This is a genomic window from Pseudomonas sp. GD03903 (assembly GCF_029840045.1).
GTDB classification, from domain to species: domain Bacteria; phylum Pseudomonadota; class Gammaproteobacteria; order Pseudomonadales; family Pseudomonadaceae; genus Pseudomonas; species Pseudomonas pseudonitroreducens.
This window is the reverse complement of the sequence record NZ_JAOCBT010000008.1, coordinates 56960-111611: the sequence shown is the minus strand read 5'-3', so window position 1 is coordinate 111611 and position 54652 is coordinate 56960. Positions and strand designations below refer to the sequence as shown.

The 54652-nt window shown below is 65.9% G+C and carries 59 protein-coding genes and 1 tRNA gene (2 of these 60 cut by a window edge); 33 read left to right on the top strand and 27 right to left on the bottom strand.

From position 1 onward, the window contains the following. From N5C91_RS14815 to N5C91_RS14805, 3 genes are all read left to right on the top strand, one after another. Positions 1-300, top strand: partial view of a MetQ/NlpA family ABC transporter substrate-binding protein gene (locus N5C91_RS14815; protein ID WP_279830250.1) — the final stretch only. 480 nt of this gene lie to the left of the window's left edge; 300 of the gene's 780 nt are visible here — the last part of the coding sequence; its start codon lies beyond the left edge, outside the window; it ends in the stop codon at positions 298-300. A 118-nt stretch (positions 301-418) separates the two neighbouring features. Further along, positions 419-1609, top strand: coding sequence for a PLP-dependent aspartate aminotransferase family protein (locus N5C91_RS14810; protein ID WP_279830249.1), 1191 nt, complete (start codon positions 419-421; stop codon positions 1607-1609). Positions 1610-1628: 19 nt separating this feature from the next. Beyond that, on the top strand, positions 1629-2588 hold the full coding sequence (locus N5C91_RS14805) for a sigma-54-dependent transcriptional regulator (protein ID WP_279830248.1): 960 nt from the start codon (positions 1629-1631) through the stop codon (positions 2586-2588). A 58-nt stretch (positions 2589-2646) separates the two neighbouring features. Here the strand turns inward: N5C91_RS14805 and N5C91_RS14800 are convergent, their stop codons facing one another. Continuing rightward, positions 2647-2982 (bottom strand): hypothetical protein, encoded by a 336-nt coding sequence (locus N5C91_RS14800; RefSeq protein WP_024764762.1) that lies wholly within the window; start codon positions 2980-2982, stop codon positions 2647-2649. A gap of 772 nt (positions 2983-3754) precedes the next feature. Between N5C91_RS14800 and betT the strand changes: the two genes are divergently transcribed. After that, positions 3755-5713: a choline BCCT transporter BetT gene (betT, locus tag N5C91_RS14795; protein ID WP_279830247.1), complete on the top strand. Its 1959-nt coding sequence runs from the start codon at positions 3755-3757 to the stop codon at positions 5711-5713. Positions 5714-5891: 178 nt separating this feature from the next. On the opposite strand, the gene N5C91_RS14790 is transcribed toward betT, so the two are convergent. From N5C91_RS14790 to yedA, 7 genes are all read right to left on the bottom strand, one after another. Then, positions 5892-7931: an oligopeptide transporter, OPT family gene (locus N5C91_RS14790; protein ID WP_236198937.1), complete on the bottom strand. Its 2040-nt coding sequence runs from the start codon at positions 7929-7931 to the stop codon at positions 5892-5894. A gap of 258 nt (positions 7932-8189) precedes the next feature. Further along, entirely contained in the window at positions 8190-9026 is an 837-nt protein-coding gene (tauD, locus tag N5C91_RS14785) for a taurine dioxygenase (RefSeq protein ID WP_236171418.1), read from the bottom strand. A 102-nt stretch (positions 9027-9128) separates the two neighbouring features. Further along, on the bottom strand, positions 9129-9947 hold the full coding sequence (locus N5C91_RS14780; protein ID WP_279830246.1) for an ABC transporter permease subunit: 819 nt from the start codon (positions 9945-9947) through the stop codon (positions 9129-9131). Further along, a complete protein-coding gene (locus N5C91_RS14775; protein ID WP_037015270.1) occupies positions 9937-10728 on the bottom strand; it encodes a taurine ABC transporter ATP-binding protein in 792 nt (263 codons plus the stop codon). The genes N5C91_RS14780 and N5C91_RS14775 overlap by 11 nt, the downstream gene beginning before the upstream one ends. Positions 10729-10859: 131 nt before the next feature. Then, positions 10860-11879, bottom strand: coding sequence for a taurine ABC transporter substrate-binding protein (tauA, locus tag N5C91_RS14770; protein ID WP_236171416.1), 1020 nt, complete (start codon positions 11877-11879; stop codon positions 10860-10862). 206 nt (positions 11880-12085) lie between these two features. Beyond that, positions 12086-12988, bottom strand: a complete 903-nt coding sequence (locus N5C91_RS14765; RefSeq protein ID WP_236171415.1) for an acyl-CoA dehydrogenase family protein — start codon at positions 12986-12988, stop codon at positions 12086-12088. Positions 12989-13148: 160 nt separating this feature from the next. Beyond that, positions 13149-14036 carry a drug/metabolite exporter YedA gene (yedA, locus tag N5C91_RS14760; RefSeq protein WP_236171442.1) on the bottom strand — a complete coding sequence of 296 codons (888 nt, stop codon included), beginning with the start codon at positions 14034-14036 and terminating at the stop codon, positions 13149-13151. A gap of 178 nt (positions 14037-14214) precedes the next feature. On the opposite strand from yedA, the gene N5C91_RS14755 reads away from it, so the two are divergent. Continuing rightward, a complete protein-coding gene (locus N5C91_RS14755) occupies positions 14215-14661 on the top strand; it encodes an Lrp/AsnC family transcriptional regulator (RefSeq protein WP_236171414.1) in 447 nt (148 codons plus the stop codon). A gap of 357 nt (positions 14662-15018) precedes the next feature. On the opposite strand, the gene N5C91_RS14750 is transcribed toward N5C91_RS14755, so the two are convergent. Beyond that, entirely contained in the window at positions 15019-16296 is a 1278-nt protein-coding gene (locus tag N5C91_RS14750; RefSeq protein WP_279830245.1) for an acetyl-CoA C-acetyltransferase, read from the bottom strand. Positions 16297-16464: 168 nt separating this feature from the next. Here N5C91_RS14750 and N5C91_RS14745 point away from each other — a divergent pair, with 168 nt between their 5' ends. After that, a complete protein-coding gene (locus N5C91_RS14745; RefSeq protein WP_236198943.1) occupies positions 16465-17820 on the top strand; it encodes a 3-oxoacyl-ACP reductase in 1356 nt (451 codons plus the stop codon). Positions 17821-18279: 459 nt separating this feature from the next. Here N5C91_RS14745 and N5C91_RS14740 read toward each other — a convergent pair whose 3' ends face one another. Both N5C91_RS14740 and N5C91_RS14735 read right to left on the bottom strand, forming a co-directional pair. Then, positions 18280-18684 (bottom strand): EF-hand domain-containing protein, encoded by a 405-nt coding sequence (locus N5C91_RS14740; RefSeq protein WP_279830244.1) that lies wholly within the window; start codon positions 18682-18684, stop codon positions 18280-18282. A 64-nt stretch (positions 18685-18748) separates the two neighbouring features. Next, the gene (locus tag N5C91_RS14735) at positions 18749-19756 is read right to left on the bottom strand and encodes an AraC family transcriptional regulator (RefSeq protein WP_279830243.1); all 1008 of its coding nucleotides are present in this window, start codon (positions 19754-19756) and stop codon (positions 18749-18751) included. A gap of 205 nt (positions 19757-19961) precedes the next feature. Here N5C91_RS14735 and N5C91_RS14730 point away from each other — a divergent pair, with 205 nt between their 5' ends. The 13 genes from N5C91_RS14730 (at position 19962) to N5C91_RS14670 (ending at position 27430) form a co-directional block, all read left to right on the top strand. Beyond that, positions 19962-20819, top strand: a complete 858-nt coding sequence (locus N5C91_RS14730) for a MaoC/PaaZ C-terminal domain-containing protein (protein ID WP_279830242.1) — start codon at positions 19962-19964, stop codon at positions 20817-20819. A 46-nt stretch (positions 20820-20865) separates the two neighbouring features. Continuing rightward, positions 20866-21183 carry a nucleotide pyrophosphohydrolase gene (locus N5C91_RS14725; protein WP_236171408.1) on the top strand — a complete coding sequence of 106 codons (318 nt, stop codon included), beginning with the start codon at positions 20866-20868 and terminating at the stop codon, positions 21181-21183. Beyond that, entirely contained in the window at positions 21180-21950 is a 771-nt protein-coding gene (locus N5C91_RS14720; protein ID WP_279830241.1) for a methyltransferase domain-containing protein, read from the top strand. Before N5C91_RS14725 ends, N5C91_RS14720 begins: the two co-directional genes overlap by 4 nt. Positions 21951-22003: 53 nt before the next feature. Then, complete coding sequence (locus N5C91_RS14715) at positions 22004-22600, top strand: DUF4136 domain-containing protein (protein ID WP_236171406.1); 597 nt, start codon at positions 22004-22006, stop codon at positions 22598-22600. 122 nt (positions 22601-22722) lie between these two features. Next, positions 22723-23283 carry a DUF4136 domain-containing protein gene (locus N5C91_RS14710; RefSeq protein ID WP_236171405.1) on the top strand — a complete coding sequence of 187 codons (561 nt, stop codon included), beginning with the start codon at positions 22723-22725 and terminating at the stop codon, positions 23281-23283. A gap of 32 nt (positions 23284-23315) precedes the next feature. Continuing rightward, a complete protein-coding gene (locus N5C91_RS14705) occupies positions 23316-23804 on the top strand; it encodes a GNAT family N-acetyltransferase (RefSeq protein ID WP_236199279.1) in 489 nt (162 codons plus the stop codon). Next, the gene (locus tag N5C91_RS14700) at positions 23791-24165 is read left to right on the top strand and encodes a DsrE family protein (protein ID WP_236171404.1); all 375 of its coding nucleotides are present in this window, start codon (positions 23791-23793) and stop codon (positions 24163-24165) included. The genes N5C91_RS14705 and N5C91_RS14700 overlap by 14 nt, the downstream gene beginning before the upstream one ends. Then, positions 24162-24623: a glycine cleavage system protein H gene (locus N5C91_RS14695; RefSeq protein WP_236198948.1), complete on the top strand. Its 462-nt coding sequence runs from the start codon at positions 24162-24164 to the stop codon at positions 24621-24623. Before N5C91_RS14700 ends, N5C91_RS14695 begins: the two co-directional genes overlap by 4 nt. Continuing rightward, on the top strand, positions 24620-25303 hold the full coding sequence (locus N5C91_RS14690; RefSeq protein WP_279830240.1) for a M15 family metallopeptidase: 684 nt from the start codon (positions 24620-24622) through the stop codon (positions 25301-25303). The genes N5C91_RS14695 and N5C91_RS14690 overlap by 4 nt, the downstream gene beginning before the upstream one ends. Before the next feature lie 97 nt (positions 25304-25400). Beyond that, on the top strand, positions 25401-26030 hold the full coding sequence (locus N5C91_RS14685) for a GrpB family protein (protein ID WP_279830239.1): 630 nt from the start codon (positions 25401-25403) through the stop codon (positions 26028-26030). 71 nt (positions 26031-26101) lie between these two features. After that, the gene (locus N5C91_RS14680; RefSeq protein ID WP_279830238.1) at positions 26102-26305 is read left to right on the top strand and encodes a hypothetical protein; all 204 of its coding nucleotides are present in this window, start codon (positions 26102-26104) and stop codon (positions 26303-26305) included. Positions 26306-26588: 283 nt separating this feature from the next. Beyond that, complete coding sequence (locus N5C91_RS14675; protein ID WP_279830237.1) at positions 26589-27203, top strand: hypothetical protein; 615 nt, start codon at positions 26589-26591, stop codon at positions 27201-27203. A gap of 5 nt (positions 27204-27208) precedes the next feature. Next, positions 27209-27430, top strand: a complete 222-nt coding sequence (locus N5C91_RS14670) for a DUF6434 domain-containing protein (RefSeq protein WP_279830236.1) — start codon at positions 27209-27211, stop codon at positions 27428-27430. Here N5C91_RS14670 and N5C91_RS14665 read toward each other — a convergent pair. Further along, on the bottom strand, positions 27427-27843 hold the full coding sequence (locus tag N5C91_RS14665) for a hypothetical protein (RefSeq protein ID WP_279830235.1): 417 nt from the start codon (positions 27841-27843) through the stop codon (positions 27427-27429). The genes N5C91_RS14670 and N5C91_RS14665 overlap by 4 nt on opposite strands. A gap of 83 nt (positions 27844-27926) precedes the next feature. Then, a complete protein-coding gene (locus N5C91_RS14660) occupies positions 27927-28349 on the bottom strand; it encodes an Arc family DNA-binding protein (RefSeq protein WP_279830234.1) in 423 nt (140 codons plus the stop codon). Positions 28350-28451: 102 nt separating this feature from the next. Here N5C91_RS14660 and N5C91_RS14655 point away from each other — a divergent pair, with 102 nt between their 5' ends. Continuing rightward, complete coding sequence (locus N5C91_RS14655; RefSeq protein ID WP_279830233.1) at positions 28452-28667, top strand: DNA-binding protein; 216 nt, start codon at positions 28452-28454, stop codon at positions 28665-28667. 54 nt (positions 28668-28721) lie between these two features. Continuing rightward, positions 28722-29018 (top strand): hypothetical protein, encoded by a 297-nt coding sequence (locus N5C91_RS14650; RefSeq protein ID WP_279830232.1) that lies wholly within the window; start codon positions 28722-28724, stop codon positions 29016-29018. A 281-nt stretch (positions 29019-29299) separates the two neighbouring features. On the opposite strand, the gene N5C91_RS14645 is transcribed toward N5C91_RS14650, so the two are convergent. After that, positions 29300-29395 (bottom strand) — tRNA-Sec (locus tag N5C91_RS14645). 246 nt (positions 29396-29641) lie between these two features. On the opposite strand from N5C91_RS14645, the gene N5C91_RS14640 reads away from it, so the two are divergent. Continuing rightward, entirely contained in the window at positions 29642-30112 is a 471-nt protein-coding gene (locus N5C91_RS14640) for a hypothetical protein (protein WP_236198956.1), read from the top strand. A 64-nt stretch (positions 30113-30176) separates the two neighbouring features. Further along, a complete protein-coding gene (locus tag N5C91_RS14635) occupies positions 30177-31631 on the top strand; it encodes an alpha/beta hydrolase (protein ID WP_279830231.1) in 1455 nt (484 codons plus the stop codon). A gap of 108 nt (positions 31632-31739) precedes the next feature. Here the strand turns inward: N5C91_RS14635 and N5C91_RS14630 are convergent, their stop codons facing one another. The 8 genes from N5C91_RS14630 to N5C91_RS14595 form a co-directional block, all read right to left on the bottom strand. Next, on the bottom strand, positions 31740-32357 hold the full coding sequence (locus N5C91_RS14630) for a DUF4124 domain-containing protein (RefSeq protein WP_236171395.1): 618 nt from the start codon (positions 32355-32357) through the stop codon (positions 31740-31742). Between the two features lie 111 nt (positions 32358-32468). Next, positions 32469-34385 (bottom strand): selenocysteine-specific translation elongation factor, encoded by a 1917-nt coding sequence (gene selB / locus N5C91_RS14625; protein ID WP_279830230.1) that lies wholly within the window; start codon positions 34383-34385, stop codon positions 32469-32471. Next, complete coding sequence (gene selA, locus N5C91_RS14620) at positions 34382-35788, bottom strand: L-seryl-tRNA(Sec) selenium transferase (protein ID WP_279830229.1); 1407 nt, start codon at positions 35786-35788, stop codon at positions 34382-34384. The genes selB and selA overlap by 4 nt, the downstream gene beginning before the upstream one ends. Before the next feature lie 137 nt (positions 35789-35925). Then, complete coding sequence (gene fdhE / locus N5C91_RS14615; RefSeq protein ID WP_279830228.1) at positions 35926-36858, bottom strand: formate dehydrogenase accessory protein FdhE; 933 nt, start codon at positions 36856-36858, stop codon at positions 35926-35928. Between the two features lie 123 nt (positions 36859-36981). Next, positions 36982-37608, bottom strand: coding sequence for a formate dehydrogenase subunit gamma (locus tag N5C91_RS14610; protein WP_236171391.1), 627 nt, complete (start codon positions 37606-37608; stop codon positions 36982-36984). A 57-nt stretch (positions 37609-37665) separates the two neighbouring features. Further along, a complete protein-coding gene (gene fdxH, locus N5C91_RS14605; protein ID WP_081515660.1) occupies positions 37666-38598 on the bottom strand; it encodes a formate dehydrogenase subunit beta in 933 nt (310 codons plus the stop codon). Positions 38599-38606: 8 nt separating this feature from the next. Next, positions 38607-41684 (bottom strand): formate dehydrogenase-N subunit alpha, encoded by a 3078-nt coding sequence (gene fdnG / locus N5C91_RS14600; RefSeq protein WP_279830227.1) that lies wholly within the window; start codon positions 41682-41684, stop codon positions 38607-38609. Between the two features lie 153 nt (positions 41685-41837). Next, a complete protein-coding gene (locus N5C91_RS14595; RefSeq protein WP_236171389.1) occupies positions 41838-42026 on the bottom strand; it encodes a hypothetical protein in 189 nt (62 codons plus the stop codon). 190 nt (positions 42027-42216) lie between these two features. On the opposite strand from N5C91_RS14595, the gene N5C91_RS14590 reads away from it, so the two are divergent. Beyond that, entirely contained in the window at positions 42217-44238 is a 2022-nt protein-coding gene (locus N5C91_RS14590) for an NADPH-dependent 2,4-dienoyl-CoA reductase (protein ID WP_279830226.1), read from the top strand. A gap of 599 nt (positions 44239-44837) precedes the next feature. On the opposite strand, the gene N5C91_RS14585 is transcribed toward N5C91_RS14590, so the two are convergent. Next, positions 44838-45239, bottom strand: a complete 402-nt coding sequence (locus tag N5C91_RS14585; protein WP_279830225.1) for an SRPBCC family protein — start codon at positions 45237-45239, stop codon at positions 44838-44840. Positions 45240-45365: 126 nt separating this feature from the next. Between N5C91_RS14585 and N5C91_RS14580 the strand changes: the two genes are divergently transcribed. From N5C91_RS14580 to N5C91_RS14550, 7 genes are all read left to right on the top strand, one after another. After that, positions 45366-45815, top strand: a complete 450-nt coding sequence (locus N5C91_RS14580) for a DMT family transporter (RefSeq protein WP_184592014.1) — start codon at positions 45366-45368, stop codon at positions 45813-45815. 50 nt (positions 45816-45865) lie between these two features. Further along, on the top strand, positions 45866-46414 hold the full coding sequence (gene idi / locus N5C91_RS14575) for an isopentenyl-diphosphate Delta-isomerase (protein WP_279830224.1): 549 nt from the start codon (positions 45866-45868) through the stop codon (positions 46412-46414). Between the two features lie 115 nt (positions 46415-46529). Next, the gene (locus N5C91_RS14570) at positions 46530-46931 is read left to right on the top strand and encodes a YkgJ family cysteine cluster protein (RefSeq protein ID WP_236171385.1); all 402 of its coding nucleotides are present in this window, start codon (positions 46530-46532) and stop codon (positions 46929-46931) included. Positions 46932-47101: 170 nt separating this feature from the next. Further along, positions 47102-48451 carry an MATE family efflux transporter gene (locus N5C91_RS14565; protein WP_279830223.1) on the top strand — a complete coding sequence of 450 codons (1350 nt, stop codon included), beginning with the start codon at positions 47102-47104 and terminating at the stop codon, positions 48449-48451. A 17-nt stretch (positions 48452-48468) separates the two neighbouring features. Continuing rightward, positions 48469-49512, top strand: a complete 1044-nt coding sequence (locus tag N5C91_RS14560) for a sensor domain-containing diguanylate cyclase (RefSeq protein WP_279830222.1) — start codon at positions 48469-48471, stop codon at positions 49510-49512. A 32-nt stretch (positions 49513-49544) separates the two neighbouring features. Then, a complete protein-coding gene (locus N5C91_RS14555; protein WP_279830221.1) occupies positions 49545-50000 on the top strand; it encodes a DUF2214 family protein in 456 nt (151 codons plus the stop codon). Positions 50001-50120: 120 nt separating this feature from the next. After that, positions 50121-50756 carry a hypothetical protein gene (locus N5C91_RS14550; RefSeq protein ID WP_279830220.1) on the top strand — a complete coding sequence of 212 codons (636 nt, stop codon included), beginning with the start codon at positions 50121-50123 and terminating at the stop codon, positions 50754-50756. 7 nt (positions 50757-50763) lie between these two features. Here N5C91_RS14550 and N5C91_RS14545 read toward each other — a convergent pair whose 3' ends face one another. From N5C91_RS14545 to N5C91_RS14535, 3 genes are read right to left on the bottom strand one after another with little or no spacing between them, the layout of a single operon-like run. Then, positions 50764-51609, bottom strand: coding sequence for an arylamine N-acetyltransferase (locus tag N5C91_RS14545; protein ID WP_279830219.1), 846 nt, complete (start codon positions 51607-51609; stop codon positions 50764-50766). Between the two features lie 22 nt (positions 51610-51631). Then, on the bottom strand, positions 51632-52129 hold the full coding sequence (locus N5C91_RS14540; protein WP_279830218.1) for a cupin domain-containing protein: 498 nt from the start codon (positions 52127-52129) through the stop codon (positions 51632-51634). Further along, entirely contained in the window at positions 52126-52866 is a 741-nt protein-coding gene (locus N5C91_RS14535) for an NAD(P)-dependent oxidoreductase (RefSeq protein WP_279830217.1), read from the bottom strand. Before N5C91_RS14535 ends, N5C91_RS14540 begins: the two co-directional genes overlap by 4 nt. 182 nt (positions 52867-53048) lie before the next feature. On the opposite strand from N5C91_RS14535, the gene N5C91_RS14530 reads away from it, so the two are divergent. Together N5C91_RS14530 and N5C91_RS14525 are read left to right on the top strand one after the other, a co-directional pair. Next, positions 53049-53609 carry an NAD(P)H-dependent oxidoreductase gene (locus tag N5C91_RS14530; protein ID WP_236171377.1) on the top strand — a complete coding sequence of 187 codons (561 nt, stop codon included), beginning with the start codon at positions 53049-53051 and terminating at the stop codon, positions 53607-53609. 160 nt (positions 53610-53769) lie between these two features. After that, positions 53770-54525, top strand: a complete 756-nt coding sequence (locus N5C91_RS14525; protein ID WP_279830216.1) for a hypothetical protein — start codon at positions 53770-53772, stop codon at positions 54523-54525. 4 nt (positions 54526-54529) lie between these two features. On the opposite strand, the gene N5C91_RS14520 is transcribed toward N5C91_RS14525, so the two are convergent. Further along, positions 54530-54652 carry the end of a chaperone modulator CbpM gene (locus N5C91_RS14520; RefSeq protein ID WP_225594885.1) on the bottom strand. The gene runs 180 nt beyond the window's last position, so the window shows 123 of its 303 coding nt (coding positions 181-303); its start codon lies off the right edge, out of view; it ends in the stop codon at positions 54530-54532.

Sequence of the window (54652 nt, the reverse complement as noted above, 5' to 3'; positions counted from 1 at the left end):
GCCGAAAACCCCAAGCACCTGAAGTTCAAGGAGCTGGAATCGGCCCTGCTGCCGCGCGTGCTGGACCAGGTCGACCTGGACCTGATCAACACCAACTACGCGCTGGAAGCCAAGCTCAACCCGGTGAAGGACGCGCTGATCCTCGAAGATCGCAACTCGCCCTACGTGAACTACCTGGTAGCGCGCCCGGACAACAAGGACAGCGATGCGCTGAAGAAGCTGTCCGCCGCCCTGACCAGCCCGGAAGTCAAAGCCTTCATCGAGAAGAAGTACAACGGCGCCGTGGTGCCCGCCTTCTGATCCGCCGCCCGGCCGCGCGCCGGGCGCAACGTCTCCCACGCTGGGCGCGCCTTGGGCGCACCCGCTTCGACGCCGGTGGGCAGGTTCCACCGGCGTTTTTCTTTCCAGAGGATCTGCCATGAGCGACCCCGCCAAAGGCCCCTCCACTCGCGCCGTACACAGCGGCCAAGATGCCGACCGGCGCATGGTCACCCGCGCCAAGAGCCAGCCGATCTACCAGAGCTCGGTGTTCGTCTACGACTCCCTGGAGCAGGTCGACGACTTCCTCGCCGGCAACCCCGACAACTACATGTACACGCGCATCGGCAACCCGAACCACAGCGCAGTGGAAGAGCTGCTGCGCGACCTGGAGGGTGGCGAAGACGCGCTGTTCTCCGCCTCCGGCATGGCGGCCATTTCCGCTGCGCTGCTGGGCGTACTCGGCGCCGGTGATCACCTGATCGCCAGCCGCGAGCTGTACGGCACGACCCAGAGCCTGATCGAGAAAGAACTGGCACGCTTCGGCATCGCCGCCACCCTGCTCAACCTCAACGACCTGGCCGCCGTGGAAGCCGCGATCACCCCGACCACGCGATTGATCTACACCGAAACCGCCTCCAATCCGCTGGTGCGCGTGAGCAATGTTCCAGCACTGGCCGAGCTCGCTCACCGACACGGCCTGAAGCTGCTGGTGGACAACACCTTCCTCTCGCCGGTGCTCTACCAGCCGCTGCGCGACGGCGCCGACCTGGTGATCCACAGCACCACCAAGTACCTCAACGGCCACAGCGACGCCATGGGCGGCGCACTGGTCGGCGAAGCACAGTGGATTGCCGCTGCGCGGCGCTTCCAGATCAACGCCGGCGGCAGCGCCAGCCCGTTCGAGAGCTGGCTGAATTTCCGCGGTGCGAAAACCCTCGCCCTGCGCATGCGCGCGCATTCGCAGAACGCCCAGGCACTGGCCGAAGCCCTCGAAGCGCACCCCCAGGTGGAGCGCGTGTTCTACCCCGGCCTGCCCTCGCACCCGGACTTTGAGCTGGCGCAACGGCTGTTCCGCAAAGGTCATTCAGGCATGTTGAGCTTCACCCTGAAGGGTGGTCTCGATCAGGTCGACAGCCTCATCGGCGCGCTGCAGCTGGCCGCCTTCGCCCCGTCGCTGGCCGGTGTCGCCAGCAGCATCACCCACCCCGGCAAGACCTCGCACCGCGCGCTGTCCGCCGAGGCCCTGACCGCGCTGGACATCCACGACGGCACCATCCGAGTCTCGGTGGGCATCGAGGACAGCGAGGACATCGTCCACGACTTCCTGCAAGCGCTGGACGCGCTGTAAGAGCAGAAGGAGATTTCCCATGAATGCACCCCACGCGCCGCTACCGCTGCTGACCTTCCCCGACGCCGACAAGAGCCCGCTGAGCATTCGCGCCAAGGCGCTGGTGTTCTTCGACCCGCGCTCCCATGCAGTACGCGACGAAGTGGAACGCCTGGCGCCCTTGCCGCAGCCGGTGCTGATCCACGGCGAGACCGGCACCGGCAAGGAGCTGCTGGCCCGCCACATCCATCGCGCCAGCGAGCGCCCCGGCCTGTTCGTCGCCGTGAGTTGCAGCGCACTGAGCCGCAACTACGCCGACGCCGAGCTGTTCGGCTACGCACCGGGCGCGCACAACGGCCCGGTGGGCAGTCGGGCCGGCTGGTTCGGCTCGGCCAACGGCGGCACGCTGTACCTGGACGAGATCGCCGACCTGCCGCTGTCGCTGCAGCAGAAGCTGCTGCGCGTGCTGCAGGAGCGCGAGGTGTTGCGCGTCGGAGCGCGCGAGCCGGTACCGGTGGATGTGCGCCTGGTCGCGGCCACCAGCATCGATCTGGGGCAGGCGGTGAAGGCGGGGAAATTCCTCGAAGGGCTGCAGCAGTACCTGCACGACGGCAACCTCACGCTGCCGCCGCTGCGCGAGCGCATCGGCGATATCCAGCCGCTGGCCGAGTATTTCCTCGGCGTGCATGCGCAACGCCTGGAACTGCCGGTGCCGCAGATCGCCAACGATACCCAGCGCGCACTGGAAGGCTATTCGTGGCCGGGCAATATCCGCGAGCTGGAAAACGTCATCCACTTCGCCCTGCTGGTCAGCCCGGACGAGGAGATTCGCCCGGAGCACCTGAATTTCTCAGGGGGCGTGACGGGATCAGGCAGCGTGGTAGGAACGGGTGGTGAAACAGAGGTCAGCGAAGCGTCACTGGAGCAACTGCTGCGCCGGCCGGGTGCCGAGGCGCAGCTGCGCGCACTGCTGCAACGCCTGGATCGCGAGCGCGGCTGATACCGCGCTGTAGTCGCCAGCGCGACCCGCAGGGCCGCGCACCGGCGACAAGGCAGTCTTACTTGGTGGCGGTGTTGGAGTGAGCGACCACCGGAGTGCACGACGGATTGGTCAGCTTGGCCGGATCGGTCAGCAGGCCCGGCATCATGCGCGAGGTGCAGTTGAACACACGGCCTTTGGTGGTGGTGGCGACGTAGGAGAGTTCCTGGCCACCCAGGGCGTCCGGCTGACCGGCTTTGACATCGCTGACAACCAGCTCGTCAGAGGAAGCCAGACCAATCATCTGGGCGGTAGCGGCCTGCAGCGGAACGATGGCCTGGTTGGTGGTCATGGTCTGGCAGCCAGCCAGCGAAGCGAAGAGTGCAGTGGCAAGGGCGATACGTTTGAAGTCCATCTCGAGATGCTCCCTGTTGGTGGTTTTTTGTCCTGCCCGGGGAGACTAACGGAATCGGCAAGTCAATCGCCATAGCCGTTTCACATGTTTTTCACGGAAAACTGCACACTCGTTCAAGCTTTCAAGCTGAAACCCGCTCTATTACGGGAATTGTGCTATGCAAAATCCTGTTTCACGAAGCTGACAACCGTTTATCGTGCCAAACCCAGCAACGGCGCTGAACCGTTTCACCTTTGGCGACGAATGGTCGCAGTGAAAGGCCGTGTCGACTTGCAGGTCGGCAGGAGGGAATCCTGAGCAGGAAGTCAAAAACAGGACTATTAGCCGCATATACTAAAGAAAGCAGTCTCATCGACCATATCAATACCGCTCATCAAGACCATTCACTTCTTTTCGTCACAATCTTCAGGGAAAATGGCTATCAGGCGGTCGGGACCCATTTTCCCCGGCGCCATTGGAGACTATCGTGACCAGCTTCGCCGCTCTTGCTAACTTCTTCGCCGCCACCGCTTTCCTGACCGCGCCCGCGAAGGCCGACCCGGAACGCCGTGAGATCCGTGAGGCGAAAAAGAACCGCCGCAAGTAAGCAGTACCCGCTCCGCTCGGCCCTTTTGACAGGGCCGGCGGCGGGACCATCGGTCCCGCCGATTGGCTTTCCAGGGCCTTCCCGTGTTTTCATTGAATGCTTGTTCAAGGAAAAATCCGAGGGAACCCGCCCGTTTTGTCCGCAGCACAATCGCCCCCGTCCGTAACACCCTCACCCTCCATGCGCATGAACCCACCGGTCTTCTACGGTGCGGCGGCGCTGATCCTGCTCTTCGCCCTGATCGTCATCAGCCAGCCCCAACGGGCCGGTGAATGGCTGCTCGCCGCGCAATCCTGGGCCGCCGATAGCGTCGGCTGGTACTACCTGCTGGCGATGACGCTGTACCTGATCTTCGTGGTGGTCACCGCGCTTTCCGGCTACGGAAAGATCAAGCTCGGTGCCGACCACGACGAGCCGGAATTCAGCTACCTGTCCTGGGCCGGCATGCTGTTCGCCGCCGGCATCAGCATCACCCTGTTCTTCTTCTGCGTGTCCGAGCCACTGACCCACTTCGCCCAGCCGCCGCAAGGCCAGGCCGGCACCCCGGAAGCGGCGCGCCAGGCCATGCAGCTGCTGTTCCTGCACTGGGGCCTGCACGGCTGGGGCGTGTTCGCCCTGGTGGCGATGGCGCTGGCCTACTTCGCCTACCGCCACAACCTGCCGCTGGCGCTGCGCTCGGCGCTCTATCCGCTGATCGGCAAGCGCATCAACGGCCCCATCGGCTACACCGTGGACTGCTTCGGCATCATCGCCACGGTGTTCGGCCTGGGTGCGGACATGGGCTTCGGCGTGCTGCAACTCAACGCCGGGCTGGACTTCCTGTTCGGCATCGCCCACAGCCATCCGGTGCAGATGACGTTGATCGCACTGATGATGGGCGCGGCGATCCTGGTCGCCATCTCCGGTGTCGACAAGGGCATCCGCCTGCTGTCCGACATCAACATGCTGCTGGCCTGCGCCCTGCTGCTGTTCGTGCTGTTCGCCGGCCCCACCCAGTACCTGCTCAACACCCTGGTGCAGAACATCGGCGATTACCTCGGCAGCCTGCCGACCAAGAGTTTCGACCTCTATGCCTACGGCAAGGACGGCAGCGACTGGCTGGGTGGCTGGACGGTGTTCTACTGGGCCTGGTGGATCGCCTGGTCACCCTTCGTGGGGTTGTTCATCGCGCGTATTTCCCGTGGGCGGACGATCCGCGAATTCGTCTTCGGCGTGCTGTTCATCCCGCTGGGCTTTACCCTGGCGTGGATGTCGATCTTCGGCAACAGCGCCCTGGACCAGGTGCTCAACCATGGCTTCAGCGAACTGGGCCGCGTGGCCATCGCCGATCCGTCCATGGCGCTGTACCAGATGCTGCAGAACTACCCCGCCAGCCGCGCGGTGATCACGGTGACGGTGCTGGTCAGCTTCGTCTTCTTCGTCACCTCGGCGGACTCCGGCACCGTGGTGCTCTCCACCCTTTCCGCCCACGGCGGCAGCGCCGACGACGACGGCCCGAAGTGGCTGCGGGTGTTCTGGGGGGTGGCCACCGCACTGGTCACCGGCGGCCTGCTGTTCGCCGGCAGCATCGATGCGCTGAAGTCAGCGGTAGTGCTGACTTCGCTGCCCTTCTCGCTGATCCTGCTGCTGATGATGTGGGGGCTGCACAAGGCGTTCTATCTGGAATCCCAGCGCCAGCGCGCGCGCACCCATTCCCTCGCGCCACCACCATCGGCCAAGCCCGGCGGCTGGAAGCGCCGGATCTCCCAGGCCGTGCACTTCCCCACGCGCGATGAGGTTTACCGCTTCATGGTCGACGTGGTCAGCCCGGCGATAGCCGAGGTCTCCCAGGTGTTCCGCGAAAAGGGACTGCAGGTGGAGTCCGATCTCGACCTGGGCAACCTGGAACTGATCCTGGAAATCGGCCACGGCGAGCAGCACACGTTCCTCTACCAGGTCTCGATGCGCGGCTACTTCACCCCATCCTTCGCCCGCGCCGGCATGGGTGGCCTGCACCTGAAGAACCGCCGTTACTTCCGCGCCGAGGTGCACCTCTCCGAAGGCAGCCAGGACTATGACCTGATGGGCTACAGCAAGGAGCAGATCATCAACGACATGCTCGACCAGTACGAGCGGCACCTGCAGTTCCTGCATCTGGTGCGCTAGGTTCGGACTTGCGCATGCCCTTGCAGCAGCGAGCTTGCTCGCGAACGGATTCACCGGCAGCGCCAGTGTTGGGCGGTTCGCGAGCAAGCTCGCTCCTACAGACTGCGTATCTCATGGAACGAGGAGCAGATAATGAAAAAGGCGCCCGCAGGCGCCTTTTTCACATCGAGGCGAAGGATCAGCCGCGGGTGCCGCTCAGCACCTTGCGGTAGAACAGCACGCAGATCGCCACGAAGACCACCAGGCCGAGCCACTGCGCGGTGTTCTCGAAGCCGTCGCCGACCAGCGCCAGCGGCGCGGCAGAACCGGTGGTGCCGATGATGGCGGCGAGCAGGATGCCCATCAGGCTCTCGCCGACAATCAGCCCCGAAGCCAGCAACACACCACGGCGCTTGGGCTCATCGGAGAATTTCTCCACATCCTTGCCGGCTGCCACCGCGCGCTTGGCCAGGGCGGTTTCCAGCAGCCAGCCGATCACGGCGCCGACCACCAGGGTCATACCGATGGTCGGCGGCAGGTAGATGCCCAAGCCGACCGCCAGCACCGGCAGGCTGGCCTTGCCGGTGCGGCGCAGCAGCACGTCCACCAGGATCAGTGCGATGCCCAGCGCCACGCCGATGAGGATCATGTTCCAGTTCAGCGCGTTGTGGAAAATCCCACTGGCGATTGCCGTCATCAGCGTCGCCTGCGGCGCGGCCAGCGCGGCGTTCGGGTCCATGCCTTCACGCGGCAGCGCGCCGGTGAAGCCGTAGGCATTGAACAGCAGCTCCAGCACCGGCGGGATCACCAGCGCACCGACCAGGCAGCCGACGATCAGCGCCACCTGCTGGCGCCAGGGCGTGGCGCCAACCAGGTAACCGGTCTTCAGGTCCTGCAGGTTGTCGTTGGAAATCGCCGCGATGGCGATCACCACCGAGGTGGTGAACAGCGCCAGGGCGATGGCCAGCTTGCCACCCTGCTGGTCGAGGAAACCGGTTTCCAGTGAGCCGACGCCGAGGATCAGCAGCGACACCAGGATCACCGCGATGATGCCGATACCGGAGATCGGGCTGCTTGACGAACCGACGAGGCCCGCCATGTAGCCGCAGGCGGCGGCGATCAGGAAGCCGAAGAAGAAGGCGAAGATCACACAGACCGCTACCAGCCCCCAGAAGCCGAAGCCTTTCAGGTCCGGCGCGGCCTCACCGAGGAAGTAGGAAAAGACCACGAACAGCGCTACCAGCAGGAAACCGGCGATGGCGACTATCCATTTCGCGGAGAGGTCCTGCTCGGTGCGCAGGTCGCTCACCTCGCCACGCCCGCGCACAGCGCTGAGCGACGACCAGACGCCCTGCACCATGGGCTTGAACAACGTCGCCAGGGTCCACAGCGCAGCGATGCCGATGGTGCCGGCGCCGAGGAAGCGCACCTGGCTGCTCCACAGTTTGGTGGCCAGTTCCGGCAGGCTCTGCCCGGCGGCCAGTACGCTGTTCACCGAAAGCAGCGGTACCGCCACGCCCCAGGCGATGACCACGCCGATCAGGATGGCGATACCGGCAGTAATGCCCATCAGGTAACCGGCGCCCACCAGCGCCAGGGAGAAGCCGGTGGACAGGCGGAACGCCGCCTGCCCGGCGGTCAGCCAGAAACTGAAGCCCTCGGCGAGCACCTTGAAGCCGCTGCTGAGCAGGCTGAACGCGGCGGCAACCACACCGCCGGCGAGGATGTCGCGCAGGCCCGCGCCACCGGCTTTCGCAGGCTTGCCGGCTTTTTCCTCTTCCTCGTCCTGGCTGCCGACCCGGAGGATTTCCGCCGCCGCCACGCCCTCGGGGTACGGCAGGCTGCTCTGTACCACCATCACCCGACGCAGCGGAATGGTGTAGAGCACGCCGAGGATGCCGCCAATGGAACAGATGGCGGCCGTCTGCCAGAACGGGAAACCACTCCAGTAGCCGATCATCAGCAGGCCGGGGAGGATGAAGATGATCGAGGACAGGGTGCCGGCCGCCGAGGCCTGGGTCTGCACCATGTTGTTCTCGAGGATGTTGGAACCGGAGAAGTAGCGCAGCACGGCCATGGAAATGACCGCCGCGGGAATCGACGAAGCGAAGGTCAGGCCGACCTTGAGGCCGAGGTAGACGTTGGAGGCGGTGAATACCACGGTGATCAGCGCGCCGAGGATCAGACCGCGAACCGTCAGCTCGGCGAGGTTGGACTCGTCGGGAATCCGTTCTTGCATGTAGGCAATCTCTTTATGAAGCGAAACTGCCAAAGCGTAGGACAGTGCGCCATTCACCGCGACCCGGAATGGCGACGATTGCGGTCTGCGATGCGGCTTTGTTGCCGCAAGTCACGGGGATGACGGTAATTTCCGAGTCGCCGCGCCGTCTGTAGGAGCGAGCTTGCTCGCGAACGGATTCCAGGATGACTCCGGAGTTATGCGGTTCGCGAGCAAGCTCGCTCCTACAAATCAAACCGCCAATTCCGTGTGGCGAACTCAGAACGGCTTGTCCCCGAGAATGGTCGCGCGGTGCATCACCCGCCGCTGCGGGCGGTAATCATCCACCGCGTAGTGCTGGGTCACGCGGTTGTCCCAGAAGGCCACGTCGTTTTCCTTCCAGCGCCAGCGCACGGTGAACTCCGGACGCGCGAAGTGCGTGAACAGCAGGTCGAGGATGGCGCGGCTTTCCGCCGGTTCCAGCTCGTTGATGCGAGTGGTGAAGCCGTCGCTGACGAACAGCGCCTTGCGCCCGGTGACCGGGTGCGTGCGGATCACCGGGTGGCTGCGTGGCGGGTTTTTCCGCCGCGCCTCCTCCAGCCGCGCGAGGTCCGCGTCGGTGGCGCCAAAGCGCTCCTGGGGGAAGGACTTGCTGATGTCGTGGGTCGCGGTGAGGCCGTCGAGCAACTGCTGCAGTGGCTTCGACAGTGCCTCGAACGCCGCGATGCCGCTGGCCCAGAGGGTGTCGCCACCGTAGGGCGGCAGTTGCTTGGCGGCCAGCACGGCGCCCAGCGCCGGGGTCTCCAGGAAGGTCACGTCGGTGTGCCAGATGGCGTTGTCGCGCACGTCGGTGACGGCGGTGTCGAGGACGATGACTTCGCGCTGCTCCGGCGAGCTGGGGTAGATCGGGTGGATGTGCAGGTCACCGAAGCGCGCAGCGAAATTCGCCTGCTGCGTCGGCGTCAGCGGCTGGTCGCGGAAGAACAGCACCTGGTGATCGAGCAGGGCCTGCTCGATCTGGCGTTGCGCCGCGTCGTCCAGCGGATCGGCCAGGCGCACGCCGGATACGACGGCGCCCAGGGCCGGGCTGAGGGGTTCGATGGTCAGGCTGGTCATGTTCGTGTTCTCTCGTGAGGTTCACGGGAAGAGCCGTGCTCTCCCCTGCCCCTCGCCTGCGTGGCGAGGGCGTCGGATCAGTGTTCTTGAAGAAGAAAGCGGTTATTCCCAGGAGGCGAAACGCTTCTGCAGCCAGCGCAGCCCAAGCTCGAAGCTCAGCGCGATGGCGGCGATCAGCAGGATCCCCAGCACCACCACATCGGTGGCGAGGAACTGCGCGGCGGACTGCACCATGAAGCCCAGGCCGCGGTTGGCGGCGATCAGCTCGGCGGCGACCAGGGTCGACCAGCCCACGCCCAGGGCGATGCGCAGGCCGGTGAGGACCTCCGGCAGCGCGCTGGGCAGGATCACGTGGCGCACCACCTGCAGGCGGCTGGCGCCCAGGCAGCGCACGGCCTGGATGCGCGACTTGTCCACGCGGCGCACGCCGGCGGCAGTGGCGATCAGCAACGGCGCAAACAGCGCGAGGTAGATCAGCAGTACCTTGGACAGCTCGCCGATGCCGAACCAGATGACGATCAGCGGCAGGTAGGCCAGCGGTGGGATCGGCCGGTAGAACTCCACCAGCGGATCGAACGCGGCGCTGACCAGTGGGTTGAGACCCATCAGGATGCCCAGCGGAATCGCCGTGAGCACTGCGGCGCCCAGCGCCAGCAGCACCCGCAGCAGGCTGGTGCCGACGTGTTGCCACAGCGAGGCGTCGACGTAACCTTCGGCCAGTACACGCTGGAGGGCTTCCACCAGTTGTTCCGGGGCAGGCAGGAACAGGGTGTCGACCCAGCCCAGGTGCGTGGCCAGCCACCAGAGCAGGAAAACCCCGACAACGCTGCCGGCGGCGGCCCAGCGGCGGTAATCACCCGGTACGCTACGGGCTTTCGGCACGGCGGCGGGGAGTTTGGCGGCGAGGGTATCAGTGGGCATGCTCGGCCTCCGGTTCTTCCAGAAACTCATCCAGCAGGAGTTGGCGCAGACGCGCGAATTCCGGGTCGGACTTGATGCTGCGCACCGGCTCGCCAGCGGCGTAGCGGCGGGCGAAGTCCAGTGACAGGCGCTTGACGATGCGCGCCGGCGGACCGTCCATCACCACCAGGTCGGTGGCGAGGAACAGCGCTTCATCGACGCTGTGGGTGATCAGGAACAGGCCCTTGCCGGTCTTGCGCCACAGGTCCAGGGTCAGCACCTGCATGCGCTCGCGGGTCAGCGCGTCGAGCGCGCCGAAGGGTTCGTCGAGCAGGAGGAAATCCGGTTCCACCGCCAACGCACGGGCGAGGCCCAGGCGCTGCCGCTGGCCACCGGAAAGTTGCGAGATGCGGTAGTCCGCGTGCTCGCCCAGGCCCACCAGCTTCAGTACTTCGTGGGCACGAGCATTGCGCTCCGCAGCGCCAACGCCGCGAATGCGCAAGCCCAGGGCCACGTTGTCCAGGGCATTGAGCCAGGGCATCAGCGCGTCGTCCTGAAACACCACGCCACGCTCGCCGCCAGGGCCTTCGAGGGTCCGCCCGTCGATCTGCACGCGGCCACTGTCCGGCGCCTGGAAGCCTGCCAGCACGTTGAGCAGGCTGGATTTGCCGCAGCCGGACGGGCCGAGCACCACCAGGGATTCGCCCTTGGCCAGGCTGAGAGTGAGGTCCTGCAACACGACGCGCTCGCGTCCGCGCTGCTGGAACGTGAGGCTGACCGCCTCGGCCGTCAGACGGCTCATGTTCTGCCCTCCGTAGGGTGAGAAGAAATACGTGAAGCTTTTCTGTAGGAGCGAGCTTGCTCGCGAACCCAGGTCTGCTCCGAAGCTCAGGCAGGTTCGCGAGCAAGCTCGCTCCTACGAAGAGCAGCTGATCAGCGCTGGCCGACCTGCACGCTCTCCGCCTGGCGCACGTATTCCGCGCTGACGTAGGGCGAGTAGTCCTTGAGTACCGAAGGCACACGCTTCTGCTCTTTCAGGAAGGCTGCGGTACCGGCGATGTCCTTGGCGGTGCCACCGCCCAGCAGCGCGGAAGACAGCTGCGCCTGGGATTCGGGGAAGGCGGAGCCGGCCAACAGTTCGGGCACGTCCTTCGGATCGGCGCCGGTCAGCTTGGCGATCTTTTTCACCTGCTCGGAATCGGCGGTCCACTGGGCCTTGTGGGCGTTGTAGTCGGCGAAGGAATCCAGGCTCACGCGGGCGAACTTGGCGATGACTTCAGGGTGCTTCTCGGCGAAGTCCTTGCGCGCTACCCAGACCTCGAAGGTCGGTGCGCCCCACTGGCCGACTTCGGCGGCGTCGGTCAGCACCTTGCCGGATTTCTTGATCTCGCCCAGGGCGGGCGACCAGACGAAGGCGCCATCGATGTCACCACGACGCCAGGCGGCGGCGATCTCGGTGGGGTTGAGGTTGACGATCTTCACCTTGCTGGGGTCGATGTTCCAGTGCTTGAGCGCGCCCAGCAGGCTGTAGTGCGAGGTCGACACGAAGGGGGTGGCGATGGTCTTGCCGACCAGGTCTTCGGGCTTCTCGATCTTGCTGCCGTTGCGCACGACCAGCGCCTCGGCGGCATTGATCTGCGCGGAGACGATGAAGGCGACGATCGGCAGGCCGCGCGAGGTAGCGGCGGCCAGCGGGCTGGAGCCGAGGTTGCCCAGCTGCACGTCACCCGAGGCAATCGCGGCGACCACTTCCGGCCCGCTGTTGAAGCGGCGCCAGTCGAGCTTCTCGCCGATGACCTTTTCATAGGTGCCATCGGCCTGCGGAACCTTGGTCGGGTCGATGCCGGTCTGGTAGCCCAGGACGATGTCGGCGAACGCGGCACTCTGGAAGGACAGGGCAGCCGCAACAGCGACGCCGGCCAGGGCACGGCGTACGAAACGAGGTTTGTTCATGGTATTTCCTCTGAAGATGACGGCGGTGCCGGCCTCACAGAGGGGACGGACCACGGGACGGGATTCGATGGTTTGCAACAGGTGTCCGGCGGTCCGGTATAGCTAGATTACCGATATAAAAAACTTCGAATAAATAATTTTTAGTTCTTAACTTATGAGCGCCAGCGCTTGCCTCGATTCGGCTACAGCCCCCGTGCCACGGCGCCTCAGGTGGCGCCAGCGTGCACCCGGGCGCGGGTGCCTTCTTGGCGCAAGCCGACTTGTACCGCCTGTTGTGCTACTGCAGCGGTCTCCGCGACCAGGGTTGCCAGCGCCGCGCTACGGCTGAAGCTCAGGCCATTGCCCGCCGCCTGGGCTGACTCGAAGGCCACTGCCGACTGTTCGGACAGCCGCAGCCCCAGCGCCAGCAGCCGCTGCAACTCCCCCGCCGCCGTCCGCGGCGGCAGGTTTTCGAAGGTCTGCACGGCTAGGCCCAGGGCGATATTGGCCTGCAGCAAAGCGGCAAGGCTGCCGCGCAGTTGCGCACGGGGCGTCCACGGCAGACCTGGCGGCAACAGGATGTCTTCGGGATGCAGGCGCACTTCGTGGCAATGCAGCAGGCCGCCGCCGTTGGGCTCGAAGCGGTCCAGCCCGCTGCGATCGGCCGGCAGTGCGGCGATCAGCAAACCCTCGCTCGGCGCGTGACGCGCCGAGATCAGCAACCAGTCCACCGCCTCGGCGCCGAAGCAGTCGTGGCGCCCACCCTGCAACAGAAAGCCGCCGCGCCGATGCTCGCGCGCCAGCAGGCGGTTTTCCTGGTGATCCACCGCCTCGCCCCACAGCCATTCGCGTTCCACGCTGAGCGGCAGCAGGCGCTCGCGCTGCTCGACGCTGCCCAGCAGCAACACGCTGGCCAATTGCAGGTGATGCAGGGCAAACAGCCGCGCCAGCGTGCCGTCGCACTCGGAGAGATCGCGCAGGGTCTGCAGCACCTCGTCCCAGCCGGCGCCGCGCCCGCCGTACTCGCGCGGCACGGACAGGGCCAGCAGGCTGGATGCGCGCAGGGCGTCGCTCCAGCGCTGGGTGGGAGGGAGTTGGGAATAAGTGGAAAGCGGCACCACCAGGCTCATGCACACCTCGGCTCGAAGGGGTGGATCAGTGGCCTGGGCGTATGGCGCGCGGGTGTACTGAAAGGAAAGAACAACGGCCTCCGAATGGAGGCCGTTACATACCCTAGCGAACCGCGCGATGCGCGCGAAATAACCTTTCGGGCTTAGCTCATGCCGCGAGTCAGACGGCTTCCTTGCGCCGCCACTGCGGCAGGCCGATCAGCACCACGGCGCTGATGATCACCGCCATCGCCAGGGACTCTGCCAGGCCGATATGCTCGCCGGCGAAGACTACGCCGAGCATCACCGCCACCGCCGGGTTGACGTAGGCGTAGCTGGTCGCCGCCGCCGGGCGCACGTTGGCCAGCAGATACATGTAGGCGCTGAAGGCGATGATCGAACCGAACACCACCAGGTAGGCCAGCGCGCCCCAGCCGGCAGCCGATGGCATCTGCTCCAGGCGCTCGCCGCTCAGCAGACTGCCCAGCAGCAGCACGCCGCCGCCGACCAGCATCTCCACCGCGCTGGCCATGGCGCCGCCGGGCAGGTCCAGACGCCGGCTCCACACCGAACCGAAGGCCCAGGTAGCCGCCGCAAAGATAATCAGCGCGGCACCCGCCGGACTGCCCTGCAGGTTCGAGCCGAGGTTGAGCAGCACGATGCCGAACAGGCCCAGGGCAATGCCGGCCCATTCCAGCGCATTGGTGCGGTTGCCGAAGAAGCGCCCGAACACCAGGGTAAACAGCGGCACGGTCGCCACCGCCAGCGCCGCCACACCCGAAGCCACGCCCCAGTGCTCGGCCACCGTCACCCCGCCATTGCCACAGCTGAGCAACAGGATGCCGATGGCGCCCGCCGACAAGCACTGCCTGAAAGTCGGCAATGGCGCCCCGCGCCAGAGCATCCAGGCGAACAGGATCGCCCCGGCGATGATGAAACGGCAGCCGGCCATCAGCATCGGCGGCCAGGACTCGACGCCAATGCGGATCACCAGGTAGGTCGAACCCCAGATGAAATAAAGGGCGAAGAAGGCAGCAATCAGGGTCAGTGAGACGCGGGCTCTGGGCATGGGCAGGGTGGTCATGAAAGGGGCTCGACAAGGCGGGTGGGGCGATTCATTTTATGCAGGCGCCACCCCACGGATAAGGCACAGACAACGCCAATACTGGCGTAACACTTTTCAATCGATGGATTTTCCGGCTCTTTTCCGTTGAATCTGTTTTAACCAGAATGCCGAGGCAAGACTGATGGACAAATACGACCGCGCCCTGCTCGCCGCCCTGCTGGAAGACGGCCGCCTGTCCTTCGCCGAACTGGCCCGGCGTATCAACCTGTCCCCTCCCGCCGTGGCCGACCGCGTGGCGCGCCTGGAAGCCGAAGGGGTGATTACCGGCTACCACGCCAGCGTAGACCTGTCGAAGATCGGCCGTTCGATCCAGTGCCTGATCGAGATGCGGCTGAACGACCACCGCAGCAAGACCATGCTCGACCCGCTGCTGGATATCCCGCAGATCATCGACTGCTACCGCATCACCGGCGAAGCCTGCGTGATGCTCAAGGTGGCGGTCAGTTGCACCCAGGAGCTGGAGGAGCTGATCGACCGCCTCGCCCAGTTCGGCACCAGCAAGACCTCGCTGGTACTGTCCACGCCATTCGCACGGCGCATCCATCCGGCAATGTTGCAGGGTGGTTGAGGTGGGTTTCTAGAAGGGAATTGCAGGAGGAAGAGGCTCTCCTACGGCAGCGACCTGGCGAGGCCCCGCCCGCCGGCTTTCTGTAGGAGCGAGCTTGCTCGCGAACAGCCCGAACTTCGACGTAACCGGTGTTCGCGAGCAAGCTCGCTCCTACAGCCCCTCGCAGTTTCGTAGGGCGGATAACGCGCCAGCGTTATCCGCCACTCCCCTATCGGCGGATAACCTGTTCCAGGTAATGCGCCCTACGCTCTGCTCTTCGTAGGATAAAAAAAGGCGGCGCCGCTTGCGCGGTGCCGCCTGAAGTCACGGAGTTGCTACATCGTGGGGCGGCGAAGAGGGCCGTCCCGTTGTATTGGATTACCGTTCGATGATCGCGGTCACACCTTGGCCTCCCGCAGCGCAGATCGAGATCAGTCCGCGACCTTTTCCGGCGGCGTCCAGCAGCTTGGCCAGGTTGGCGACGATGCGCCCACCCGTAGCAGCGAACGGATGGCCGGCTGCCAGCGAACTGCCCTTCACGTTGAGCTTGCTGCGGTCGATGGAACCCAGCGGCGCGTCCAGCCCCAGGCGTTCCTTGCAGTAGTCCGCGTCCTCCCAGGCCTTGAGGGTGCACAGCACCTGGGCAGCGAAGGCCTCATGGATTTCGTAGAAGTCGAAGTCCTGCAGGGTCAGACCGTTGCGCGCCAGCAGGCGCGGCACTGCGTAGACCGGCGCCATCAGCAGCCCTTCGTGGCCGCCGACGAAATCCACCGCCGCCGCCTCGCCGTCCCTGAAATACGCCAGGATCGGCAAGCCGCGCGCCTTCGCCCACTCCTCGCTGGCCAGCAGCACCACCGAGGCGCCATCGGTCAGCGGTGTCGAGTTGGCCGCCGTCAGGGTGCCGCGCGGGCCCTTCTCGAATACCGGCTTGAGGGTGCCGATCTTCTCCAGGTTGATGTCCGGGCGCAGGTTCTGGTCGCGCACCAGGCCGCGGAACGGTGTCAGCAGATCGTTCTGCCAGCCCTCGTCGTAGGCGGCAGCCAGCTTGTGATGGCTCTCGTAGGCCAGCTTGTCCTGCTCGTCGCGGGGGATGGCCCAGGTCTGCGCCATCAGCTCGCAGTGTTCGCCCATCGACAGCCCGGTGCGCGGCTCGCCGTTCTTCGGAATGTGCGGCATCAGGTGACGCGGGCGAATCTTCAGCAGGCTGCGGATTTTCTCGCCGTTGGACTTGCCGCGATTGGCCTCCAGGAGAATCTTGCGCAGCCCTTCGTTGACGCCGATGGGCGCGTCGGAAGTGGTGTCGACGCCGCCGGCGATGCCGCAGTCGATCTGCCCGAGGGCGATCTTGTTGGCCACGAGGATCGCTGCTTCCAGGCCGGTGCCGCAGGCCTGCTGGATGTCATAGGCCGGGGTTTCCGGCGCCAGGCGCGTGCCCAACACGCATTCGCGGGTCAGGTTGAAGTCGCGGGAATGCTTGAGCACTGCGCCGGCGACCACCTCGCCCAGGCGCTCGCCATGCAGCTTGTAGCGCTCGATCAGGCCATCCAGCGCGGAGGTCAGCATCTCCTGGTTGCTCGCCGTGGCATACACGGTATTGGAGCGGGCGAAGGGAATACGGTTGCCGCCGACAATGGCGACCCGGCGCAATTGGGTCATGCAGAGCTCCTACAAGGGTGAGCGTTGAAGTGCGGTCAAGGCTAACCTTAGCCGCTTGTGTCGCATTGGCCGCCCCGCCGTTGCGCAGGTCAGCGCGGTCAATTGCGTCGAACCCCTGCCTGCGTAGAGTGGTCAGCACTTTAGAGAATCCGTTCAGGAGCCCGTTCCATGACCGATCGCTACATTGCCTTCGCCAACTCCAACGTCGGCCGCCGCCTGGTCGGCGCCCTCGGCCTGCCCGCTCCGGTCCGCCTGGAGCGCTGGAGCGCCGGGCGCACGCGGCCGGTGGACGGCGCGTTGCTGCTCGGTGGCGAGGGCAACCTGAACGAGGCCGTGCTGCCGTTCGCCGAGCGCCTGACCGATTCGATCTTCGCCTTCAGCGATGGCCAGTACGGCCTGCCGCGCTGGACCGCCGAGCACGGCCCGAAGCTCAAGGCCATCGTCTTCGACGCCAGCGGCCTGACCCGCTTCGAGCAGACCATCGAGCTGCGCACCTTCTTCCAGGGCGCGCTCAAGGGCCTGGACAAGTGCCCGCACGTGGTGATCCTCGGCCGCGCGCCAGAGTCGATCAAAGACCCCATCGCCGCTAGCGTCCAGCGCAGCCTGGAAGGCTTCAGCCGCTCCCTCGGCAAGGAAATCCGCCGCGGTGGCAACGTGCAGTTGGTGTATGTCGGCAAGGGCGCCGAGGACCAGCTCGAAGGCGCGCTGCGCTTCTTCCTCTCGCCCAAGAGTGCCTATGTGTCCGGGCAGGTGGTGCGTCTGTCCGCCTACGACAAGCAGGTGCAGGACTGGAGCCGCCCGCTGGTGGGCAAGCGCGCGCTGGTGACCGGCGCTGCCCGTGGCATTGGCGCGGCGATTGCCGAAACCCTCGCCCGTGACGGCGCCGAGGTGGTGCTGCTGGACGTACCGCCAGCCAAGGAAGCCCTCGACGCCCTCGCCGCGCGCCTGGGTGGCCGTGGCGTGGCGCTGGATATCTGCGCGGCGGATGCCGGCGCGCAACTGGTAGCGGCGCTGCCCGAGGGCGTCGACATCGTCGTGCACAACGCCGGCATCACCCGCGACAAGACCGTCGCCAAGATGAGCGAAGCGTTCTGGAACTCGGTGATCGAGGTGAACCTGAAAGCCCCGCAGGTGCTGACCCAGGCCCTGCTGGACGCGAACAAGCTGCATGACGACGGCCGCGTGGTGCTGCTCGCCTCCATCAGCGGCATCGCCGGCAACATGGGCCAGACCAACTACGCGGTGAGCAAGGCCGGCCTGATCGGTCTGGCGCAGGCCTGGGCGCCGGCGCTGGGCAAGAAGGGCATCAGCATCAACGCGGTGGCGCCGGGCTTCATCGAGACCCAGATGACCGCCGCCATCCCGCTGACCATCCGCGAGGCCGGTCGACGGATGAATTCCATGGGCCAGGGCGGCCTGCCGCAGGACGTCGCCGAAGCCGTGGCCTGGTTCGCCCAGCCGGGTTCTGGCGCAGTGAGCGGCCAGGTGCTGCGGGTCTGCGGGCAAAGTCTGCTGGGCGCCTGATCCGCTCCAATTGACTCCACCCGTAGGATGGCGTGGAGCGCAGCGATACCCATCAATCCCTGCGACAGCATGGGTATCGCTTGGGCTCCACCCATCCTACGAACTGGAATTCCCCTGCGCCGCTCCTAAAAGATCAGCGTTAAGGATCAGCGTTGTAGGGCGGATAACCTGGAACAGGTTATCCGCCGGCTCCTTCATGGCGGATAACGCTGGCGCGTTATTCGCCCTACGCGAAGCCTCTCTCCCCTGTCTTCCCCGCAGGAGCGGGCAATGCTCTTGGCCCGGCCCCCAGCGCCGTAGGGCGCATAACCTGGAACAGGTTATCCGCCGGCTCCTTCATGGCGGATAGCGCTGGCGCGTTATTCGCCCTGCGCGAAGCCTCTCTCCCCTGTCTTCCCCGCAGGAGCGGGCAATGCTCTTGGTCCGGCCTCCAGGCCGGCCAACGGCAGCGTTGATCGATCAGCTTCGCGCCGCCACCAGCTCGCGGAACTCCTCCGCGCTCACCCGGTGGTCGCCATTGCGGTCCGCACGCACGATCAACGCCGGTTCCTGGGTCATGAACTCCGCCTGGCTGACCTTGCCGTCACCGTCCTGGTCCGGCCAGGCGATGGCATTGGGCGCGACGTTCACGCTGGGATTCGGCGGCGTCACTTCCTCGCGGGTCAGCAAGCCGTCCTGATTGCGGTCCAGCCGGTGGAACATGCGCACGCGCATGGCGGACAGGTCTTCGGCCTCGATGAAGCCGCTGCCATCGCGGTCCAGACGGGAGAATGCCGTCTCGCCCATTTCCCCGGCGAAGGCGCAGGGTGCGGACAACAACAGGACGGCAGGCAGCAGGAAGGCTTGGCAGATTCGGCTTTGCATCGGGCGTACCTTGGCGGGAATTGACCGGCAAAGCCTATCCAGGGGCGGGCTCGAAAGGGTTCGATCACTCCGCCGGCGGTTGCGGGCGGCCGCGGCGGCGGAACTCCACGGGGGTCTCGCCGACCCAGCGCTTGAAGGCGCGGTAGAAGGTGCTCGGCTCGGAGAAGCCGGTGCGTTCGACAATCACCTCGATGCGCTCGTCGGTCTTGAGCAGCAACTCCTTGGCCAGGCGGCAGCGGTAGTCGGTGACCAGGTCGTTGAAGCGCACGCCGGCCATGGCCAGGCGCTCGCGCAGGCGGCGAGCCGGCATGTCGAGACGGGCGGCAACCTGCTCCAGCGTCGCACCACCATCCACCAGCAGCACGCCGATCAGCTCGCGCACCTTGCGCACCAGGTCCAGCCGCTCCACTTCCGCCAGTTGCCGCCGCGCCAGGGATTCGTGCATGCGCAGCAGCTCCGGCGCGGCGTGGCGCGAAGGCTTGTCCAGGACATCAGCAGCGAACACCAGGGCATAGCGATCGGCACCCAGCACCGCGGGGCAGCCGTAGACCTGCCGGTAACGATCGGCGGGGGCGCCCTCCTCGTGCATCAACTGCACTTCGTGGGGCTTGAAGTCGCCTTCGGTGAGCGCATGGAACAGCCGCACCACCGCTCCGGCGAGCATCTCGGGGAAGTGTCGGTTGGTACCGGCGGTGTGGCCGAGCAGCAGCACGGCCTTCTCCCCCTCTACTTCCAGGCGGGCATTGAGGGTATCGGAGAGCAGGCGCACGTAGCGCAGGGCATGGCGCAGGCCCTCACCGAAGGTGGCGCTGGAGAGGAACAGGTATTCCAGCAGCAGGCCGTGGAACGCGGGCAAATGGCCGGCCAGGTAGAGGCCGACATGCTCTTCGCCGCACTCTTCGGCGGCAGCCTTCCAGAACAGGTTCTGTGCGCTGTGGGGGAATCGTCCGGCAGGCAGGCTGCCGGCGGGCAGGCCGACGCGAGCCAGCACGCGGTCAGGATCGCTACCGCTGGCGCGCAGGGCGTCGATCACCGGGCGCATCAGCGCCACATCGTCGGTCAGATCACGCATGGTGTTTTTTCTAGTTATCCATGAGGCGGCCCCATCTTAGGCAGCTTTCCTATCGCCCCTCAAGAGAATCAGGAAGCAGGTTGAGGGAAATATCCGAGCAATCTGACAGTCACATTGACTTGCCTGCCGCGCGCCGCGTTGCCACGGCCAATGCCCACGCCTGAGCGGCGGCTAAGCTGAATGAATGCCCCTCAGGAGATACCCGATGCCCCGCGATTGGCTTGACCTGTCCGCCCCACCCGCCCTCACCGGCCTGTTCGCCCGCGCCGCCGTGCGCCGCGGCGTGCGCGGCCGCAGCCTGCCGACACGCGGCCTGCGCTGCCCGATTACGGTCGATCCGAAGCACCTGGAGCGCTATCGCAAGGTCTGTGGCTTCAGCGACAACCACCTGCTGCCGCCCACCTACCCGCACATCCTCGCCTTCGGGCTGCAGATGGGCCTGCTGACCGACGCACGCTTCCCCTTCCCGCTGCTCGGCCTGGTGCACCTGGAAAACCGTATCAGCGTGTTACGCCCTCTCGGCGGGCTGGGACCGTTCAACGTCAGCGTGCGGGTGGATGACCTGCAACCCCACGAGAAGGGCGTGACCTTCAGCATCATCACCCAGTTGCACGACCAGCTCGGCCTGCTCTGGGAAGGCGACAGCCGCATCCTGTTCCGCGGCATGCGCCTGGACGGCACGCCGCCAGCCCGCGAGGAAGTGGCCGAGCTGCCGCTGGAGCAGATCGACGCCTGGAATTGCCCGGCGGACATCGGCCGGCGCTACGCCCGCGTGGCCGGCGACTACAACCCGATCCACCTGTCCGCCGCCAGCGCCAGGCTGTTCGGCTTCCCCCGCGCCATCGCCCACGGCCTGTGGAACAAGGCGCGCAGCCTGGCTGCGCTGGGCGAACGCCTGCCGATGGCCGGTTATCGGGTCGACGTACGCTTCCAGAAGCCGGTCCTGCTGCCGTCCCAGGTCAACCTGCTGGCCAGCGCGCCTGCGCCCTCCGGGCAGTTCAGCCTGCGCGGCAAGGACGACCTGCCGCACATGGCCGGCAGCTGGAGCCCGCTGGACGTTTGACGCGCCAGGCTTGAAGCTATGGGGCTCACGTTGGAGCCCCATCTGCATGAACCTCGAAGCCATCACCGCGCGCCTGCACGCCATCCGCGACCATAACCACTGGAGTCGCTTCCACAGCCCGAAGAACCTGGCCATGGCCGCCAGCGTGGAAATGGCCGAGCTGGTGGAAATCTTCCAGTGGCTGCGCGAAGACGAATCACGCCAGCTGCCGCCGGAGAAGCTCGCCCATGCCGGCCAGGAAGTCGGAGACATCGTCCTCTACCTCCTGCTGATGTGCGCCGAGCTGGGCATCGACATGAACCAGGCGGTGCTCGCCAAGCTGGCCGACAGCGAACGGCGCTTCATCGAAGGGGGCGCCAAGTGAGCGAATCCCCGAAGACTGGCGACCGTCACTTCGACGAACTGGCCACGCGCTTCGCCGAGAAGATCTACGGCGGCGCCAAGGGTGCCATCCGCCTCGCCGTGCTCCAGGCCGACCTTGCCGAAGCCCTGCCCGACCGCCCACTGCGTGTGCTGGATATCGGCGCCGGGCTGGGCCACATGTCGCTGTGGCTGGCCGGACGCGGGCATCAGGTCACCCTGGCGGAACCCGCCGCGCCGATGCTCGAGGGCGCGCGCCAGCGTTTCGACGAAGCCGGCCTGCAAGCTACGTTCATCGAGGCACCCTGGCAGGACCTGCTCGGCCAACTCAACGAACCCTATGACCTGGTGATCTGCCACGCTGTGCTGGAGTGGCTGGCCGAGCCGCTGGCGATTCTCCCTGTGCTGCATCAGCTGACACGGGCCGACGGCTGGCTGTCGCTGGCCTTCTACAACCGCGACGCGCTGATCTACCGCAACCTGCTCAAGGGCCACTTCCGCAAACTGCGCAAGAACCGCTTCTCCGGCGAGGGCCAGAGCCTGACGCCGCAGGAGCCGCTCGATCCGCGCGTGCTCGAGGCGGCCATGGCCGGCCACTGGCACATCGAGGCACGCAGCGGCGTGCGGGTCTTCCATGACTACATGCCGGTCGAGTTCCAGCACAAGGCCGAGCCGCTGGATCTGGTGGAGATGGAACTGCAATACCGTCGACACCCTGCCTTCGCCGGGCTCGGCCGCTACCTGCACTGGCTGTGCCGACCGCAGGATTAGGTGCATAGTCTTGCCAGCGCACGCCAATTGAAGTGAGCGTGCGGGAGTCCGTCATGCCGCGTTACCTGTTGATCCTGCCACTGCTCGCCGCGCTGGCTGCCTGCCAGAGCCAGAACCCGTACACCGCGACCTCGCTGCCGATGCCGGCTGCCCCTGCGCAGGCGGCCAACCCGGGTCTTGACCCCGGCAGCTACCCGGCGCCCCCGCTGGATTACGGCCGCTACCGTTCGTGGAGCTGGGCCAACGCCAGCGGCTTCGGCGGCCCCTTGCAGGACGCCGTCAGCGAGGCGCTTGACCAGCGCGGCCTGCGCCCGGCGCGAGAGAATGCGCCAGCAGACCTGAGCGTCAGCGCACAACTCTCCAGCGAGCAGCGCACGCGCCAGACCACCGATTACTACAACGGCGGCTACTACGGTGGTTACGGTCGCTGGAACGACCCATGGTACGGCGGCTATGGCGCCTCCTACCCGGTCACCCGCACCTACGTGGTCACCGTCAGCGTGGTGCGCATCAGCCTGTTCGATGCCCGCGACCACCAGCAGATATGGAGTGGCAGCGCCGAGTACGAAGACGGCGGCAACCAGAGCGAGCAGGCCCGCGCACTCCGCGAAGCCGCGCGCAAGGCCATGGACGGCTACCCGCCGGGCTGACCCGCGGCTGGCCGCAAATGTTGCCGGGCAGACATCTCCTGTGACCCTGCGCGCCCCTGCTGGCGCTTGCCTTTGCGCGGACTCTGCGCTTGGATGAAAGCTCTGTCAGGAGTAATCCAACCATGATCCGCCGTTTGCTGCTCTTAGGCCTGATGCTCGGTCTCGCTGCCTGCGAAACCACCAGCGTCAGCCGTGACTACGACACTTCGCGCGACTTCGCCCGCTACCAGACCTGGAGCTGGGCACAACCGGCATTCGAATACCGCCCGGACGACCCGCGCATCAAGAGCGACCTTACCGAGCAACGCATCAGCGACGCCGTCGCCGACCAGTTCGACCAGCGCGGCCTGCGCAAGGCCCAGGACGGCAACCCGGGCGATGTGAAAATCCGCGCCTACCTGATCGTCGACCAGCGCCAGGACCAGGTCACCACCTACACCGGCGGCTACTGGGGCGGTTACTGGGGTGGCTACTGGGGCCCGCCACCGATGGCCGAGAGCCGCACCGTGACCTACAAGGTCGCCACCATCCAGGTCGACATGTTCGACGGCAAGGACGGCAAGCTGGTCTGGCGAGGCAGCGGCGAGCAGATCATGCGCAGCAGCCCGCCGACACCCGCCGAGCGCGAAGCGGCGATCCGCGAGACGGTGCAGAAAGTCATCGCCCAGTACCCGCCGCACTGATGTCGTAGCCAGAAACGGGAGAACGCGTGAACCTGCCTGCCCTGCAACATCGCCCCGCCCTCGCCGCCGACCTCGATGAGGTGGTGGGCTTTCCCCAGGACGCCGACGAGCTCTTCTACTGCTACCCCAAGGCGAGCTGGCCGCTGACCATCGGCCAGCTCGCCGCCGCCATGGCCGAGCGACGCGGGAGTACGGTGGCACTGCTCGATGGCCGTCTTGCCGGCTTCGCCAACTTCTACCAGTGGCAACCCAGCGAGTTCTGCGCGCTGGGCAACATGATGGTTGCGCCCTGGGCGCGGCGGCATGGCGTGGCGCAGTACCTGATCGAGGTCATGGAGAATCTCGCGCGAGACCAGTACAAGGCGCAGGTCATGAAAGTGTCCTGCTTCAACGCCAATGCCGCCGGCCTGCTGCTCTACGCGCGCCTGGGCTACAAGCCGCAGGGCATCGTCGAACGCGCCGATCCGCAGGGCCGGCGTATCGCCCTGGTCCAACTGGAGAAAGCCCTTGTCCACGCCTGAGCCCCAGCGTGTGCTGATCATCGTCAGCAGCGGCCCGAGCACCCCGGCGCGTTGCGCCGCGCCCTTCTACACAGCCACACTGCTGGCCTGCATGGATGCGCAGGTCACCCTGTTCCTCAGCGGCGAAGGCACACGCCTGGCCTTCCAGGATATCGCCGACCACCTCTGCGCCGCCGAGGGTGGCGAGCCCATCGCTCATTTCATCCAGCAGGCCAAGGAAGCCGGCGCGCGCCTTTTGATGTGCCGCGCACCGGGCATCGCCATCGACGAAAGCCGGCTGATCGAAGAGGTCGACGAAATCGCCAGCGGCGGCGAGCTCGCGCGCATGATCCTCGAATACGACCGGGTGCTGACGCTGTGAAGCTGCACGGCCTGGAGTTTCCCGACGACCTGCTCTACGCCCCCGATTACAACCTCTGGCTGCGCGAGGAGGAAGGCGGCGCCGTGACCCTCGGCCTAACGGCCTACGGTTGCGCTGTCTACGGGCAGATCTTCGCCTTCACCCCCAAGCGCGATGGCTGGCACATCGACTGTGACCGCAGTTTCGGCGTGGTGGAATTCGCCAAGGCTGCCTCCTCGGCACGCAGCCCGCTGGATGCCAGCGTACTCGCCAGTAACGAAGCCGTGGTGCGCCGCCCCGGCCTGATCAACCAGGACTGCTACGGCGAAGGCTGGATGGTGCGCCTCAAACCCGACGACTGGGCCGCTGCCCGCGGCCGGTTCCTGCAGGGAGATGCCGCGCTGGACGCCTTTGCCCGGCGCATGCAACTGGACAACTTCGACCCCGACGACGACGGGGTCCAGGCCCTGCGCCCATGAGGCAGGCGGGCTGGTGCCTGGCGTTCCTGCTCTGCCTGCTCGCCAGCACGCCGCTGTACGCCGAACAACTGCCTCGGGACGGCTTCGTCTATCTCGACCAGGTACTGAAGTCCGCACGCTATGACGTGCGCTACGCCGGCACCGACAACTTCGTCGGAGAACCCATCGACGGTTACCGGACAGCGCGAATCATCCTCACCCGCGAAGCCGCCGTGGCGTTGGCCGCGGTGGAGCAGGACGTCGCGCTGAGCGGTCTGGCCCTGAAGATTTTCGATGGCTATCGCCCGCAGCGCGCGGTGGATGAATTCCGCCGCTGGGCCGCCGACCCGCAGGATACCCGGCAGAAAGCCCGCTACTACCCCGACCTGGACAAGCCCGCGCTGTTCCGCGACGGCTACATCGCCAAGCACTCCGGGCACTCGCGCGGCAGCACCGTCGATCTCACGCTGGTGGACTCGACAACCGGGAAAGAAATGGACATGGGCAGCCCGTTCGATTTCTTCGGGCCCATCTCCCATCACGGCACGGCATTGGTCAACGTGCAGCAGACGCGCAACCGCGAAACCCTGCGCCAGGCCATGCTGCGGCACGGCTTCGAGCCCTATGGCGCGGAGTGGTGGCACTACACCCTGAAGGCCGAGCCGTACCCGAAGACCTACTTCGACTTCCCGGTGCAGTGAAGCCCATCGGGCGCTCCCTGGGGAATCCTGCGGAACTCCCCGAGCCCGGGAATTCTCCAACCCTCGCCCCCACCGCCCACGCCCCAGGAGTCGCCACATGCCCCCGCAAGTCCCCGAGTTCGATGGCCAGCGCTGGAGCAACGCCGAAGAGGACCGCATCGAAGTCGTCGCTGCCGATCCCCGCTGGCCGCAGCGCTTCAGCGAAGAGGCCGCGGCCATCGCCCAGGCCGCCAGCCTTCCCGGCCTGGGCATCGAGCACATCGGCAGTACTGCCGTGCCGGGGTTGGACGCCAAGCCGATCATCGACATCCTCCTGCTGCCGCCACCGGGCAGCGACCCGCACGCCCTGATCGAGCCGCTGCAGAAGCTGGGCTACCAGTTCTGGGCGGAAAACCCCGACACCAGCCGGATGTTCTTCGTCAAAGGCATGCCGCCGCTGGGCAGCGGGCGCAGCCACCACGTCCACGTCATGGACCTGGGCGAAGCCTCGCGTCGCCTGCTGTTTCGTGACTGGCTGCGCAGCCACCCCGAAGACGCCCGGCTCTATGCCCGGGTCAAGCACCAACTGGCGCAGCGCTTCCCCACCGACCGCGACGCCTACACCGAAGGCAAGGACGAAGTCGTCGCGCAGATACTCGGGCGCGCGCTCAGCCCGTCGCCGCACCAGCACTGCTGCGAAAGCCCGGAGCCGCACGGCGGAGAAATCCAGGGGCCGGACAGCCGCTGAAGAACACCACGTGTTAATCAGCCGTTAATCCGCCCAGCCGAAGCTCGGGGCTCCCCTCAGGAGGAAGTCCCATGCTCAAGCTCTCCGTGGTCACCTTCGCCTGCTTCACCCTGGTCGGCTGCGCCGACTCCCCGCACTTCAGTCACTTCAGCGCCATCGAATCGCCTGTCCGCGAATCCTTCGGCGAAGACAACCTCGAACGCCAGCCCACCCGCGTACGCCTGCAGAGCGATGATTACTCGGCGCAGCAACAGAAAATGCTCAGCACGCAATGAAAGCCGAGGACGCCGGCCCTCAGGGCCGGTAGCCACTAGCGTCAGGCATGAACGGCAACCGCCCCGAAAATCGGCTGCAAGCCCCTGACATTCCCGCAGAAAACGCCCCGACTGACCTACAGCCGCCTATCAAGCTCTTCCCGGCAGTCCGTCGAGACGCCCTTAGAACCCTACTTCCCGGTTCAAATAGCACACATTGTTTTCGCCACTCGGCCTCTCCTCAAAACCTGGGCTAGCCTGCAAGTTGCACAGCGACCATCGCCCATGCCGGGAGCCCAATACCGTGACCCTCTCAAAAATTCTGGAACTGCTCGGCATACCCATCATCCTTGCCTTCGGTGCCGTGATATTCAACATGAACGGCACACTGTCCACGGTCAGCACCAAAACCGACTTTACCGCCGAGCGCCTCGATAAAATTGTCGAAGCACTACCGGGCATCCAGGCACGCGTCGCCACAGACGCCCTCAAGCGTCCCATTGCCGGATTCATTGCCACCAGCAATCCCGTAAAGACCGGAGACAACGCCTGGACCACCGATATCAGCCTCTACAACGCCAAAAGCGGAGAGCTCAAAATCTATACCTTCGCAACAGATGAAACCATGAAGGACACCATTCGCTACGCGCTGTCCGGTAAGGTAAAAACCGTTAATCCAAGCGCTTACTCTTTTGCCGAAATGGCAGAGTTTGCCGACGATCAGGGGGCCACCACTCAACTGCCCGATGTCCTCGACAATCAGGCCAGCTTCCTCATCAAGGAAAAGAACCTCAAGAGCTACGACGCCTACCTCAAGGGCATGTCCAGGAAAGCTCCGCAGATCAAGGACCTTGGTCCCATGGCAAACTGGCAGGACGTCGAACACAACCTGAAGAACCTTTACGTTCCAGAAGGCTGAACGCCATGACCTTCAACTGGCACAGTGACCCGATCACCCGGCAAACCCCGCTGGATGCGCACTACCGCAACACCCAGAACGTCCGACGATTCATGACCGAGCACTGCGGTGACAGCTTCCACTTCGACCGCGCCTTCATGGCCTGGATACACGGTGGCGCGCCTGTGGATATGGGGGCAGTGGTGGATGAGTGGCTTCATCGCAAGGGACGCGCGACTACCCGCTAACCGCCCACCCACAAGGTAAAGTGGCCGTCGCGAATGGGCACCGCGTCCCGAACAACGCTGTAGCGAACCGGCAGCACGGCCCCCGTGCCGACCCCGAGGTGATCCGCCAGTGCCAGCACCTCCTCGAAGGAAGCTTCCGGCAGGTACTTGTTGAAGGAAAAGCTCTCGGGGCCGATCAGCACCTGTACCGCGTACACGTCCTGCCCGAGCGGATCGTAGGCCAGCAGCCCCTGCAACTCGATGCCCACCGGCAGCCGGAACAGCGCCCTCACCAGCAGCAACGAAACATCCGGCACCACCCCCGCCGCCGTGGCCAGCGGCACCAGGAACGCCTGCTCGCGAACGCCGTCCTGCCAGCGCCACAGGTCGCTGAGTTCCAGATGCTCTTCGGTGAACTGGTCCAGTCTGACCATGGCTTGTCTCGACCTTTCGGGAATGCCTGCCTCAATTCACGAATGGGGTGTTTGATGGTTCTGCACCCACGGGATGGCCTGCCTCAGAAGCGGATCAGAATCGCCGAAGCCCCATCCCATGCCACTTCGTATCCCTCAGCTTCAAGCTCCTGGGTTAACGGCAGGGCCAGCTCTGAACGCTCAATTTCCGACAGTCCTTCTGCCAGCGAGAGATCGTGCAGAGAAACACTGGCCACACTATGCCCCAGCGACACGGCTCGATTTATTGCGCGGATAGCTCGATTCCTGATGATCGTTGGAAGCCCTTCACGAGCAAGCGCCATCAGCTCCCGCGCCCTCGCGGCGGAAACCAACGAGTCGCCGGGCGTTGCAGTGAGGAAGCTCGCTTCCAGCCGGGCAACCAGCTCAGCGTTTAAAGATCGCCCAGAAGCGAGCGCAGCCTGATCGACCTGCGAGCGCAGCTCAATCGGCATCCGGAGTTTGAATTGGGGGTCATCTCTGCTCATCGCCGGATGATGGACCACGGTGGTCTTGACAACAATGGAACCACCGTGATCCCATCGAAATCAAATGGATCACGGTGGTCCCAAAAACCTCCGGAGAGCATCATGGAACCGGATCACAAGCACTCCAACGCGCCTCCGAACATTCGTCAGGACCTGGAAACCATCGAGCACTGGTCGGAACGAAACGGTATCGAGTTTCAGCTCGCCCTGGCGTGGGCAGTGAATGGGCAACTACCCACTGTGCACATTGGTGATCGATGCATGATCAACAGCGCCCTCCTGAGGCGCTGGCTACTGACACAGAAATGGACCAGTTGAAGTTCGGCAATTTCACACACTGAAAGCCCGCGGCTTGCCTTCAGGAGAATCGCCATGACCCAATATGGATCAGAAAACCCCGTATCCCTGCTCGGCCAATACGCTTTGGTATCCACCACCTGCGACGCCGACCCAACCCCGGAGCTGCACTGCATCCAGATCGTCGGCGTGGTGCCTCCGCTGGATCAGATCATCGGCCGCCCGTACTTCCTGGTGATGGACCAGATGCTTAGCCGGCCTTATCCACAAGAGATGTTCTGGCATAACATCCAGTCGCTGAAGGTGCTCGCTCCGGAAGAAGTGGAAGCCTGCAAGGACCTTATTCCCCAGGACGGAATCATGATGTGCTGATGGGACTTACGGCCTGAAATCCCTGCGCGGAATCAACATCAATCATCTACCAGAGAGGAGATTGACCAGATGAGTCTGATAAATGCGTCGCAGCCAAATGCACTACGGGAAGAGGACCGTCAACGTTTGCGGAGACTGCTGATCGCCGGCTCGGTCTCGATGCCAGCCGCCTCTGCCGTCAATGAATACTTCACTTCGCTCCGCACTCGCGCGCAGAAGGCTCGAGATAAAAGCCCTCCGCCACTTTTTCAACACTGAGCGTTGCGAGAAGCAGGGAAAATTGGCGGAAGGCAGTGAGAGTCGAACTCACCCAGGAACGGCTGCCGTCCCCCACCGGGTTTGAAGCCCGGCCACGCCACCGGGCGTGATTGCCTTCCCTGGTCAGAAGCCGGCTACGCGTGCGTGGCGGCAGATGCGGGAGCCAGGATGTTGCCACTGTTGCCATGGCGGATGCCAGCGCAGCGATGCCGCAGCGTTGAGCAAATCGCAGAAGCGCTTTCCGACTGTCCAGCACAAAGCCATGGCTAAATAGAATCAAATCGCCACTTATTTGCCAGAAAAATACGGCAAATTGCCAGCCTGTGCTCTACCCTCGCTAGCAGTACCTCAGGGAGCTGCACGGCATGAAGCCAACTCTACCCATCCTCGAGATTTCCCCACGCCAGGGCATTGGCCCGGTCTGCCTCGGCGATCTGCGCTCCCTCGCGCGCGACGCCTTGGCCGCCGTCGGCTTCCCGCTGGAGTCGTCCAACGGGACGACAGACTATTTCTGCCAGGCAGCAATCCAGATCGAGTGCAACGAGCAGGGGCACGTCTGGTTCATCGGCCTGTCCCAGAGCGAGCAATACCTTGCCCGCTACCGGGGGGTGGATGTGTTTTCGCTGCCGGCCGGGGAGTTGTTCTCACTGATCGCCTCGGCCGACGGCTCCGGCCCGCACGAATTCAACGACAGCGAATACCTGTTCCCCGGGCAGATCATCACGTTGTGGGACGCCGATGAGCAGTACGATCGCCAGGGCCACGAGACGCGCCCCGTCTGGGCCCAGGTGGGCGTCGGCAGCCCGGCGTATGTCGAGGCAGTCTCGGCAATCTGATCCACGGGCGAACTTTGTCGCGCCAGCGGATTATGCTTGTCCCGCACGCTGACAAGGGAATTCCATGCTGAACGCGAAACTCACCAGGGCTCTGCTATGGATGGTCGTTGTCATCCTCGCCATCGCCGTCCTGGCACTCGGGCTGCGGGTCGCCGCGCTGCGCAACATCCCCGCACTGGAGCCCTGGCACACCTGGGTGCCGGACGACCTGCACAGCGACGTGATCGATCGCCTGGACTGGGCCGGCTACCTGGCTGCCGAAGACCGGCTGATGCAAACCATGCGCGAGGAAATGACGGCCAGCCTGCAACCCTTCGAGCGCGTGGCCTACAACCGCTACTTCGACCAGAGCGCGGTTTATCCCGGTCGCTTTGCCACGGACTGGAATCGTTCCTACGAGGCGCGCCCCAACGGGGTCGTACGTGGCGCCGCAGTGTTGTTGCACGGGCTGACCGACTCGCCCTACAGCCTGCGCCACCTGGGTGAGCACCTGCGGCAACAGGGCTTTGTGGTGATAGCCATCCGCATGCCGGGGCACGGTACAGTGCCGGCGGGGCTCACCCATGCGGACTGGGAAGACTGGATGGCCGCTACCCGGCTCGCAGTGCGCGAGGCCTCTGCGCAACTGCCCAAGGGAGCACCGCTATTGATGGTGGGCTTCTCCAACGGTGGCGCGCTGGCGATGAAGTACAGCCTGGATGCACTGGCCGACCCGAGCCTGGTGATGCCGAAGCAACTGGTGCTGATCTCACCGATGATCGGCGTCACTCGGTATGCCCAGTTCGCCGGGCTTGCCGGCTTGCCGGCGGTGCTGCCGGCCTTCGCCAAGGCCGCGTGGCTCAATGTGCTGCCGGAGTTCAACCCCTTCAAGTACAACTCCTTTCCCATCACCGCGGCGCGCCAGACCGTGGAGCTGACGGACGCCCTGCAGCGCAGCCTGGATGCTGCCAGCCGCAGCGGCCAGCTCTCGCGCTTGCCGCCGATCCTCACCTTCCAGTCGCTCGCCGACAGCACCGTCAGTACTCCCGCGGTCATCAGCAACCTCTACGAGCGCCTGCCGGCCAACGGCAGCGAGCTGGTGATCTTCGACCTCAACCGCTCGCTGAACTATGGCCCGTTGCTGCGCCCGGAGATGGCCACGCTCGGCGACCGTTTACTGCCCGAGCGCGAGCGCAACTACGACCTGACGGTGATTTCCAACAGCCCCCAGGACAGCCGTGCCACCACCCTGCACACGCCAGCCCACAGCCAAAAGCAGGAACGCCAGGCGCTGGCGGCGAGTTATCCGCCGGAGCTGTTCTCCCTGTCCCACGTGGCGCTGCCCTTCCCACCCGACGATGCACTCTACGGCCAGCACCCGGACGCCGGCGAAGACTTCGGCATCCGCCTGGGCACGCTCACCCCGCGCGGTGAGCGCGGCGTGCTGATTGCCGGGCTGGACCTGTTCCAGCGGGTGACGTCCAATCCGTTCTACGGTTATCTGGTGCAACGGGTCGACCAGGTTCTGCCGCAGCACTAGTCTCTGCCGCACCCGGCCAGCGGCAATGCGCTACGGTCGTGAACCAGGCGCTCGAGGCGCGCGTGGATGGCGGCTTCTGCTGATGCCGCAGCCAACAGTCACGCGGTACTAGCGGGCCGAGCCACCCGCGTTGTGCTCACGCTCCTGGCGCTGCCGCCACTTCAGATCGTCGCAGCGCAGGCCAACCGGGCTGTCGCCCTTGCTGGTGCCGGTAACGCAGTCGTTGCCGTCGAGATTGACGAACCAGGCCATGCAGTCATCGATCTGATAGATCCAGCGGCCACCGGCCTTGCGGCTGGGAGAACCCCAGGCGCTCTGCACATCCCGCGCCTGCATTCCGGGAAGGACCTGCTTGCGCACAGTGGCGGCGCGGATCTCCTTCTCGGTCATGGGGCCACAGGCCGATGCGGGATCGGCGCCGACCACCGAGTAGCCATCCTGCACGCCCGCTGCTGCGCCAGTTACAGGCGCCGAGGGCGGAACCGCTGCGCCAACCTCGCCGATGTTGCCGCTTGCATCAGCCCTCGATGGTTCCGATCCGGGCGGCGGGCCGATCCGCATGCCCTCGGTTGCCGGCGGCACCTTGATCCGCTCACCACCGGTGCCGTCCGCGCACGCTTGCTGGGTGAAGGTGAGATGCCCCTGGCCATCGTCACACTTGTTCAGCGTGGCGGCGTGGCCGATGGTGGTGAAGCAAAAGCACAGCAGAACGGCGAGACCCCGCATGACCCGACTCCCTGGGAAAACGATCTCCGTCAGCGCGAGTAGCGCTATCGGTCCGCCATTCTGACCTGAGCGCGTGCTGGAGGTGAACTGCTGCGGCGATTGGCAGCGCTCTCAACCAGAGCCACTGGCCTGCGCCAGCGCCGAGTCGGCCCTGATTCGCCGCTCATTGCCGAAGCGGCGGGTGAAGCCGATACGATCGAAGTACTCCAGCAGTTGAATGCAGCGTTTGCGGCCAATGCCAATGCGGTCGCGGAAGGCGGCAGCACGGATGATGCCGGCGTCATCACGCAGTTGCAGGGCATGGCTGGCGAGTTGCTGCAGGGTCTCTTCGGGGTAGAACAGGTCTTTCACCACCTGGTGCAACTGGCCCAGACGGGCCAGCTTGCGCAGTAGCAGGCGCACGTCGCCCTCCTCTGCCTTCAACTCGCGGGCGAGGTCACGCACCCAGGGTGGATCGGAGGCACCCGCCAGCAGCAACGGCCACAGGCGCTCACGCAGCTGTTCGTCGGCCTCGCCCAGTTGTACGCGATGGTCCGGCAGGTGCAGCCAGGGACCACTGCTGTCGACCGCGCCGGTGGTCAGCAGGCTTTCCAGCAGGGCAATGAATACCGGGCGCTCGAGCGGCGAGAACGCGTAACGACGCAGTCGGTCGCGGTCGGGGCCGAGTTCGTCCGGGGCTTCGACATGGAAGCGTTGCAGCGCGTCGAGCAGTTGCCGTTGCAACGCCGACCAGCGCTCCGCCGCGAACAGACGCGCGCCGAGCCGGGTGCTGATTTCGACCAGTTCACCGGGCAACTGCCAGCCGTCGCGTGGTCGATTGAACTGGCGCGCCAGCAGCACGGGATCGAGGCCATTGCTGGCGTGTGCCAACAATGTTGGCAAGGCGCTTTCGAGGCTTTTGCCCTGCAGGGCGCGCAACTGTTCCAGGCGCTCCGGGCTGCGGCGATTGCGCGCGGGGGCGAAGGGGTCGAGCACGCGGCCGCCACCGAGAGTGCGTTGCGCGGACTGATCGCGCAGCACCAGGCGGTCGCCATGCACGGCGTGACTGGGAGCGTTCAGCACCAACTGCGCAAAGGCGCGCTCGCCGGGTTGCAGTCGCTCACCTTCGAGCAGCGCAACACGGCCGGTGACGTCCTGCGCACCCAGGTGGACATGCACCGGCGTCCAGTGGGCGAAGGCGCGGGTTTCGCTGGCCAACAAGTCCAGCTCGATATCGATGCGTGTGGTGGGCGCATGAAGCTCGGCGGCGGTCAGCCAGTCGCCCCGATGAATCTGCTCGAGGCTCAGGCGCTCACCGGCAATGTTCACCGCCACCCGCTGGCCGGCCTGGGCCTGCGGCGCTTCGCGGTTCTGTGCGTGGAGGCCGCGCACGCGAACACGGCGGCCAGCGTTACCCAGCAGCAGCTCATCACCGACATTCACGGTGCCGGCAAAGGCGGTCCCGGTGACAACGACACCGGCCCCACTGACGCTGAAGGCTCGGTCCAATGCCAGGCGGAAGCCACCGGATGCGGTACGCTCGCGGGTCTTGCGGGCGGCATCGGCGAGCGCGGTACGCAACGCCTCGATACCCTCGCCGCTGACGCTGGACAGCGGGAAGATCGGCGCGCCGGCAAGTGGGCCTGGCGCCAGCAGCTCACGCACTTCAGCCGCAACCCGCTCCAGCCGTTCGACCGATACCCGGTCGGCCTTGGTCAGCGCGACCATCGCACGGCAAATGCCGAGCAACTCGACGATGGCGAGGTGTTCACGGGTCTGCGGCATCACGCCGTCGTCGGCGGCAACCACCAGCAGCACCAGATCAATGCCGCTGGCGCCGGCGAGCATGTTGTGGACGAAGCGCTCGTGGCCCGGCACGTCGATGAAGCCGGTCAGCGCGCCGTCGCCAAGGTCGGCATAGACATACCCCAGGTCGATGGTGATGCCGCGCTCGCGCTCGGCCGGACGGCGGTCGCCCTCGACGCCCGTGAGGGCGCGCAGCAACGAGGTCTTGCCGTGGTCGATGTGCCCGGCGGTGCCGACTATCACGCCTTTGCCTCGGCCAGCAGCGGCAGCTGCGCGACGAAGCCGGGCTCATCATCGAGCTGGCGCAGGTCGAGCCAGAGCGCGTCGTCATCGATGCGCCCGAGCACCGGGATCGGCAGGCAACGCAGGCGCTCCTCCAGGTCCAGCAGCGCGCGGCCGCGCTGGCGCTTGGGCTGGTTCGGTCGCAGGCACAGTGCGGCGCTGGGCAGACGGGCGACGGGCTGCGCACCGCTGCCGATCATGCCCAGGGCATCCACGGCGCCGACGCTCCAGCTCTCGCCCAGCAGCGCCGCCAGGGCTGGCGCCAGGCGCTCGGCCTGAACACGGATATCGGCCTGCGCGCGGCTGAGCAGGCGCAGGCTGGTGAGACGTTCGGCGAGGCGGTCCGGATCGCGATACAGGTTAAGCACGGCCTCCAGCGCGGCGAGGGTCAGCTTGTCCACACGCAGGGCGCGCTTGAGCGGATTCTTCTTGATCCGCCCGATCAGTTCCTTGCTGCCGAGGATCAGCCCGGCCTGCGGGCCGCCGAGCAGCTTGTCGCCACTGAAGGTGACGATGTCGGCGCCGTCGCGCAGGGCTTCCTGCACGGTGGGTTCCTTGGGCAGGCCCCAGCGGGTGAGATCGACCAGCGTGCCGCTGCCCAGGTCCTCCAGCAGCGGCAGGCCGTGGGCGTGGGCGATCTGCGCCAGCTGCGGTGTGGCGACACTGGCAGTGAAGCCCTGCACGCTGTAGTTGCTGGTGTGCACACGCATCAGCAGGCCCGAGCGCGGGCCGATGACGGCTTCGTAGTCCTTGGCGTGGGTGCGGTTGGTGGTACCGACCTCGATCAGCTTTACGCCGGCGCGGGACATGATGTCGGGGATACGGAAGGCACCGCCGATCTCGATCAGCTCGCCGCGGGAGATGATGCCCTCCTTGCGCGCCCCCAGGCTGTTGAGCGCCAGCAGCACCGCGGCGGCGTTGTTGTTGACCACGGTGACAGCCTCGGCACCGGTCAGCTCGCGGATCAGCCCGGTGATGAGGTCGTCGCGATCGCCTCGCTTGCCAGTGGCGAGGTCGAACTCGAGGTTGAGCGGATAGCGCGCGGCCAGCGTGATGGCTTCGATGGCCTCCTCCGGCAGCAGGGCGCGGCCGAGGTTGGTGTGCAGCACCGTGCCGGTCAGGTTGAACACCCGCCGCACACGGCTGGCGTGGTGCGCGGCGAGCCGCTCGCCCGCGCGGCCGGCAAGCACCGAGTCTTCCAGTTCGACGGCGGCCAGTTGCCCGTGGCGCATCGGTTCGCGCAGTTCTTCGAGCAAGTCACGCAGGGTCTTGAGCAGGGCCTCGCGGCCATAGCGTTGCTGCAACGGCTGGCAGGCCGGGCTGCGCAGCAGCCGGTCGATGGAGGGCAGGCGTACCGAGGTCATGGACGAACCTTAATGCGAAGTCGATGGCTGGAGTCAGTGTAGGGCGTATAACCGTTCGCGGTTATACGCCACCCCAGCCGAGACGAAGCTGATGGCGGATAACGCGTGCCGCGTTATGCGCCCTACGAAGAGCAGATTCAGCCACCGCCGCCGGGCGCCAGCAGCAGGTTCGGCGCGCTGCGCAGGTAGCCATCCTCGGCAAGGCGGATGTCCAGCGCCAGGCTGGCCAGGTCGTCCGCCTGGGCCTCGGCGTGCTTGTCGTGCTGCAGGTAGAACTGTTTGAGATAGGACTGGCAGCCCGGACAGGTCTCGGCCTTGAGCGGCGCCTGGTCGCTGGCCACGCCTTCACGCTGCAGCGAGTAGTAGGTCAGGCCCTTGCTCTCGGCGCAGTGGCTGCACTTCACGCGCACGTAGTGCCATTCGCAAGAGCACAGCGAGCAGGACAGGTAACGCAGGCCGGCGTGCTTGCCCTGATGGCGGACCATCCCCGCCACCGGCGGCGCGCCGCAGGCCGGGCAAAGGGTCTGGCTGTCGGTCTCGGCCAGGGTGTCGTCCGGCAGTTGCAGCAACCATTGGCTGAAGGCGACCTGCAGCACGGCGCCGAGGAACGGCACCAGCGCCGGCGGCAACAGGTCGAACTGGCCGTTGAGCAGCCCCAGCGCCCAGGCCTTGCGCTGGCCGGAGTCTGCGCTGCGCAGGGTTTTCAGTGCTTCGACCACCGCCGGGTTGGCGGTCAGTTCATAAGCATCGAGGAAGGCGTCCAGCAGCGGCAGCCAGGCGCCCTCCCGCACCAGCACTTCATAGGCCAGCGGCGGCATGCGGTGCTCACGGCTGCGCGCCAAAGCGGCGGCGTCCGGCGAGGGCAGGAACAGCTTGCGATCGAGCAGCGCCTGCTGGATGTCGCAGACACCGGCGATCAGTTCGAGATAGCCCTGCAGGGGATTGCCCGGCGCCAGTTGGCGCAGACGGACGGAGCGGCGGGAGAACAGATCGGCAGACGGCAGGTTGAACAGGGGGGGAATGTTGGCGGCAGCTTCGATCTGCCCGGGTTCGAGAATTCGGCCTGACACGCAGGACTCCTTGTTGAAGGGGGCGGGGGCCGAAGGAGCCCCTCACCCTGCCCCTCTCCCGGAGGGAGAGGGACTGTCAGTACCGGCTGGAGGATCAGCGCCCGCCGGCGATTACGTCGAGCGTCAGTGCCCCTTGCCCTTGTCCACGTCCTTGAGCCAGGCGGCGTGGTGCTTGCGCGCCCAGCCGCGGCTGACCCAGCCATAGAGCATGGCGCCCATCGAGCCCTTCACCCAGATACCGGCGTAGATGTGCACCAGGATGCTGCAGATGAGCACGAAGGCAGCGAAAGCATGCAGCAGCGAGGCGACGCGGATGATGTCGATGCCGAAGAAGTGGCTGAAGTACGCACGCCACATCACCAGACCGGTCACCAGCAGCACCAGCATGCACAGCAGCAGGGTCCAGAACAGCAGCTTCTGCCCGGCGTTGTAGCGGCCGACTTCCGGGAGGTTTTCCTCGCGGTTGGTGACCACGTCGCGCCATTGCTTCAACCACTGCACGTCGCGCTTTTCCACCAGGTTGTGGTGGGCGAAGCGAATCACCAGGCCGAGGAAGAACAGGAACATCGCCACCCCGAGGAAGGGATGGAGGATACGCGTCCACGGCCCGCCGCCGAACAGGTTGGTCAGCCAGAACATGGCCGGGTGGAACAGCGCCAGCCCTGAAAGGCCGGCGAGGAAGAACAGAATGGCCACCATCCAGTGGTTGCTCCGTTCGTTGGCGTTGTAACGCTGGATATCTTTTTTCATGTCGTCGGGCTCCTTGCTGCCCTTTTCCGCCTCCCCCGGGAGGAAGGCGGAAGTCAGTCAGCGGGGATCACGCGGATCGTAGCCATGCACCGAAGGATCGACCTTGTGCACCGGCGCCTGCGGGTCGGGACCGTCTTCCTCGTCCTCCTCGACCCGGTTGGGGCCGATGCGGGTGTAGTGGAAGAACCCGGCCAGCACCACGCCCGCCATGGCCAGCAGGCCCAGCGGCTTGGTCAGGCCTTTCCACAGGCTGACCATCGGGCTGATGGCCGGCTTGTCGGGCAGGCCGGCGTAGAGCGAAGGCTGGTCGTTGTGGTGCAGCACGTACATGACGTGCGTGCCGCCCACGCCTTGGGGGTCATACAGGCCGGCGTTCTCGAAGCCACGGGACTTCAGGTCCTCGATGCGCTCGGCGGCGTGTTCCTTCATGTCCTCCTTGGTGCCGAAGACGATGGCGCCGGTCGGGCAGGTCTTCACGCAGGCCGGCTCCATGCCCACCGCCACGCGGTCGGAACACAGGGTGCACTTGTACGCCTTGTGGTCCTTCTGCGAGATGCGCGGGATGTTGAAGGGGCAGCCGGTGATGCAGTAGCCACAGCCGATGCAGTGGTCCTGGTTGAAGTCGACGATGCCGTTGGCGTACTTCACGATCGCGCCAGGGCTCGGGCAGGCCTTCAGGCAGCCGGGCTCCTCGCAGTGCATGCAGCCGTCCTTGCGGATCAGCCACTCCAGGTTGCCGGCCGGGTTCTCATGCTCGGTGAAGCGCATGACCGTCCAGGACTGGTCCGTGAGGTCGATCGGGTTGTCGTAGGTGCCGTGGTTGTGGCCGACCTCGTCGCGCAGCTCGTTCCATTCCGAGCAGGCGACCTGGCAGGCCTTGCAGCCGATGCACTTGGACACGTCGATCAGCTTGGCCACTTCCTGCTCGTGCCGCACCGAGGGTGACGGCAAGGTCGTGGCGGAGCGGGCGTAGATGTCTTGACTACTCATGCGTCACCTCACGCCTTTTCCACGTTGACGAGGAAGGATTTGAACTCCGGCGTCTGCGTGTTCCCGTCACCCACGAAGGGCGTCAGGGTGTTGGTCAGGTAGCCGTTGCGCGCCACGCCGGAGAAGCCCCAGTGCAGGGGAATGCCCACGTGGTGCACGGTCTGGCCGTTGACCTGCAGCGGTCGAATACGCTTGGTCACCACCGCTACCGCCTTGATGAAGCCGCGGTTGGAGGAGACCTTAACAAGGTCGCCGGCCTTGATGCCGAGCTCCTTGGCCAGCGCCTCGCCGATCTCGACGAACTGTTCCGGCTGGACGATGGCATTCAGACGGCAATGCTTGGTCCAGAAGTGGAAATGCTCGGTGAGCCGGTAGGTGGTCGCGGCATAGGGGAACTCCTTCGCCGTGCCGAACAGCTCCATGTCGTTCTTGAACACCCGCGCCGCCGGGCTGCTGATCGCCTGCGGGTTCTTGTGCAGCGGGTTGACGCCGATCGGCGTCTCGAACGGCTCGTAGTGTTCGGGGAACGGGCCCTCGGCCATCTTGTCGACGGCAAAGAAGCGCGCCACGCCTTCGGGGTTCATGATGAACGGATTCATCCCCGCTTCCGGCGCCACGTCGGCCTTGAAGTCCGGGACGTCGGTGCCACCCCAGGCCTTGCCGTTCCACCACACCAGACGTTTCTTCAGCGGGTCCCACGGCTTGCCGCTGACGTCGGCCGAAGCGCGGTTGTAGAGGATCCGCCGGTTGGCCGGCCACGCCCAGGCCCAGCCCAGGGTCTGCCCCATGGCGTATGGGTCGCTGTTGTCGCGGCGGGCCATCTGGTTGCCCTGTTGCGTCCAGGAACCGGCGAAGATCCAGCAGCCGCTGGCGGTGCTGCCGTCATCGCGCAGCAGCGCGAAGGCCGGAAGCTGCTCGCCGGCTTTCGCCAGGACCATGCCGTTGTTGGGATCGACCAAGTCGGCCAGCGCCTTGCCGTTGTACTCCTTGGCGATCTCTTCCGGGGTCGGTTCGTCCGGCGTCAGGTACGGCCAGTCGAGCCCCAGGATCGGGTCGGGGAAGGCGCCGCCATCCTTGCGATAGGCCGCCTGCAGGCGATGCAGCAGCCCGCTCATGATGGCGATGTCGGTACGTGCTTCACCCGGCGGCTCGGCGCCTTTCCAGTGCCACTGCAGCCAGCGGCCGGAGTTGACGATGGAGCCGTCCTCCTCGGCGAAGCAACTGGTGGGCAGGCGGAACACCGTGGTCTGGATGGCCTTGGTATCGACGTCGTTGTGCTCGCCGGCGTTGCGCCAGAACTCGGAGGTTTCGGTGGCCAGCGGGTCCATCACCACCATCCACTTCAGCTTGGCCAGTGCAGCGCTGACCTTGGCCTTGTTGGGGAACGAGGCGAGGGGGTTGAAGCCCTGGCAGAAGTAACCGTTGACCTTGCCCTGGTACATCATGTCGAAGTAGCGCAGCACGTCGTAGCCGGCGCCCGGCATGTCCAGCTTGGGCAGCCAGTCGTAGCACCAGTTGTTGTCCTTGGTGGCGGACTTGCCGAACCAGGACTTCATCAGGCTGACGTGGAACTTGGGATAGTTCTGCCAGTAGGACAGTTGCCCCGGGCGCAGCGGTTTGCTGGTGCGCTTGGTGATGTAGGCGTTGTAGTCCTGCTCCGCATCCATGCCCAGGGTCAGGTAGCCGGGCAGCGAGTTGGACAGCAGCCCGAGGTCGGTCAGGCCCTGGATGTTGGAGTGACCGCGCAGGGCGTTCATGCCGCCGCCAGGCATGCCGATGTTGCCCAGCAGCAACTGGACCATCGCACCGGTGCGGATCATCTGCGCGCCGACCGAGTGCTGGGTCCAGCCCAGGGCGTACATGATGGTCATGACCTTGCCCGGCGCCGCGGTGGTGGAAATTTCCTCCCACACCTTGAGCATCATGTCCTTGGGCGTGCCACAGATGTTGCTCACCATGTCCGGCGTATAGCGGCTGTAGTGCTGCTTCATCAGGTTGAACACGCAGCGCGGGTGCGTCAGGGTCGGGTCGACCTTGGCGAAACCGTCCTCGCCCAGCTCGTATTGCCAGGAGGACTTGTCCGGGTAGGTGCGCTTCTCCGCGTCGTAGCCATTGAACAGGCCGTCGTCGAAGCCGAAGCCTTCCTTCACGATGAAGGAAACGTCGGTGTAGTTGTGCACGTATTCCTTCTGGTACCTGTCGTTTTCCAGAAGGAAATTGATCAGGCCGCCAAGGAAGGCGATGTCCGTGCCGGTGCGGATGGGCGCGTAATAGTCGGCCACCGAAGCGGAACGGGTGAATCGCGGGTCGACCACCAGCAGGCGCGCCTTGTTGTGCGCCTTGGCTTCGGTCACCCACTTGAAGCCGCACGGGTGCGCTTCAGCGGCGTTTCCGCCCATGATCAGGATCAGATCGGCATTCTTGATGTCGGTCCAATGGTTGGTCATGGCTCCACGGCCAAACGTCGGGGCAAGACTTGCCACCGTCGGGCCGTGTCAGACACGCGCTTGGTTGTCGAACGCCAGTAGTCCGAGGGAACGCATCACCTTGTGGGTGATGTAGCCAGCTTCGTTGGAAGACGCCGACGCGGCCAGGAAGCCGGTGGTCAGCCAGCGGTTCACCGTCTGGCCCTGGGCGTTCTTCGCGATGAAGTTGGCGTCGCGGTCGTCCTTCACCAGCTTGGCGATGCGATCCAGCGCCTCGTCCCAGCCGATGCGCTTCCACTCGCTGGAGCCGGCTTCGCGGATTTCGGGATACTTCAGGCGGTTCGGGCTATGGACGAAGTCCAGCAGGCCAGCGCCTTTGGGGCAGAGCGTGCCGCGGTTGACCGGGTGATCGGAATCACCCTCGATATGAATGATGTTCTGCGCGACGTTCTTCGCCGCATCACCCTGGCTGTACAGCAGGATGCCGCAACCTACCGAGCAGTACGGGCAGGTGTTGCGGGTCTCGACAGTGCGCGCAAGCTTGAAATGGCGGATTTGGTCGGCGAATGCATCCGGGGGTGCCATCCCGAGTGCAGCCAGGCTCGAACCTCCGAGTCCCACGGCGCAGACCTTGAAAAATTGCCGACGGTTCATATCCATCGTGCGTCTCCTGATCAGGCAGCGTACGTCCGGTGCATAGCCGAACCCTTGCTGCTTAAAAGATAGCCAAGCGGGCGCGTTGCGCCAGCTTTGAGCGGGGCAGACCATGCACGCCGTCGATTTGCGGCGCATTGACGCGCGTCAGTACGTCACTCAGAACGCACTGCCGAATACCCCCAAATGGGCAACGGGCGGGTAGGCGCAAGAGATACTGTCACCGTCGGGGCGGCAGGCGGACTGCTGCCGATCCGGCTGGAGGGTTTCGTGCAGCCCGAGCAGGGCCACGCCGATGAGGGCAGCGAGCAGGTAATGGCGCGCATGTCTTCTTCTTATCGCTTTCATGACGACCTCCGTCACTTCAGCCTGCGATCGGGGCACGAGGCCCTGCCATAAGGTTCAGTCTGGAACCTGTAGCCAGTCTGTCAACCGAAGCGCTTGACCGAAATGCCCGAACGGCACGGCAGCCGGGCCGTTAACCGACCCACCGCCGGCCCATTAGGGTGGCAGGACCTGATTGCCCAAGAGCTCATCCATGTCGTCCGCCGCCCCCTACCCTCACCTGCTCGCCCCACTCGATCTGGGCTCCATCCAGTTGCGCAATCGCGTGGTGATGGGCTCGATGCACACCGGCCTGGAGGACCGCCTGTGGGACTTCGGCAAGCTCGCGGCCTACTACCGCGAACGGGCGCGCGGCGGCGTCGGGCTGATCATCACCGGCGGCTTTGCGCCAAACCGCGAAGGCTGGCTGCTACCGCTTGGCAGCAGCCTGACCAGCGGCCTGCAGGTGCCGGCACACCGCCGCCTGACCCAGGCGGTACACCGCGAGGGCGGACGCATCCTGCTGCAGATCCTCCATGCCGGGCGCTACGGCTATCACCCGCTGGTCGTCTCGGCCTCAGCGGTGAAGTCACCGATCAGCTGGTTCGCCCCGCGCGAGCTGTCCGAGCGCGGCATCCTGCGCACCATCGCCGCTTTCGTGCGCTGCGCGAAGCTCGCCCATGCCGCGGGCTACGATGGCGTGGAGATCATGGGCAGCGAAGGCTACCTGCTGAACCAGTTCCTCTGCCCGCGCACCAACCAGCGTGACGACCGCTGGGGCGGTGACCTGGGCAATCGCATGCGGCTGCCGCTGGAGATCGTCCGCCGCACTCGCCGCGCGCTGGGCGAGCGCTTCGTCATCAGCTACCGCCTGTCGCTGCTCGACCTGGTGGAAGGCGGCAACAGCTGGGACGAGGTGCGAACCGTTGCGCGAGCCCTCGAAGGCGCCGGCATCGACCTGCTCAACAGCGGCGTCGGCTGGCACGAATCGCGGGTGCCGACCATCGTCACCTCGGTGCCGCGCGCGGCCTTCGCCGAGGTCACCGCACGCCTGCGCCGCGAGTTGCGCGTACCGGTAATTGCCAGCAACCGCATCAACACGCCGGAAGTCGCCGAGCAATTGCTCGCCGAAGGCCACGCCGACCTGGTGTCCATGGCCCGGCCGTTGCTGGCCGACCCACAGTTCGTGGCAAAAGCCGCCGCCGGTCGGGCGACCTCAATCAACACCTGCATCGCCTGCAACCAGGCCTGCCTTGACCACGCCTTCGCCAACCGCCGCGCCAGTTGCCTGGTCAACCCGCGTGCGGCGTTCGAGACCGAACTGCGCTACCGCAAGGCGCGCGTGCACAAGCGCATCGCAGTGATCGGCGCCGGGCCGGCGGGGTTGTCCGCCGCCTGCGTTGCCGCCGAGCGTGGCCACCGAGTGACGCTGTTCGAGGCCGCCGGGGAGATCGGCGGACAGTTCAACCTGGCCAAGCGCGTACCGGGCAAGGAGGAATTCCACGAGACGCTGCGCTACTTCGCCGTTCGTCTGCAGGAACTCGGCGTCGAGGTGCAACTGGGCCGGCGGATCGCTCGTGGCGAACTGCGCGGCGAATACGACGAGGTAATAGTCGCCACCGGCATCCAGCCGCGTACGCCGTCGATCCCCGGCATCGGCCACGCCAAGGTGCTCAGCTACCTCGACGTGCTGCGCGGCGCAGCGGTGGGCGCGAAGGTCGCGCTGATCGGTGCCGGCGGCATCGGTTTCGACGTGGCGAGCTTCCTGCTCACTGAACGCGAGGGGCCACAGCCGCTCGGCGAATGGCTCGGCCAATGGGGGATCGACCTGGACAACGCCACGGCAGGCGGACTGATCGCGCCCATTGCCGCCGCACCCCATCGTCAGCTCTGGCTGCTGCAGCGCAAGGCCGGGCAACCGGGCGCCGGTCTGGGCAAGACCAGCGGCTGGGTGCACCGAGCGCACCTCAGGCATCACGCTGTGCGGATGCTTGGCGGCGTCGAGTACCTGCGCATCGACGATGATGGCCTGCACATCAGCGTCGATGGTCAGGAGCAATGCCTGGCCGTAGACAACGTGGTGATCTGCGCCGGCCAGGAGCCGCTGCTGGAACTGCAGCCGACGCTGGCGGCGGAGAGCCTGCGCTACCACGTCATCGGCGGCGCCAGCGTGGCGCGGGAGCTGGACGCCAAGCGGGCGATCCGCGAGGGAGCGGAGCTGGCGGCGCGGCTGTAACGACGTTATCCATGATGCCCTGGCGTAGCCGGAGGCCCATCGCGGACAGAGTCCGCTCCTACGTGAATGTCTGCTTCAGGTGCCGAACATTTCGCCAGCGCTCCCTGTAGGAGCGAGCTTGCTCGCGAACCACCCGGCTCTGGAGCAGCCGGGAAGTCATCGCGGACGCAGTCCGCTCCTACGTGAATGTCCGCTTCAGGTGCCGAACACCTCGCCATCGCTCCCTGTAGGAGCGAGCTTGCTCGCGAACCGCCCGACGCTGGAGCTGCGGGGGAAGACATCGCGGACGCAGTCCGCTCCTGCGAGATACCTCTGCGCTTGGGCCATCCCTCATCCTGGCTCTCTCTCCCAAGAGCAGAGGGGACCGTTCGGTGCAGGATGAAACCTTCGCGTCAGTCGGCTCGGACTGCCCCCTCTCCCTGAGGGAGAGGGATGGGGTGAGGGGGGAAGACACAGCGACGGACTATCCAGAGAAGACAGTTGCTCCTACACCAGGCTCAGCATGTGGGTAGGAGCGGATTCATCCGCGATCGCTTGAGACAGTGCCGGAATCCCACCCTGGGCTCGCGCCCATGGGGCGCTCCTGCAGGTCCGAGCAGTCACCCCTCCAGCAACACCTTGATCGCCTGCAGGTCGCGCTCGACCCACTGGGCTTCGCGCTCGAAGGTGGCGTCGTCCATCTGCGGCTGGCGCAGCAGGGTGAGTTGCAGCTCGCAGCCATCGCCATTGGCGATCAGCCGCAGTGGAATGTGGATGGCCGGCGCCTGCTCCGGCAGCACGTCGTGGTCCAGTACGCCGAAGCCATTGCGCGGCGAAAAGCGCACACGCATCGGTCCCTGGGGCGTCGTCGCCAGCCAGAGGTCGCCCTCCAGCAGCTCGATGGCACTGCACAGGCCAGAGGCCCAATAAGGGAAATTCTTCGGCTCGGCGAGAAAATCGTAGGCTGCGTCACGGGCCCGCTCGATGCGGACACTGAGGACACGGGAAGCGCGGGTGGCCATGGTCGGGGTCTCCATCGGGACGGGAGAGATGCTCCGGTCTGGTGCATACTACGCGGCTACATTTCATCATTCGACCGCAGGACGGCCCTTCGCTGCCCTGCCCGCGAACCGTTTCCGGAGTTTCCCATGCCCACGCCCCCCTGGTGGATGTTCGTCCTGCCGCTGATCGCCGGTGCCTGCCTGCCGCTTCAGGCGGGCATCAACGGCCAGCTCGCCAAGCAAGTGTCCAGTGTGCTGGCCGCCGCGCTGATTTCCTTCTTCGTCGGCATGCTCGGCCTGCTTGTGCTGACCCTGGCCAACCGCGAATTCCCCAGCCTCGCAGCGATGCGCGGAATGCCCTGGTGGCAGTGGTGCGGTGGTTTCCTGGGGATGTTCTTCATCTTCATCGCCGCCTTCGCCGCGCCGCGCGTGGGCGCACTGATGTTCATGGTGCTGGTGCTCGCCGGCCAGTTGGGCATGGCGCTGGCGTTGGACCACTTCGGCTGGGCCGGTTTCAAGGAAGCCCCGGTGAGCACCCTGAAAGTCGCTGGCATGGCCGCCATCGCCGTTGGCATCTGGATGATTCGCAAGGGCTGAGCGCCAGCGTTCTACGCTGAGCAGGGATGCTTCGCCCGCAGGAAATTGCCATGACCGATATCCAGGTGATCCTGGTCGACGAGTTCGACAAGCCGACTGGCACGATGGAAAAGCACGAGGCCCATCACCGGGGCCTGCGCCACCGCGCCATCTCGGTCTACGTCTTCAACCCTGCCGGTGAACTGCTGCTGCAGCGCCGCGCGGCAGGCAAGTACCACTGTGGTGGGCTGTGGAGCAACACCTGCTGCGGCCATCCCTACCCCGGCGAATCCGCTCGGCACGCCGCCGAACGCCGGCTGCGCGAAGAGATGGGCATCGAGCTCACGCTGCACAAGCTGTTCGAGTTCAGCTACCGGCTGGAGCTGGCCAACGGCATGACCGAGAACGAGTACGGCCACCTGTTCGGCGCCATCGACGAGCAACTGCCGCGGCCCGATCCGCAAGAGGCCGATGACTTCCGCTACGTCGCCCTGCCCGCCCTGGAAGCCGAGATGGCCGCGCAACCGCAGCGCTTCACGCCCTGGTTCCTGCTCTGCTACCCGAGCCTCAAGGACTACCTGCGCGATAACGGCGCAATCCCGGCCCTGGCGCTTCGCTGAAGCGCCTGCCGGCCCAGCTCGTCGGTTTGCCGCCGGCTGTCGTCGAAAGCCCGCGCAATTCTGCGCGCCGGCCACTATGATGCGCGCCTTCGCGCCACCGCACCGACACGCCGCCATGAGAAAACCACCGCTGATCGCCAACGCCGAGCTGGACCGCCTGGAAACCTGGGCCAAGTACACCTCGGGCCTGTGCAAGGACTGCAACGCCACCTGCTGCACCATGCCGGCGGAAGTCAACGTCAACGACCTGATCCGTATCGGTGTCGTCGACGAATTCGAGCGCGACGAACCGGCGAAGAACATCGCCAAGCGCCTGCTCAAGGAAGGCATCGTCGAGCGCTTCAACCAGAAGAGCGGCATCTTCACCCTGACCCGCACCAGCAACGGCGACTGCTACTTCCTCGACCGCAAGACCCGCCTCTGCAGCGTCTACGCCAAGCGTCCGGATACCTGCCGCAACCATCCGCAGGTCGGCCCGCGCCCCGGCTACTGCGCCTACCGCAAGAAGACTGCCTGAATAACAATCCGTCAGGGAAAAACGGCGTCTTTTGTGCTTTTCGTAGGAGCGAGCTTGCTCGCGAACCTGCAAGGCACGGTGCTATTCGGTTCGCGAGCAAGCTCGCTCCTACGGGGAACGCCCGCGTCTGAGGTGGCTCGCTATACTGCGGGCCTGCTCAGGAGCCCTGAATGAATTCCCTGCTCGAAGCCTGGCGGCATTCGCCGACCCACCGCCGCGTCTGGGCGCTTGCCGCGCCGATGATCCTCTCCAACGTTTCCGTGCCGCTGGTCACCCTGGTCGACAGCGCGGTGATCGGCCACCTGCCGCACGCCCACCAACTGGGTGCCGTGGCCGTCGGTGGCGGGCTCTATACCCTGCTGGTGGGCGTGCTCGGTTTCCTGCGCATGGGCACCACCGGTTTCGCCGCCCAGGCGGCCGGGCGTGAAGATGGCGGAGCACTGCGGCGGATTCTCGGCCAGGGCCTGCTGCTGGCCCTCGGCCTGGCACTGCTGCTCGGCCTGCTGGCGATGCCCTTGACCAGCCCGGCGCTGGCGCTGATGCGACCGTCCGCCGAACTGGATGCGCTGGCCCGGGAGTTCTTTCACATCCGCCTGTTCGGCCTGCCGGCGGCGCTGGCCACCTACGCGCTGGTCGGCTGGTTCCTCGGCACACAGAACGCCCGCGCACCGCTGGCGATCCTGTTGACCACCAACCTCATCAACATCGTGCTCAGCCTGTGGTTCGTGATGGGCCTGGGCTGGGGCGTGGCCGGCGCGGCCAAGGCCGCGGTGACCGCCGAATGGGGCGGCGCCCTGCTCGGCCTGGCACTGACCCGCGGCGCACTCCGGCGCTTCCCCGGCCAGCCGGACTGGTCGCGCCTGCGCGCCTGGGCCAGTTGGCGGCCGTTGCTGATGGTCAACCGCGATATTTTCATCCGCAGCCTGGCGCTGCAGGGCGTGTTCTTCCTGCTCACCGTGCAGGGCACGCGGCTGGGCGACGCCACGGTGGCGGCCAACGCGCTGCTGCTCAACGGCCTGATGGTCACCGCCTACGCCCTCGACGGCCTGGCCCACGCCGTCGAGGCACTGTGCGGCCATGCCATCGGCGGCCGTGACCGCACCGCCCTGCGCCGTTCGCTGGTGGTCGCCTGCGGCTGGTCGCTGATCGCCAGCCTGTTGTTCGTCGCCTTCTTCAGTCTCTTCGGGCACCTGTTCATCGCGCTGCAGAGCGATATCCCCGAAGTACGCGCCACCGCCGACCAGTACCTGCCCTACCTCGCCTGCCTGCCGCTGATCGGCATGTGGAGCTACCTGCTCGACGGCCTGTTCATCGGCGCCACCCGCGCCCGCGAGATGCGCAACGCCATGCTGCTCGCCTGCGCCGCCAGCCTGCCGCTGGGATTCGCCCTGCAAGGCTGGGGAAATCACGGATTGTGGCTAACCTTCCTATGCTTCATGTTGCTGCGCGCCCTGGTCCTCGCCGGCTACGCCTGGAGGCTGACGCGCCAAGACGCCTGGCAGGCGCCTGCCAGCCCCTGACCGTATGAGGAGATGCCATGCCGGCTTGTCCCATTCCCGTTGACGAATCCCTGCGTCAGCAGACCCTGGATGAGATGAACCTGCTCGACACCCCGGCCGAGCACTACCTGGATACCCTCGTCCAGCTGACCCAGGACCTGGTGAAAGTCGATACCGTGCTGATCAGCCTGATCGACCAGGATCGCCAGTGGTTCAAGGCCCGCGTCGGCCTGGACGCCACCGAGACCAAGCGCGACGTGTCGTTCTGCGGCTACGCGATTCTCGGCGAGGATACCCTGCTGGTGCCTGACGCCACCCTCGACGAGCGCTTCGCCGATAATCCGCTGGTGCTCGGCCCGCCCTACATCCGCTTCTACGCCGGGCGCCCGCTGCGCGCCGGCAATGGTCAGGCCATCGGCACCCTGTGCATGGTCGACCCGCGTCCGCGCAACATGAGCCAGGCCCAGCAGGCCAACTTCCGCGACCTCGCCACGCTCGCCGAGGGCTACCTGCAACTGCGCACGCTGATCCAGAGCAATCGCGACCTGCGCGTGGAGATGGACCGAGAGCAGCGCAAGGCCCTGCTCGACCCGCTGACCCAGTTGTGGAACCGCGGCGGCCTGCTCACCTTCCAGGACCGTGAATGCCGCCGGGCGCGGGAAAGCCACGCACAACTGGGCGTGCTCTACGCCGATCTCGACCATTTCAAGGCGATCAACGACCAGCATGGCCACGCTGCCGGCGACCTGGTGCTCTGCGAATGCGCCCGGCGCCTGCGCGCCGCGCTGCGGCCGGACGACCTGCTGGTGCGCCAGGGCGGCGAGGAGTTCGTCGCCCTGCTCAAGGTGAAGGACAGCGAAGAAGTTCAGCGCGTCGCCGAACGCGTGCGAGAGCTGATCGGTCACGAGCCGGTGCAGCTTCCCTGCGGGCCGCTGCCGGTCAGCCTGAGCATCGGCTGCACCTTGCTCGGCAGCGCGGAGAACATCGACCAGGCACTGGAGCGTGCCGACGCCGCGCTCTACAGTGCCAAGCAGGCCGGGCGCAACCGGGTAAGCTTCAGCGCGCCGCCGGCCTCAGCCTGACCAGAACAAAGGCCCCAGCAGAGGACCCACTCATGGCCCAAGCCATTGCCGCTTACCTGCACTACCTGTCGATCTTCATCCTGTTCGCCCTGCTGGTGCTGGAACACCAGTTGTTCCGCCTGCCGCTGGACCTCTCGCGGGCACGCAGCCTGGTGATCGTCGACCTGGCCTATGGAGCCTGCGCCGGCCTGGTGCTGCTGACCGGTGCCGCGCGCGTCGTCTGGTTCGCCAAGGGTGCCGATTACTACCTGCACAACAGCCTGTTCCACGCCAAGATCGGCCTGTTCGTACTCGTGGCACTGCTGTCGATCCTGCCGACCATGACCTTCCTCAACTGGCGCAATGAGCTCAAGGCCGGGCGCGTTCCGCAGCCCGGCGAACGCCAGGCGAAGCTGGTGATCATGACCATCCGCGTGGAACTGCTGGCGTTGCTGATCCTGCCGTTGCTGGCGACGCTGATGGCGCGCGGCTTCGGGGTGATCGGCTGAGTCGCCCTGGCGCTTGTCCAGCAGGCCGCTTTCCTACCGATAGAACAGACCAATCCGATTCAGGCGCTCCGCTGATCGGTGGATGCTCCTGCGCAGCCTCGACTGCCGCAGGACACTCCCATGCTTTCCCTTTCATCTCGCCGTCTCTCCTGGCGCCCCCTTCTGGCCCTGACGGTGTTTGCCCTGGGCGGCTGCGCGAGCGACGAATTCACCCTGGAGGCCGACCTGCCCGGCGACTTCGCCCTGGCGGGTGACGCACGCTACTCCATGCCCGAAGGCACGCATTGCGACGCCCCGGCCGGCGACAGCCTTACCCAACGCATCTTCGCCACGCCCGGGCACAGCTCGCGGCCTTACCGGGTCAGCTACCAGGTACCCTTGAGCCTGCGCAGCGACGGCTGCAGGCGGGTGCTCAGCCATATCCTCATCGAGATGGATGGCGAATCCGCCAGCCACCCCGACGACGCCATAGCCCCCGACATCAGCTTCGCCAACCTGGCGATCCGCAGCCGGCTCTCCACAAACCGCGACGCAATGCCCAAACGCGGAGCACGCATCTTCGACGGTCGTTGCCGCTGGGTACTTTCGGCGTCGGCTTCGGGTGGACGCATCCTCGAGTGCTACGCCTCGGACATCGACGGCAGCCGGTTTGACGGCAAACCCGGCGGCGAACTCCAGCGCGACCAGTTGCCTGGGCGCATCGTCCGACTGGCAATCGGCATGGCGCCGGATATCCCCGCCAGCGCCGCTCAGTAAGCGCCGCTCAGGCGCTTGGCTGAAGCAGTTGTGCCAGGCGTGCGCGCAGCGCCGGCGCAACGCTTGCCAGCGGTTGCAGGTGAAAGCGCTCGCACAACACGGCAAGGAGTTCGTCGACGTCATCGATGTTGCGCTGCTCGACCGCACCGTCCACAGTTCTTCGGCTGAACTGCCCATTGAGCAGCGACAGCCGCGCGCCCTCCTCGCTGAGCGCCACGCGCAGGGAGTGGCGGAACACACTCTGCGGATAGGTCGAGGTGTACCAGTTGCGCATGCCGTAGTCGGCCCAGTGCTGCGGCTCCAGAGTGAAGCGATAGAGCGTCTGCCAACCCGACGGCGAGCGCGTCGCCATCTCCAGTTCGCCATCGACCGCGCCGGTTATTTGCCAGCCTCCGGGTAACGTTTCGTGCAGCCGCAGCGGCAACGCACGAGGCGATGCCGGGCCGCCGAAGCCGATGTCCACCAGGTGCGGCCCTTCAGGCAGATCGACCCGCAACAGCAAGTGCGTCTGCGGCGTCAGCGGCGCCTCTGCCGGCAACCCCCAGCGCACCCGTGCGACCAGCAGCGTCACCCGGTAATCCAGGCTGCTCAGCAGGCGGGCGAACAGGCTGTTCAGCTCGAAGCAGTAGCCACCTCGCCGCTGCTCGACGACCTTGGCGAACACCGCATCCGGCTCGATCAGGATGGGCTGCTCCAGCAGCACGTCGAGGTTTTCGAAGGGCAACTGGTGCAGCGCCACGACGATCAGCCGATCGAGGTTCTCCAGCGTCGCAGCCGGGCGCTGCGGCGGCAGGCCGAGGCGCGCCACGGTCGCGTCGAGCTGGGCAGCACTGAAAGGGGTGAACGGGGTCATGCGAGTCTCCTTTCGCGAATCATCAATGGCCGTGGTCGGCGCTCGGCTCGGGGATCACCAGTGGGCCGCAGTGCTCGTCGCTGACGATGACCGCCAGCAACCGCGCAGGTTCGCTGGTGCTAGGGTTCTCGGCGAACAGGTGCAACTCGCGGCTGGGTTCGAACCAGGTCTGGCCCGCGGCGTAGGTCTGCGCCGGCAGGCCCTGCATCTGCGAACGGACGCGGCCGCTGAGGACGATCGCAGTCACCGCACCGGGATGACGGTGCGCTGGGGTGAAACCGTTGGGCGGGAAGTCCACCTGCAAGGTGGTCACAACCTTGCCGGGCATTTCCGCCAGCGGCTCGCACGACAGGCGTGTCACCTGGGTCGCCGGCCGTGCGCCAGCCAGGTCTCCGCCAGGCGCTTCGGCAAGGCTGACCAGCGGCCGCGACCACGGCTGCCAGAGCACCGCGACGGCGGCGGCGACAGCCGCGGCCAGCAGCCACCCGCTGCGCGCGTCGCGCCATAGCGTGCCGTTCATGCCGGCACCTCCGCCAGGCGTAAACCCGGCTGCCAGCCCAGGCGGTGACGTGCCTTCGCCGAGCTGACTTCGATGTCCTGTTCCGCCACGTTGTAGGCACCCTGCGCTCCCCACTCCAGCGCCAGCAGCGCGGCGCGGGCGGCATCGTCGACATGCACGGACAACCGCGGATCAGCCACCGCGGCTCCCGTTCCGGGCCCATAGAGCCGGCCGTAGCGCAATACGATGCCCTCCATCGGCCGGGCACCGAGCACCGCCGCTTCGAGTGCGGCCACGCCAGCGACACTGACCGCACGCGCGCCTTCGGCACCAAGGTCGAGCGGCTGTTCCTCGTGCAACGGCAACTGTCCCGGCGCATAGGCCCAGGCGATGCTCTGCGCCACCATGCGTTCGACGCCGGCGGCACGGGCTGCCGCGACCAGATTGGCCGTCCCCTCGCGGCGCAGGCGGGCATTGCGTGGCTGGGCGGCAGGCATCAAGGCTGGGTCGAGCCCGGCTGGCAGATCGCTGAGCTGATGGATCATCCAGCGCGGCTGGAACGCCAGCACGGCAGCCTGCAAGGCTTCGGCGTCATAGACGTCGAGCACCAGCGCCCGAGCTCCGGCAGCTTCCAGCGCGGCCGCGCGCTGCGCTGAGCGGGTGATCGCCAGCACCTGGTAGCCACGCTCCAGCAGCATCGGCAACAGGCGCTGGCCAATGGCGCCGCTGGCACCGGCGAAGAAGACTTTCATGCACATGGGGACCTCGAATCGGCTGGCTGTGACCTGTCGTCACTCTAGCCAGGGCATGCCCTACCCCACAGAGCCAAGATTGTGCAAAACAACTGGGACATGCTCCGTTAATCTTGATCCATGTCCACGCATTGTCACGCTCATCGTCTATAACAAACGGCTCAATACCCCGATCCTGAGGAGTCGTCATGAGCCAAGTCTTCGATGTTGCCGTTGTCGTCGGCAGCCTGCGCAAGGAATCCCTGAACCGCAAGATCGCCAAGGCATTCGCCGCATTGGCACCGGCCAACCTGAAGCTGGAGATCGTGGAGATCGGCGACCTGCCGCTGTACAACGAAGAACTCGATGTGGGAACGCCGCCCGCCAGCTACAGCGCTTTCCGCGAGCGCATCGCCCGCGCCGGCGCCGTGCTCTTCGTCACTCCCGAATACAACCGCTCGGTGCCGGGCGTGCTGAAGAACGCCATCGACGTCGGCTCTCGCCCCTATGGCAAGAGCGCCTGGAACGGCAAACCCTGCGCCGTGGTCAGCGCGTCGCCAGGCGCCATCGGCGGCTTCGGCGCCAACCATCACCTGCGCCAGTCGCTGGTGTTCCTCAACATGCCGGTGCTGCAGCAACCCGAAGCCTACCTGGGCGGTGCCGGCAGCTTCTTCGACGAGTCCGGCAAGCTGTCCGAGAAGACCGAACCCTTCCTGAAGAGCATCATCGATGCCTTCGCGCACTGGATCGAGCAGAACCAGCCGCGCTGACTGGCAGCAGCGCCGGCCTCCCGCCGGCGCTCAAGCTTCCCCGTCATTCTGAGTAGCCGGTCGCAGGCCGCTGCGGCGACCGCGATTCAGCAGCGTTCCGGCTGGCCCCGCGGCCTTTCGCACGCCAAGGTTCAGGCCCGTTTGCCGCTCCGGACCGTCGATGCTGCCGCGCCATTTCTCCGCCTCTGCCCTGACGCTCATCCTGCTCGTCGGCTGCTCTTCGCCACCGGTAAAGAAGGATGTCGACGGCGTGGACTTCAGCTCAGGGCAGATGCTGCAGAACGACGCCAACCGCGCCGCCAACCTGGCCATGCGCGACAACCTCGAGAGCCTGTCATTGCTGCTCGACAAGCTCTACAAGCGCAACCCCCGGGAATGGAAGAAAACCGCTGACTCGCGTGCTGCCGCCCACCAGCAGGTGATGGACGCGATTCGCCAGCAGCAGCCGCTGCCCGGGCTGGACGGCAAGACCTCGGTTGCCGCTCTGCCCCTGGCCTTCGACGCGGGCTTCGCGGGCGACCGCGCCGGCGCGCTGATCTATGGGCTCGGCAGCATGCTCTACGAACTCTACGGCGGCACCGATACCCAGCATCTGCTCAGCGGGCTGAACTCGCAGATGACCGCCAACGCCGCCTGGAACATCGAGGTGGCGGCCTGGCTGCTGGCCAGCCGCACTGACGAGCAAGACCAGCCACTGCTGCTGTCCAACGAGATCAGCGCGAACGGGCGCAACCTGTCGTTCGAGCGGGAGTTCGGCCGCATGATCGGCCGCCTCGAACTGCTGGCGCAGATGACCAATGAAAGCCTGCGCCGCAGCGGCATCAACTATGTGCAGGGACTGCTTGCCGCACCGCTGCTGGGGCTCATCCAGTTCATCCCGCTCGACGCAGCCAGCGCGGCAACCACCGCCCAGTGAGTGGTCAGTCCTCCAGCAGGCGTGCCAGCCGCTGGCGCAGATAGCGGTTCTCCGCGCGCAGTTCATCCACCTCGTCCAGCAGGCGCAGCGCCAGGGCGATGCCTGGCCAATCCAGCTCGAATTCACG

What these genes read in the sequence shown, in the direction of transcription:
- N5C91_RS14545 (WP_279830219.1), bottom strand. Translation starts at nt 51,609, where the DNA reads ATGACCCCGTTCACCCCTTTCAGTGCTGCCCAGCTCGACGCGACCGTG.
- N5C91_RS14540 (WP_279830218.1), bottom strand. Translation starts at nt 52,129, where the DNA reads ATGAACGGCACGCTATGGCGCGACGCGCGCAGCGGGTGGCTGCTGGCC.
- N5C91_RS14560 (WP_279830222.1), top strand. Translation starts at nt 48,469, where the DNA reads ATGCCGGCTTGTCCCATTCCCGTTGACGAATCCCTGCGTCAGCAGACC.
- N5C91_RS14650 (WP_279830232.1), top strand. Translation starts at nt 28,722, where the DNA reads ATGACCCAATATGGATCAGAAAACCCCGTATCCCTGCTCGGCCAATAC.
- N5C91_RS14740 (WP_279830244.1), bottom strand. Translation starts at nt 18,684, where the DNA reads ATGCAAAGCCGAATCTGCCAAGCCTTCCTGCTGCCTGCCGTCCTGTTG.
- N5C91_RS14570 (WP_236171385.1), top strand. Translation starts at nt 46,530, where the DNA reads ATGAGAAAACCACCGCTGATCGCCAACGCCGAGCTGGACCGCCTGGAA.
- N5C91_RS14745 (WP_236198943.1), top strand. Translation starts at nt 16,465, where the DNA reads ATGACCGATCGCTACATTGCCTTCGCCAACTCCAACGTCGGCCGCCGC.
- N5C91_RS14685 (WP_279830239.1), top strand. Translation starts at nt 25,401, where the DNA reads ATGCCCCCGCAAGTCCCCGAGTTCGATGGCCAGCGCTGGAGCAACGCC.
- N5C91_RS14550 (WP_279830220.1), top strand. Translation starts at nt 50,121, where the DNA reads ATGCTTTCCCTTTCATCTCGCCGTCTCTCCTGGCGCCCCCTTCTGGCC.
- N5C91_RS14595 (WP_236171389.1), bottom strand. Translation starts at nt 42,026, where the DNA reads ATGAAAGCGATAAGAAGAAGACATGCGCGCCATTACCTGCTCGCTGCC.
- N5C91_RS14775 (WP_037015270.1), bottom strand. Translation starts at nt 10,728, where the DNA reads ATGAGCCGTCTGACGGCCGAGGCGGTCAGCCTCACGTTCCAGCAGCGC.
- N5C91_RS14680 (WP_279830238.1), top strand. Translation starts at nt 26,102, where the DNA reads ATGCTCAAGCTCTCCGTGGTCACCTTCGCCTGCTTCACCCTGGTCGGC.
- N5C91_RS14800 (WP_024764762.1), bottom strand. Translation starts at nt 2,982, where the DNA reads ATGGACTTCAAACGTATCGCCCTTGCCACTGCACTCTTCGCTTCGCTG.
- N5C91_RS14730 (WP_279830242.1), top strand. Translation starts at nt 19,962, where the DNA reads ATGCCCCGCGATTGGCTTGACCTGTCCGCCCCACCCGCCCTCACCGGC.
- N5C91_RS14780 (WP_279830246.1), bottom strand. Translation starts at nt 9,947, where the DNA reads ATGCCCACTGATACCCTCGCCGCCAAACTCCCCGCCGCCGTGCCGAAA.
- N5C91_RS14525 (WP_279830216.1), top strand. Translation starts at nt 53,770, where the DNA reads ATGCTGCCGCGCCATTTCTCCGCCTCTGCCCTGACGCTCATCCTGCTC.
- N5C91_RS14765 (WP_236171415.1), bottom strand. Translation starts at nt 12,988, where the DNA reads ATGAGCCTGGTGGTGCCGCTTTCCACTTATTCCCAACTCCCTCCCACC.
- N5C91_RS14660 (WP_279830234.1), bottom strand. Translation starts at nt 28,349, where the DNA reads ATGAGCAGAGATGACCCCCAATTCAAACTCCGGATGCCGATTGAGCTG.
- N5C91_RS14655 (WP_279830233.1), top strand. Translation starts at nt 28,452, where the DNA reads ATGGAACCGGATCACAAGCACTCCAACGCGCCTCCGAACATTCGTCAG.
- N5C91_RS14610 (WP_236171391.1), bottom strand. Translation starts at nt 37,608, where the DNA reads ATGAAAAAAGATATCCAGCGTTACAACGCCAACGAACGGAGCAACCAC.
- N5C91_RS14635 (WP_279830231.1), top strand. Translation starts at nt 30,177, where the DNA reads ATGCTGAACGCGAAACTCACCAGGGCTCTGCTATGGATGGTCGTTGTC.
- yedA (WP_236171442.1), bottom strand. Translation starts at nt 14,036, where the DNA reads ATGCCCAGAGCCCGCGTCTCACTGACCCTGATTGCTGCCTTCTTCGCC.
- idi (WP_279830224.1), top strand. Translation starts at nt 45,866, where the DNA reads ATGACCGATATCCAGGTGATCCTGGTCGACGAGTTCGACAAGCCGACT.
- N5C91_RS14640 (WP_236198956.1), top strand. Translation starts at nt 29,642, where the DNA reads ATGAAGCCAACTCTACCCATCCTCGAGATTTCCCCACGCCAGGGCATT.
- fdxH (WP_081515660.1), bottom strand. Translation starts at nt 38,598, where the DNA reads ATGAGTAGTCAAGACATCTACGCCCGCTCCGCCACGACCTTGCCGTCA.
- selA (WP_279830229.1), bottom strand. Translation starts at nt 35,788, where the DNA reads ATGACCTCGGTACGCCTGCCCTCCATCGACCGGCTGCTGCGCAGCCCG.
- N5C91_RS14810 (WP_279830249.1), top strand. Translation starts at nt 419, where the DNA reads ATGAGCGACCCCGCCAAAGGCCCCTCCACTCGCGCCGTACACAGCGGC.
- N5C91_RS14580 (WP_184592014.1), top strand. Translation starts at nt 45,366, where the DNA reads ATGCCCACGCCCCCCTGGTGGATGTTCGTCCTGCCGCTGATCGCCGGT.
- N5C91_RS14590 (WP_279830226.1), top strand. Translation starts at nt 42,217, where the DNA reads ATGTCGTCCGCCGCCCCCTACCCTCACCTGCTCGCCCCACTCGATCTG.
- N5C91_RS14690 (WP_279830240.1), top strand. Translation starts at nt 24,620, where the DNA reads ATGAGGCAGGCGGGCTGGTGCCTGGCGTTCCTGCTCTGCCTGCTCGCC.
- N5C91_RS14665 (WP_279830235.1), bottom strand. Translation starts at nt 27,843, where the DNA reads ATGGTCAGACTGGACCAGTTCACCGAAGAGCATCTGGAACTCAGCGAC.
- N5C91_RS14630 (WP_236171395.1), bottom strand. Translation starts at nt 32,357, where the DNA reads ATGCGGGGTCTCGCCGTTCTGCTGTGCTTTTGCTTCACCACCATCGGC.
- N5C91_RS14555 (WP_279830221.1), top strand. Translation starts at nt 49,545, where the DNA reads ATGGCCCAAGCCATTGCCGCTTACCTGCACTACCTGTCGATCTTCATC.
- N5C91_RS14565 (WP_279830223.1), top strand. Translation starts at nt 47,102, where the DNA reads ATGAATTCCCTGCTCGAAGCCTGGCGGCATTCGCCGACCCACCGCCGC.
- N5C91_RS14710 (WP_236171405.1), top strand. Translation starts at nt 22,723, where the DNA reads ATGATCCGCCGTTTGCTGCTCTTAGGCCTGATGCTCGGTCTCGCTGCC.
- tauA (WP_236171416.1), bottom strand. Translation starts at nt 11,879, where the DNA reads ATGAACAAACCTCGTTTCGTACGCCGTGCCCTGGCCGGCGTCGCTGTT.
- N5C91_RS14530 (WP_236171377.1), top strand. Translation starts at nt 53,049, where the DNA reads ATGAGCCAAGTCTTCGATGTTGCCGTTGTCGTCGGCAGCCTGCGCAAG.
- N5C91_RS14755 (WP_236171414.1), top strand. Translation starts at nt 14,215, where the DNA reads ATGGACAAATACGACCGCGCCCTGCTCGCCGCCCTGCTGGAAGACGGC.
- N5C91_RS14670 (WP_279830236.1), top strand. Translation starts at nt 27,209, where the DNA reads ATGACCTTCAACTGGCACAGTGACCCGATCACCCGGCAAACCCCGCTG.
- N5C91_RS14725 (WP_236171408.1), top strand. Translation starts at nt 20,866, where the DNA reads ATGAACCTCGAAGCCATCACCGCGCGCCTGCACGCCATCCGCGACCAT.
- N5C91_RS14805 (WP_279830248.1), top strand. Translation starts at nt 1,629, where the DNA reads ATGAATGCACCCCACGCGCCGCTACCGCTGCTGACCTTCCCCGACGCC.
- betT (WP_279830247.1), top strand. Translation starts at nt 3,755, where the DNA reads ATGAACCCACCGGTCTTCTACGGTGCGGCGGCGCTGATCCTGCTCTTC.
- N5C91_RS14715 (WP_236171406.1), top strand. Translation starts at nt 22,004, where the DNA reads ATGCCGCGTTACCTGTTGATCCTGCCACTGCTCGCCGCGCTGGCTGCC.
- N5C91_RS14735 (WP_279830243.1), bottom strand. Translation starts at nt 19,756, where the DNA reads ATGCGTGATCTGACCGACGATGTGGCGCTGATGCGCCCGGTGATCGAC.
- N5C91_RS14535 (WP_279830217.1), bottom strand. Translation starts at nt 52,866, where the DNA reads ATGTGCATGAAAGTCTTCTTCGCCGGTGCCAGCGGCGCCATTGGCCAG.
- N5C91_RS14585 (WP_279830225.1), bottom strand. Translation starts at nt 45,239, where the DNA reads ATGGCCACCCGCGCTTCCCGTGTCCTCAGTGTCCGCATCGAGCGGGCC.
- N5C91_RS14790 (WP_236198937.1), bottom strand. Translation starts at nt 7,931, where the DNA reads ATGCAAGAACGGATTCCCGACGAGTCCAACCTCGCCGAGCTGACGGTT.
- N5C91_RS14750 (WP_279830245.1), bottom strand. Translation starts at nt 16,296, where the DNA reads ATGACCCAATTGCGCCGGGTCGCCATTGTCGGCGGCAACCGTATTCCC.
- tauD (WP_236171418.1), bottom strand. Translation starts at nt 9,026, where the DNA reads ATGACCAGCCTGACCATCGAACCCCTCAGCCCGGCCCTGGGCGCCGTC.